A 57,671-nucleotide genomic window follows, 5' to 3' on the forward strand; every position below is an offset into this window, starting at 1 on the left:
ATGATCCAATTCAAAAACGTCACCTTGAAGTACGGCACACACGCCGCCTTGAAGGGCGTGAATTTCCAACTGCCCAAGGGCTCGTTCACCCTGCTGGAAGGCCACTCGGGTGCTGGCAAAAGCTCCATTCTTCGCCTGCTGGCCACATTCGAACAACCCAGCACAGGCGACATTCTGGTGGGCAAAAGCTCGATTGCGCGACTGAACCGCCGCGAACGCGCACACTACCGTCGCAATGTGGGCTACACCGGCATGGACGTTGAACTGCTGCACAACCGCAGTTGCTTTGACAACGTGGCCCTGCCCCTGCGCGTGGTGGGTCTTTCTGAGGCCGATATTCAAAGCCGCGTGAAGGCCGCCCTGGCCCGCGTGGGCCTAAGCCACACCGACCGCATGTTGCCCAGTGAATTGTCGGGCGGGCAACAATTGCGTTTGCAAATTGCACGTGCGGTTGTTAATCGACCAGCCCTGGTGTTGGCCGACGAACCCACGGCCCAGCTTGATGATGAATCTGCTGCACGCGTGGTGGGCCTGCTGGAAGAATTCAACCGCGCGGGCGTGACAATTATTGTGGCCACCCACGAGGCACACCGCTTTAACCGCGTAACCCATCGTTTAAAACTGGGTGAAGGTGCGGTGCTTCCAGCGCCCGCCGATTTGTCGCACAACGGTGGTCGCGAAGCAGGCGTACAAACTTTTTCCAAAGACTTTCTGAACAAGGCCTACGGGGCTTGATCCACTTTTAAGAGACAACACATGCGTTGGTTACGTTTGCAGTGGTTTTCAATTTCCGCTGGTTTGAAATTGTGGCTTGATGAGCCACTGGGCCACCTGTTCAATGCCCTGGTGCTGGCCATTGCCTTGGCCATGCCCTGGACCATTGCACAGGGCCTCAGCGCCATTGTGCCCAGCATGGACCGTTGGGTGGGCGACCCCGAAATCAGCCTGTACTTCAAGCCTGATGCCACGCTTGATTCCGTGAAAAGCGCAGCCGCGCAATTGAAGCGCGACTTCGACTTGGACAGCGTGAATATTGTGACACCTGAACAAGCCATGGAGCGTTTGCGCACCCAAAGCCAAACACCCGATTTGGCACAGGCCCTGCCAGAAAACCCGTTGCCCTACACCGTGGTGGTGGTGCTGGAAGTGGACGCAACCACCGACACACAAGCCATCGAAAATAAAATTACGCAGTGGCAAAACTTCACGGGCGTGGAGCATGTGCAGTACGACGCGCAATGGGTTCGCAGGCTTCAGTCGGTGCTGAACGGCACACAAATTATTGCCATGGCTTTGGCGGTGTTAATTGCAGGCATGGTGCTGGTGGTGACATTCAACACTGTGCGCCTGCAGTTGATTCGCAACCAGGCTGAAGTGCATGTGTTGAAATCGCTGGGCGCAACCGACACTGAAGTGGGCCGCCCTACCCTGTGGTGGTCGGTCAGCCTGGCGCTGGTGGCTTTTGGTTTGGCCTATGCCGTGGTTAGCGGTGCCATGGGCTTGGCCGACGATGCCGCCGGTACCTTCATTCGCGAATTTGATCGCGATTTCCGCTTCGAGCAACCCAGCGGCATTACCGCGCTGGGGCTGATTCTGGTGTGGGTGGTATTGGTGATGGTGGGTGCCTGGGCCTCGGTAAAAAGCACGGTGTTGCGCATTCACTGAAACAGGTTTTAGCGCCTAGTAATTCAGTACAAAATTGCGCACACCTTTCGTCCACTCCGGTGGGTTGACGCGGAAGGTGTTCATCAACTTCGTGTTGTCCAGCACCGAATACGCCGGGCGCTGTGCAGCGAAATTCATGCTCTCGGTTTTTACACGTTCAATGTTGGGCATGCGCTGAACAATGCCTTGCTTGTGGGCATGTTCAATGGCCAAACAAGCATAGTCGAACCACGTGGTCACGCCCGCCGCACTGGCGTGGAAAATTTCACCGCTGGGAATCTCGGAAGGAAAATCGGGCAGAAAAGTGGGGGCCAGTTTGCCCATGGTTTTGTAGCGGTGCATGGCCACAACACCAGCCACACTCAAGCCCAATTCAGCCAACCAGTTTGCGGGTGTGGGCGCACCGGTTTGATCATCCACCACTTTCAAGTTATCGCGCTCTTGCGCAAGCTTAATCATGGTTCTGCAAAAATTATTGCCACGTTGGCCGTACACCCAGCCCGTGCGAAACACCACCCAGTTGCCACCCACTTCCTTCAGGTATTTCTCGCCTTCCAGTTTCGACTTTCCGTAGGCGCTCAATGGGTTGGTGGCATCGGTTTCTGTGTAGGGCTTGCTGGCTTTTCCGTCGAACACGTAGTCGGTGCTGTAATGCACCAGCGCCACGCCCTGCTTCTTGCATTGCTCGGCCAAAATACCAACAGCCTTTGCGTTAATGGCGTGTGCAAGTTCGGGTTCGGTTTCTGCTTTTTCTACGTTGGTGTAGGCCGCAGCGTTGATGACCACGTCGGGACGAACATCTTTCAGTGCGTTGATCAGGGTGTCGGGTTTGGACAGGTCGGCTTTGTCGCGACCGTAGCTGATGCAGGCGTCCATGGTTTCCATCAAGGCTGGCTTGGCGTGTTGACCGATGGTGTGGCCCAGCTGGCCTTGTGCGCCGAGCACGAGTACGCGAATTCCCAAAGCGAAGTTCTCCTGAAAACTGTTGCGATAGTTTAACCGCAATGATCGCAGGTTTGCGTGGCTCACTCGGCTTGGGTTCCGCTTTCTCGACTGCTCGTTAACTGTCCGATCGGCTTGGGTTCCGATAACGCGCCACTCCTTAACAGCCCGATCGGCTTGGGTTTCAATCTATCGCCTGAAAACCTGGTTTTCCCTTTTTGAGATTCACCCTGACTCACCTCGCTCGGCAAAAGGGCGGGCCGAGTCTCGGTGCCGGCCTTTGGCCGACCGTGACGGATGAATTCAAACGGGCAGGTTTTCTTGAAGGCGAGGCGATCGAAACACCGCCGCCGATTGGGCTGTAAATTCAGCCGCCGGTGACGCTGAGCTGAACTTGCAAGTGGTCGCACGATGACCAGTCAGAAAACTTGCCGGCTTGGCGCGCAGAGACAAACGATCGCGCCCTGGAGCGAAAGCCAAGACCCGACCGTTTCTTTTGGAGGGCTTGGCTTAGTGCAGGCTCAAGCAGACAAGACGATATGCCAAGTTTTCGGGCAGCGGTGACCCTTCAAGTTCAGATCAAGAGTCGCCATTGACATGCGGCACAAGTAACACACGCTGAGTTGGCAGAAGCTACAGCGGTGACCCTTCAAGTTCAGATCAAAAGTCACCCACGCCACGTTGGCAGAAGCTACAACCGTGACCGTTCAAGTTCAGCTCACAAATCACCGTTCTGCGGTCACTTCAGCAACCCAAGCCTGGTTCGCCAAATACCACTGCACGGTTTTCCGAATTCCCGTCTCGAAAGTTTCAACCGGCCTCCAACCCAACTCGCGTTCTATTTTTCGCGCATCAATGGCGTAACGGCGATCATGCCCCGGGCGGTCGGTCACAAACGCAATTTGCGTTGAATAAGAAATGCCATCGGTACGCGGCTTCAGTTCATCCAGCAAAGTACAAATCAGCTTCACCACATCCAGATTGGCTTTTTCGTTCCAGCCACCAATGTTGTAGGTTTCGCCAAGCTTGCCCTGCTCAAGCACGGTGCGTATGCCACGGGTGTGGTCCTCCACAAACAGCCAGTCACGAATTTGTTGGCCGTCGCCATAAACCGGCAGTTGCTTGCCATTCAACGCATTCATGATGCACAAGGGAATCAACTTTTCGGGAAAGTGATAAGGCCCGTAGTTGTTGCTGCAATTGGTGGTCAACACAGGCAAGCCATAGGTGTGGTGCCAGGCGCGCACCAGGTGGTCGCTGGCCGCCTTGCTGGCTGAATAGGGGCTGTTGGGCTCGTAGCGCGTGGTTTCAGAAAACGGCGCATCGTTTGGCGCCAGGGTGCCGTATACCTCATCGGTGCTTACATGCAGAAAGCGAAACCTGGCCTTGGCCTCACCTTCCAAACCATTCCAGTATTCGCGTGCGCATTCCAGCAAGCGGTAGGTGCCCACCACATTGGTTTCAATAAATTCGCCCGGCCCAAGAATGGATCGGTCCACATGGCTTTCAGCAGCAAAGTTCAACACTGCTCGGGGTTTGTGCTGCGAAAAAATTTCACGCACACTATTTACATCCCCAATCGACGCATGCACAAAGCTGTGTTCAGGCCGGCTCAACACCGAACCCAAGGTGCTCAAGTGGCCTGCATACGTTAGGGCATCCAGGCTTACAACAGGCTCACTGCTGTGCTCGAAATGTTGCCGCACATAACACGAGCCAATAAAACCTGCGGATCCTGTAACAAGTAAAGTCATGATTGGTCAGTAAATTGCTTAGAATGGGGGCTGAACAAAAAAATACACAATAAGTCACAATACCAATTGTGCATTTCGAAGCATTTTCAATTATCACAGGCATCAGCCAGCTTTTAGTTTATTAGGGACAGAACATGACGATCAATGTGAATCTATTCGCACGCCTTGGCTTGATTGCCGCGGCCTCTTCTCTTGCAGCAGCTTGCGTGGCAGTCGCGCCGCTGCCCAACAACGACAAACCTGCCGAGAACAGCGGTACCTCCGCCACCATGTGCAATATCGAAGGCAAGCAAGAACAAGACCTTTCCGATGGCACTACCAAAGCCAACGTCACGCAGTCTTGTGAAGAAACCGTGATCTACATTGAAAACCAGCACAAAGAGCACCCCAAGCGTTGCCGCGTGCTGGTGGGTGCACAAATGACCGAGCTGTACATCATGCCCGGCGAAAACCGCACCTTGACGCAAACCGGCCCGGTGGCTCGCAACACGGTGCAAGTGGGTTGCATCAACGACTGGAACCGCACCAAGTAAGCCCGGCGTAAGGCCATGGTTAACTATGGTTAAAAGTTGTCTTTAAAATTTCATGTTGATTTAACATTCCATCTCGATAAGGTGAAATGGAAAATCAACATGAAAACTGTCTTGTTGCTTGATGATGCCCGGTCCATTCGCAGTGTGTATGCGGAAGTGATCCGCCAGGCCGGGTTTGAAGCACAAACCGCATCCAGCGCAGAAGAAGGTTTGCAACACATTGTTGACCATGGCACCCCCGACCTCATTGTCACCGACGTCAACATGCCAGGCATGAGCGGCCTCGAATTCTGCAAGCGCGTTCGGCTGGTATCCAGGCACACGCCCATTATTGTGATGAGCGCGTTGTCAGACAAAGGCCTGGTCGCCGAAGCAAGGCTGGTGGGTGTACAGGCCTGGATGCTCAAACCCGTTGAACCTGAATACTTTCTGAACAAACTGAAATCATGTCTGGGTGAAGCTCAGGCCCTGTCAAGCTGACTGCGGGCCAGCTCTACGCTGCGTTCGGCCCCCAACACATTGAGCAACACGATCACCCTTTGATCGCTTTTCTGTGCGGCAATTTTGCCCATCATTCCTTCAAACGGGCCTTCGGCCACCCGCACCGCTCCACCCACTTCCAAGCTGTCAAGCGTAAGCAAGTCGAGTACAAAATCATCATCGACCTGCGCTTGAATCAGCTCGATCAATTCCGGCGGCACAATGGCCGGCTTGCCACCAAATTTCACCAAATCCATGCATCCCTTGGTTGAACGCAGCTTGGAAAAATCGCTTACCCCAACCTCGAGGTGAACAAACATATAGCGGGGAAACAAGGGCTCAACCACTTGCACCGTACCCAGCCCCGCCTTGCGTTTTTGCACGCGGGCTTGCGGAAAAAACACCTCGTAACTTTGGCGTTGCAGGTTTTCCAGCGCCACACATTCCTGGCGAGGCTTGGTGTACATCACATACCACTGGGCCATGGTGTTGCATTCTTCAAAATAAGGCACAGGCCGCATTCTAAACCCTGCAAAGCGCCTGATAAACAACAGTTTTGTTTTTTGCTATTAGAAATACGAGTCATTATCGTTTAGTATCTCATCTTCATAAAATACAAACTCCAACACAGCAATCCACATGAAACTCAAACCAATCGCATTGGCCCTGCTCAGCCTGGGCCTGCCAGCCGCCGCACTGGCGCAAAACAACACCGAACTTCAAGAAGTGGAAGTCCAAGCCCGCGAACAAGGCAGCTACTCCAGCAATGCAGTACAGGTGGGCACATTCCGCGACACAGCACCCATTGATGTGCCACTGACCGTGAATTCGGTCACCCGTGAAGTGCTGGACGCACAATCGGCCACCACCCTGTTTGGCGCATTGCGCAACACCGCTGGTGTAACCCGTTCCCAGTTGAATGGCTCCACTTACGACAACATTGCCATTCGCGGCATTCTGGTTGAAAACCGTGGCAACTACCGCTTGAATGGCTCGCTGCCCATTATCAACCTGGTCGACGTACCGCTTGAAAACAAGCAACAGGTTGAGGTACTCAAGGGTGCCTCATCGTTGTACTACGGTTTTATTCCACCTTCGGGCGTGGTGAATTTGGTCACCAAACGCGCTGGCAACAAGCCCGTGTTAAGCCTTAGCCAAAGTGTGAATGAGCATGGTGCAGCCATGACGCACATTGACTGGGGCCGCAAGTTCGGCGAGAACAACAACCAGGGCCTGCGCGTTAATTTGGCCAAGGGTTCAGAAGACATCGGCGTGAACAACTACAGCGGCGAACGCGAATTGGCCAGCATCGCGTACGACTGGAAAATCACCGACCGCTTAAGCTTCAAGCTTGACATTGAGCATTACGAAAAATCAGTCAGCGAACAGGCTGCCATCCGTTTGCTGCCCGCAGTCAACGGCCGCGTAAGCCTGCCCCCTGTGCCAGACAACAAAACAAACCTGGCTGGTGAATGGCAACAATATGACGCCAACGCACAAAACTATCTAGCCCGAATCGACTATGTACTCAGCGATTCCTGGGGTGTTTTGTTTGAAGCCGGTTACGCCGAAACCACCCGCGACCGCGCGTTCTCGCGCTTTCAAAACTACGACCTGAACACCGGTGAAGGCCAGCTTCAAATTTTCTACAGCCGCGACCAACAATTCGACAACACCAACTACCGTGGCGAAATTTACGGCGAAGTAGTTACCGGCCCAATCACGCACAACCTGTCATTTGGCTACACCACCAACACCCGCGCCAGCAACACGCCAGGCGTGGTGGGCAGCCAAACACTGTTCAACCAAAACCTGTATAACCCGCGTGAAATTGCGCCGCAAAATGTCACCTTCACAGGCGCCTACTCGGCGGTCACCATTGATGACCAAGGCCTGTATGTGTTCGATCGCATGCAGTTAAATGAACAGTGGCAAGTGCTGGCGGGCCTTCGTCGGGGTGACTACCGCTCCGAAGACCTGAGAGTTGCCGCCGATGGCACGCGCACGGTAGGCCTTTACAACGCACAGGAAACCACACCTTCACTGGCGGTGATGTACAAGCCACGGCAGGATTTGTCGCTGTATGCCAGCTATGTTGAAGGGCTGGAAGAATCGGGCCAGGCACCGGCCAACGCAGCCAATGCATTTCAGTTGATCGACCCTGCCCAATCCGAACAGCGAGAGGTGGGCGCAAAATTCAATATTGGCCAAAACAGCCTGGCGCAAATTGCGTATTTCGACATTGAGCGCGCATCGACATTTTTACAACCTGCCCCGGCTGGGTCGCCGCCCGGAACACCCGGCGTGTTCGGCTTGAACGGCAAAGCCAACTACAGTGGTTTCGAAATGGCCTGGACAGGCGAATTGAACAAGCAACTGTCCGTTGCCGCCTCGGCCTTGCTGATGGACGCTGAACTACAAAACGACGGCAACCCCGCCACAGTTGGCCGGGTACCTGAAAACACCGCCGAGAAAACTGCCAGCCTGTTTGCAGAATACCGCTTGGTCAGCGTACCCGGCTTAAGCTTCAGCGGTGGTTTGTACTACACCGGCGAGCGCGCCGTAAACGATCAAAACCAGGCGTTTATTGGCGGCTACACCGTGGCCTCGCTGGGCGTGCGTTATGCCACTGTAATTGGCAGCACACCCACGCAGTTCCAGTTGGTGGTGGACAACCCCACCGACAAAAACTATTACAGCACTGCAGGCAACGACCTGATTGGCGTGGGCACACCGCGAACCATCAAAGCCATTGTCAGCGTCGATTTGTAATCAACTCAAGCTGGTGAACGCCACACCCTGTTCGTCCTTGGGCGACAGGGTTGGCTTTGCCACCCCGGCCCGCTTCAAGGGCCACTCAATGTTCAACACCGGGTCGTTCCATGCCAGGCAGTATTCATGCTCAGGGCTGTGGTGCTCGGTCACCTGATAACTGGTAATTGCGGTATCGCTCAGCGTTAAAAAACCATGCGCAAAACCGGGAGGAATCCACAACTGCATATGGTTGGTATCGCTTAACTCACAGCCATACCACTGCCCGAATGTTTCCGAGTTTTCACGCAGGTCCACGGCCACATCAAACACTGCACCGTGCACCACCCGCACCAGTTTGCCTTGCGCCTTGGGTGCTGTTTGCCAATGCAGGCCACGCAACACACCGCGTTTGGAAAGCGACTCGTTGGTTTGAACAAACTCGGGTTGAATACCCGCCACCCGCTTGAATGTTTTCGCATTGAAACTTTCGAAAAAATGGCCGCGTGCGTCGCGGTACACCGCAGGGGTTAAAAGCAGCAAACCATTTAAAGGAGTAAGGTTACAATTCATGAATACCACCAATAATTAATTCCAGAATGATCCTAGAACTCAGCTCCTTCGACAATGCCATACTTCGACTCGATGAAGGCATTCAGCGCTATGAGAAAGACATCACTGACATTCAAATTCGGGATGGATTAATTCAACGTTTCGAATTCACCTATGAACTGAGTCACAAAATGCTGAAGCGCTTTCTGGAATCGACCTCTCCCAGCCCCGCCGAGATTGATGAATTGGCGTTTCAAGACCTGATCCGCACCGGCAATGAGCAAGGCTTGCTTTTGAGCGACTGGGCACATTGGAAAAAGTATAGGGAAATGCGCGCAAGAACCAGCCACACCTATGATGAATCGGTGGCTTTGCAAGTGGTGTCCGAAATACCCACATTTTTGAAAGAAGCACAATTTCTTAATGCGCAACTTCACTCGAGAAACAAGTGAAGCTACAAAGCAAAGAACTCGTCTTGGTTCAAAAGATTCTCAGTGAAATAGTGCCGCACTGTGAAGTGTGGGCGTTTGGCTCAAGGGTTCATGGGAATCCAAAGCCGTTCTCAGACCTCGACCTGGCTTTGATTGATCGCCACGCAATATCTTTGGAGACTCGCGCCAACCTGGCTGAAGCCTTTTCTGAATCTGACTTGCCTTGGAAAGTAGATCTGGTTGACTGGCACAGCATTTCGCCCGAATTTCAAAAAATCATTCAAGCAAGTTACGAAGTTATTCAAACTCCCGCCTCCAGCAAGCCCAACAAGTAATCACCATAGCCGCTGTTGCGCAGTGGCTTGGGCTGTACAGCATACTCAATGCGCATGCCTGCCAACACAATGCCTTTGCGATTCATGTTTTCACCTTGAACAACCTTGCATATTTAATATTTTATGTTAAATTTGCACACATGTACAAACGAAAGATTGAACCCAAAGTTCACGCCTTGCTGGCCAGCCATGCAGCAGTTGCACTCACCGGCCCAAGACAAGTGGGCAAAACAACGCTTGCGCTCGAAATTGCCGGGCAACAACCCTCAATTTACCTCGACCTTGAAAGCCCGCGCGACCTGAGCAAACTGGACGACATTGAAGCCTTCTGCGACTTTCACCCAGACAAGTTGATCGTACTCGATGAAGTACAGCGATTGCCAGGTTTGTTTGCCCCACTTCGCAGCATTATTGACAAACGTCGACGTCAGGGACAAAAGTATGGCCAGTTCCTGCTTCTTGGCTCGGCATCCATGTCGTTGCTTCAGCAAAGCAGTGAGAGCCTTGCAGGCAGAATTGCCTACGCAGAGATGGTGCCTTTGGGTGTCGACGAAACCGTTGGCGCTGTCAACATTAACGAGCTTCACTTGCGTGGCGGTTTTCCAGAAAGTATTCTGGCCAAAACCGAATCAACAAGTCTTCACTGGCGCGAGAACTTCATTCGCACTTACCTTGAACGCGACATCGCGTCTCTTGGTCCGCGTATTCCAGCCGAAACACTGCGCCGTTTCTGGACCATGCTTGCGCACACACAAGGCGACACCTTCAATGCATCATCACTGGCCAGGGGGCTCGATGTCAGCGGCGTGACTATTGCACGCTATCTCGACTTGTTGGTCGATTTGTTGTTGGTTCGTCGCTTGCCTGCATGGCACAGCAATATCGGCAAACGGATGATCAAGGCCCCAAAAGTTTACATTCGCGATTCTGGAATTTGCCACGCCTTGCTGGGCATTCAAACCCAGGACGAATTACTGGGCCACCCCGTGATTGGTGGAAGTTGGGAGGGATTCGTTCTCGAGCAAATCTTGAACCAGTTACCCATGCGCGCACAAACCGGTTTTTACAGAAGCAGTGGTGGCGCAGAAATTGACCTGGTCATCGAACTTTCACAAAAGGAACGCTGGGCCATTGAAATTAAATGCAGCAGTAGCCCGGTGGTGTCCAAAGGTTTTCACCTCGCTTGCGAAGATATTTCCCCTACTCGCAAAATTGTTGTTCATGGCGGCAGCACCGCTTTCCCGATGAAACATCAGATTGAAGCCCTGCCTCTGGCAGACTTGCTAACCCAACTACAGCAGTTTTTCTAACCGCGCCAGCGCATCCAGCCCCTTGGCCAACACGCCCAGTTTGTCAGTGGGTGTAGCCAAGCCAGCCACACCCTCGCGCATGGTTTGCACGTGCCCGCTCAATTCGGCCAGCTCGCTTTTTGCGCTGCCGCTTAATTCTTCAAACCTTGCATTCTCTGCATTCACATAAGCCAGGTAAGCAGCGGCCAAGGCATGCTGGTGCTGTTTGCGTTCATCAGTAGTCAAATGGTCAACATCGATCAGGTACAAAGCTGAAAACACGGCATGCACATTGGCTTGCAACAACTTGAAATCACTTGGGGTCATGGGTGTTGGGCTCATGGTTGGTAGCTGCCTGAATATTTGAATTAAGTTGATCAAAAACGCCCTGCAAATGCGCAAAGCTTCCCTCACCCCGCAGCACATTCACCCAGGCCTGCTGCATGTCAATGCTGGCGGCCCGGGCCTGTTCAAGCAGTTCAATGCTGGGCTGTTGCTTAATATCGGCAATCCAGGCTTTCTTCCAGGTCTCGCCCAGCTTTTTATCGCCCACAAAAGGCTTCAATACTTTCTCGCGGTATTCCACCTGGCGCGCCAAGGCCTCGCGCTGCGTAATCCACTGTATTTGTTCCTCCAAAACCAGCTGGTTCATCAACAGCGCTTGCGCCACGGGTTCGGCACTGCGTAGCAATTCCTCGCGCACTTGCGCACTGTGTTTCCAGCTGGCCACATGGCCTGCCAAACCCGCCAATGCTTCCTTGGTGGTTCGGGGTATTCCGCCCAGGTCGGGCGATTTGTTCAGGGCCTCCACCAGTTTCTTCAGTGCACGGGTGGTGCCTGTGCTGGTGTCGCCTTTGGCCAGCGCGCTTAGCTCGGCAAAGTAAAGTGCCTGCATGTCCAAATAATTGGCCGTGCTTTGCAACATGGCAGCCCTTTGGCGCATGGCCTCGGTGTGTTGCATCAGGGTGTTGTTGTCGCGGGGCAAGTTGGGCAATAAATCGGCTGTAAATTCAAGTGTGTGGTCCAGTGCAAAACTGTTCACTTTTTTCAACGTGCTGGTGTACTGCTTGCCCGTGGTGGCCAGGCCCTCGGTTTGAAGGGGTGTTTTGCTGGCGCAGGCTGCTGTCATCAGCAAAGCCATGCACACCGCAATGCGTGGAATCAATTGAAGCAAATAAACCTCCGGTGCAGGCAGTGAAAGTGAAAGTTCTGTTTGGGCAACAACATACGTGGAAACCCCTGCGGGTGAGAAGCCACAATTCGGGTTACAAAAACTGGGGGCCACCCATTTAGACATTGCACGCCGCGCGCTTCACCACTTATGCTTAGTGCAATCTACTTATTGCCTTATTTATGAGATCCGAAGACCCGCACCAACTCACTATTCTGCGTGAGCAAACCAAACTGTTATTTGAACACCTGCCCTTCGTGCTGTATGGCGTGATGGCCTCCTCGGCAGGCCTGGTTGCAGTGCTTTGGCACACTGGCCAGGGCACCGCCTTGCTGTTGTGGTTGCTGGCCGTGTACATGCTGACAGGTTTGCGCTGGTGGGTGCGCAGGCACTTCAACAAACTGGGCACGCATTTCGACCCCAAACACTGGATACAGGTGGCCATTCAGTTCACAGCGGCCTCGGGTATTTTGTGGGGGTTTGCGGGTATTGTATTTTTTTCAACCGACCCCACTGTGCTGGCAACACTCACCATTTTCATTGCCGCCATGGTGGCTGGTGCCGTGTCTTCCCATGCCTGCCACACGCCCGCATACATTGCATTTGCACTGCCTGCATCGCTGCCCTTCATCGCGCGTTGCTTTTGGGAAAACACCCCCTTCTTCTGGGTACTCGGCAGCGTGGCATTTGTGTATGTGCTCATTAATATTCACTACGGGCGCAACCTGCAAAACATGGTGGTCCAGTCCATTCGCCTGCGGTTTCAAAATGCAGAACTGATCAGCGAACTCACCTTGCAAAAACGCGTGGCGGAACAAGCAAGCATCGCCAAAACCCGTTTTCTTGCAGCCGCCAGTCACGACCTTCGGCAACCCGTTCAAGCCATTGAACTGTTGGTGGATGCACTTGGTGAAGACCTGGCCAACCACCCCAGCAAAGGTTTGCTGGATAGAATTCAAGAGGCGGGCCATGGCCTGCGTCACCTGCTGAATGCGCTGCTCGATTCTGCAAAAATAAATGCAGCAGCCATTACCGCCAAGCCACGCCACATTCAATTGGCCCCCTTGCTCAAACGCATTTGCCAGGAACTGTCCGCCCAAGCCCAACACAAAGGGCTGGACATTCGCGTGGCAAAAACAAAAGCCTGCGCCTACACCGACCCCACCCTGCTTGAATTGATCGTGCGCAACTATGTTGAAAATGCAATCAAATACACACCCGAGGGGCGCGTGTTGCTGGGTTGCCGCAAAAAAGGAAAGCACATTCGCATTGAAGTACACGACACTGGCATTGGCATACCCGCCAGTGCGCAAGAAACCGTGTTTCAAGAGTTCTATCAGTTGGGCAACCCCGAGCGCGACAAAGCCAAAGGCCTGGGGCTGGGCCTGTACATTGCGCACAGCCTGGGCAAATTGCTGAACCACGACATCGGCGTAAACTCTACGGTGGGCAAAGGTTCGATGTTTTATGTCACCGTGCCCGAAGGCGATATCAGCCACCTGCTGGACGAACCCAGCCGCATGCAGGCTGGCAACAAAACCCCGTTGACTGGCAAAACCGTGTTGCTGATTGACGACGATGAACTGGTGCGTGCCAGTGTGACCGAAATGCTAAACCGCTGGCACTGCTCCACCATTTCAGCCGAAGACGCTGAAACCGCACTGCGCATTTTAATGGCGCGTGGCCGAATGCCCGATGCCATTGTGGTCGACTACCGCCTGCGCAACAAAAGCAACGGCGTGCAGGCGATCAAAGCATTACAGGCACAACTTGGAAATGTACCCGCTGTAATATTGACTGGCGACACCGCACCCAGTCGAATTCAGGAGGCCCGAAGTTCAGGCTTCCAGATTCTGCACAAACCGCTGAGTGGGGTTCAACTGCGCACTACCTTGAGTGAATTGATGTCAAGTTAAATACCAGGGTTAGAAAATCAGGCTGGATAAAACTTAACACCGCTATCGAGAATTTTTTGTTTTAAGGCTGCATTTTCCAATTGCTCGAAGTGAATACAATCCACCTTGAAAACCAGCGGCAGCGAATCGACCTCGTTCCACAGTGCAGTGAAAGCAGATTCAGTCATGGTAGGCGCAAGAACTGCCAAGTCTATATCGCTTCCGTCCCTGAAGTTTCCTGCCGCACTTCATTGGCCAATTCCTGAAAAAGGAGATCGCCGCGATTTTTCACAAAACCATACACCTGATCAGCCAATTTTTCATCATAAGTATGGCTCGACAGATTCCTCATTCGTTGGGCTTCGCTCCATGTGTTTCCATCATGTATCAACCCGGCCACCAAGGCCTCCTTGAATACATCACGAGGATTCAAAGCCACAATCCCCAACATCTCGAGCCGAAGCTTCAATGTTTTCCACGCAAGCTCCCAACAAAACTCGAAGCGCAGAATAACCGAGTCGCGAATAAATGAATCCAGGGGTTGCGCGCAAGCCTCAGACAACCTTTGACTGGCTTTCAGAAAATCAGCAGACCTTTCATTCAAACGTTCCATACGCGTTCGGTTCCCATGTGTTTCGTTTGATTGTAATTCAAGCCCGCCCATACACGTCATCAAACCGAACAATGTCGTCTTCTTCCAGGTAGTCGCCGCTTTGCACCTCGATCATCACCAGGTTCAACACAACAGGCTTTACTTCAATGCGTTTAATTTTGTAGCCTGTGGAATCTTCCAGCACTGTGTAAGTGCCCCAAGGGCGGTGCACCGTAGGGTGAAAATTCACCAGTTCGCTACCCAAAAGCACGTGAGTATTGTTGCTCTCGATTGAAATCAGCTGGCCCTCGCCTTCCTGCTGCACGGTGTTACCTTGGGTGTCGGCTGTACCTTGCTGAATTTAACCAAAGCCGGTTTCAGGGGTGCCGGGCGTAATGCCAAAGCAAGTTAGCCAACCCTTGCGTGCAGCCTCCACCACACAAAACTACCGAAATTACTCGTTTGCTGTTGTTCATACTGAACCTGTAGTTAAAGTTTTTCCAACGCCTGCGCCCACGCCAATACTTCACCCTGGCTTCGAGTGCTGCTTTCTTCACCACCATAAATTACGGTTGACCGCACCGCCTGTGGATTTAATTTCTCGAACCTAGTTAATTGCTTGAACCAGTCAGGGCTGAATGTAGCGCCCGACTTGATTTCATAGCTTTCAAAAACTCCGTCACGTTGAGCCAACAAATCGACTTCCTGCCCGGCACTGTCGCGCCAAAAGTAAAGTTCCGCCTGCCGTCCTTTGTTCAAGGCAGCTTTGTAGGCTTCCACAACCATCATGGTTTCAAACACCTGCCCACGCAACGGGTGTGTACTTAATACAGCGGCAGAATGAATACCCAACAACCAGCACATCAGGCCTGTGTCCAGAAAATAAAGTTTGGGGGTTTTCACCAAACGCTTGCCAAAGTTTTCAAAATACGGGGGCAGGCGCATTACCAAATAGCTGGCTTCCAACACGCCGATCCACTCCCTTGCTGTTACTGAACTAATACCCGCATCGGCGCCCAAAGCACTTAAATTCAACAATTGCCCTGAACGGGCTGCCGCCAAACGCAAAAAACGCTGAAACAGCTGTAAATCCTTGATTTGCAGCAACTGCCGCACATCACGCTCAACATAAGTGGCCACGTAATTGGCAAACCAGTCTTGCGGCAAAAGCTCCCGGCTGTACAAAGCCGGGTAATGGCCTTTCACCATCAAGTTGTCGAGGCCACTGGGCAACTGCCCAGCCTGGCGCAACTCAAACCCTTGCAATGGCAGCAATTCAACACGCCCAACCCTGCCAGCCAACGACTGTGTAATGTGACGCACCAAATCAAACTGCTGCGAACCCGTCAATATGAAATCGCCCATGCGCTGGCGTTCGTCCACCAAACCCTGAAGCCACGACATCAGGGAGGGCACGCGCTGTACCTCGTCAATTACCGCACCATCCGTGAACTGGGCCAGAAAGCGCTTTGGATCCTCAATTGCGAACTCACGCTGATCTGGGCTTTCAAGCGACACATACGGCTTGTGCGCAAACAATTGCCGGGTCAATGTTGTTTTTCCCGACTGCCTTGGCCCTGTAATGGCGACCACCGGAAAACCCTTTGCAAGGCGTTGAACCGCACTGGCTGCTAGTCTTGGGATAATCATGCTAATTTAAAGTTGAAACTTATATTTTCACATCTTAAATCGCTTGTAAGATTTAGTCTACTTTTGCGCTGGCGCCAGCAACCCCCACAATTGCGGGGGCGTTGAATAATTTGGCCTTTAGTTGGCAAGGATTGTTCAAACTTTAACAAAACTTGTTTAAGCTAAGTGTTAACCCGCGCTTGCTGATCGTTGAACAGCACGGCGGTAGCGTGCCCAAATCACCTTCAATTATGACCAGCCGCCAAGCCAAACTTCAAGAAGACACTTATTACCGCGTCATGCGTTTGCTGGAAGAAAACCCCGACCTTACCCAACGCGAACTGGCTGAAAAGCTGGGCGTAAGCGTGGGCGGGCTGAACTACTGCCTGAAAGCACTGACTGAAAAAGGCCTGGTGAAGATGCAAAACTTCGCCAACAGCAAAAACAAGTTTGGGTATGTGTATGTGCTAACCCCAAGTGGTATTGCCGAAAAAGCCAAGTTGACCAGCAACTTTTTGAAAAGAAAAATGGAAGAGTACGAAGCACTTAAAGCAGAAATTGATGCACTGACGCTTGAAGAGAAAAAAACTAAGACAAGCCAACAACAATCCGGGGAACACTCATGAAAATAGCTGTAGTTGGAACCGGTTATGTTGGCCTCTCTAACAGCGTTCTTCTGGCCCAGCACAATGAAGTTGTTTGCCTAGATATTGTTCCTGAAAGAGTAGAACTACTGAACAAGAAACAATCGCCAATTGACGATGAGGAAATTAAAGAGTTTCTAGCTTACAAAACGCTTAACTTCCGAGCCACGCTCGATAAACTAGATGCATACACCAACTCCGATTTTGTGATAATTGCTACCCCCACAGACTACGACCCCGAGACAAACTACTTCAATACCCAATCAATTGAGGCGGTGATTAAAGACGTAATTGCCATCAACCCAAATGCGGTTATGGTGATAAAGTCGACGGTACCAGTGGGCTACACCTCAAAAATAAAACAGCAATTGGGTGTGACAAACCTGTTGTTTAGCCCCGAATTTCTGCGTGAAGGCAAAGCACTTTACGACAACCTTCACCCAAGTCGTATAGTAGTCGGTGAGAAAACTGACCGAGCAACACAATTTGCAAAGCTGCTGCAGCGGGGCGCACTAAAAAAGGATGTACCAATACTGCTAACGAACAGCACCGAAGCCGAGGCGATCAAACTGTTTGCAAATACCTACTTGGCAATGCGCGTAGCGTATTTCAATGAACTAGATACATACGCCGCTACTCATGGCCTAAATACACGTCAAATTATTGAAGGTGTTTGTCTCGACCCCCGCATCGGCAATCATTACAACAACCCTAGTTTTGGATATGGTGGGTACTGCTTGCCGAAAGACACCAGACAGCTACTCGCCAACTACAGAGAAGTGCCTCAAAACCTGATTCACGCTATTGTTGAGGCCAATACAACTCGAAAAGATTTTATTGCCGATGAAATTATTCGCCGAAAACCCAAGGTAGTTGGAATTTACCGCTTAATCATGAAATCCGGCTCAGATAATTTCAGAGCCTCGAGTATTCAAGGGATCATGAAACGCATCAAAGCAAAAGGTATTGAAGTGATCGTCTATGAGCCCATGATTTCTGGAAAAGAGTTCTATAACTCCCGTGTCGTTAACAATCTGGATGTTTTCAAACAAGAGGCAAATTTGATCGTCGCAAACAGACTAACCAAAGCCCTGGACGACGTGTCGGAGAATGTCTACACCCGCGACCTGTTTGGAGATAGTTGATGAGCCGCAAAGGAATTGTCCTCGCTGGTGGCTCTGGTACACGTTTGTACCCTGTTACGAAAGGCGTTTCCAAGCAGCTGCTACCGGTCTATGACAAGCCGATGATTTACTATCCCTTATCGGTGCTTATGCTCGCTGGCATTCGGGACATTCTCATAATCACCACCCCGGAAGATCAATCCGCCTTTCAAAGACTGCTTGGTTCAGGCGACGATTACGGCATCAACCTGAGCTACGCCATTCAGCAAAAACCGGAGGGGTTAGCCCAAGCCTTCATCATCGGCGAGAACTTCATCGGCAAAGATTCGGTTTGCCTTGTGCTGGGCGACAACATCTTTTATGGCCGCGGCTTCCGTCCGATGCTCACCGAAGCCGCAGACAAAACCAAAGGGGCAACGATCTTTGGTTATGGGGTCAAAGACCCGCAGCGATTCGGTGTTATCGAGCATGATAAAACAGGTAAAGTCATTTCTATCGAAGAGAAACCGACCCAACCCAAAAGCGATTTGGCCATTACAGGCCTTTACTTCTTCGACAACAACGTTATCGAAATCGCAAAACAAGTCAAACCCTCTGATCGAGGCGAACTGGAAATCACCAGCGTCATTGAGAGCTACCTGAAACAAGATGATCTTCAGGTTAAACAACTCGGTCGTGGCTTTGCATGGCTTGACACAGGAACCCATGAAAGCCTCCTCGCGGCCGCTCACTTTGTTGAAACTATTGAAACTCGGCAGGGCTACAAGATCGCCTGCCTTGAAGAAATAGCTTTTAATCAAGGCTGGTTAAGTAAAACACGCCTCGAAGCTATCCAACAAACATTGATCAAAACAGGTTATGGAGAATACCTGTCAAATTTATTGAAGACGCGTGAATGATTCTCCACCTTTGCACAATCAACAAGTTTATCGAACCTTTTTATCAATTCGTCAAAAACAATTTTGCTGACTTTGATTCAAATCACGAGTTCTATATCGAAGGATTAAGCGACAAATACATCAACCCGGTTGGAAATAATATCTTTCTTGCACAAAACGTAAAGTTCATAAACCGGTATTTTTGGCTAACCAAGCAAATGAACCGGGCAGATAAAATAATCCTACATGGCCTATGGGACATGCGGGTACTCATGCTGCTCTGCATACAACCTTGGCTTTTAAAAAAATGTTACTGGGTAATTTGGGGGGGAGACCTCTACACCTACACGCCAGCCAAGAAAAACAGGCGGTGGTGGCGAAACGAAATTTTACGACGTTATGCAATCAAGCGATTCGGTCACATCATTACCCAAGTCCGTGGAGACTATGAGTTGGCGAGGCAATGGTATGCAGCCAAAGGCGTTTGGCACGAATGCTTCATGTACCCAAGCAATTTGTACAGCGAGTCGCCTGCAAAAAATACGCAACACGATGGAATAAATATTCTTTTGGGTAATTCAGCAGATCCCAGCAATAACCACATTGAGGCTTTAGAAAAGTTGAGGTTTAGTACTACTGAAAAAGTTCACATCTATTGCCCCCTTTCGTATGGTGACGCCGAACACGCAAAGAAAGTTGCGCACTACGGGAAAAATATTTTTGGGGAAAATTTTAATCCTTTGCTTGAGTATATGCATTTCGATGACTACCAGAAACTGCTGGCACAAATCGATATCGCGGTGTTCAATCATAGACGACAGCAAGGAATGGGAAATATCACCCAACTACTTGGGCTTGGAAAAAGTATTTACATGCGCAGCGACATCACATCTTGGACTTTTCTTAAGCAAATTGGCGTTAAAGTTTTCGATATTAAAGAACTTGATTTAAATAGGCTAGATCAAGACGAGGCAATACGAAATAAAAAAATAATTTCTAACTATTTTTCAAAGAACTCATTGATCAAACAATTGCAGGAAATATTCAATTGAAAAAGATTCTTTTTCTTGCATCAGGAGGTGGCGGCAACTTCAGGTTTGTTCACCAAGGTATTTTAGGTGGATATTTTAATCCAGCCGAGTTGTACTTAATTGCAGACCGTGGTTGCGGTGCGATAGAGTACGCTAAAAATGTTGGCATCCCCAACTTCTTAATTGAATACAGTCGAAAATCTCCTGAAGAACTCAGATCTCATTTATTAGATATAAAACCAGATCTTATTATTACAAACTGGCATAAGATAATTGATGCAGACACCGTTCGGGCAAATGAAGGTAAATTTATCAATCTGCATTACTCCCTACTCCCTGCTTTTGGCGGATTGATCGGCTTGGAGCCGATCAAGAAAGCCTATGAACAAGGTTGTAAGTTCATTGGCCCAACCTGTCACTTTGTGGATGAAGGGGTGGATACCGGAAGAATAATCACGCAGGCTATTTTTACAACAGACAGACCCTTTGAAGAATCGGTTACGCTGATGTTTAGATCAGGTTGCGTGACTCTTCTCAATGGAATGAATATTGTTTTATTCGGAGAGGGGGCAATGCCGACCCGGGCCTTTTCATGTTCGGAAGTGATCTTCGATCAGCCATCAACGGCAAGCCCACATCATTTTAATGAACAATTTTGGAGCAGAGTAGCAAACACATGAAGAGAGTTGCCATCCTTCAATCGAACTACATTCCTTGGAAGGGTTATTTCGATATGATTGCTGCTGCAGATGAATTTATTATCTATGACGATATGCAGTTCACGAAAAATGATTGGCGAAATCGAAATCTAATTAAAACTGCACAAGGACCTCAATGGATTACTGTACCGGTCAAGTTAAGCGGAAAGTTTGGTCAATTAATTAAAAATACAGAAATTAACGGTGACGCTTGGCAAACCAAGCACTTAAAATCAATTTTCTTCAATTACAAGAAAAGCAAGCACTTCAAAGAACTATACGAAAAAATCGAAGAACTATACTCAGTCGACTACCAATACATCTCCGAGTTAAACAGAACATTTATCAGTTTTATATGCAAATACTTAGAGATAAATACGACAATCAGTAACTCTTGGGATTACTCATTAAGTGATGGAAAAACCGAACGTCTCGTGGATCTTTGCAGGCAGGCTGGTGCAACAGAATACATTTCGGGGCCCGCAGCCAAAGATTACATTGAACCAAATTGTTTCAGTGACGTGGGCATCAAGCTTACCTGGTTTGATTACTATGGCTACCCCGAATACCCCCAGCTATGGGGTGAATTTGTTCATGGGGTAACCATTCTGGATTTGCTGTTTAACTGCGGCAAAGATTCAAAAAAATACATGCGATTCGTAAGATAATGATTTCATTCAACACCCCCCCCCACACCGGCAATGAGGAAGCTCACGTTCTCGCGGCCATGAAGAGCAGCAAAATTTCCGGCGATGCGCGTTACGGCGTAATGTGTCAGGAATGGTTTGAAAATGAACTTGCCTGCCCCAAAGCCTTACTCACCCCCTCCTGCACGCAATCGCTGGAAATGGCAGCCATTCTTATCGACATCCAACCCGGCGATGAAGTGATCATGCCAAGCTACACCTTCGTCAGCACCGCAAATGCCTTCGCATTGCGCGGAGCCAAGATTGTGTTTGTCGATATCCGTCCAGACACCTTGAATCTGGACGAAAAACTAATCGAAGCCGCCATCACGCCACACACCAGGGCAATTGTCCCCGTGCATTACGCAGGGGTGGCGTGCGACATGGCTGCAATCAATGACATCGCTGCGCGGCATGGCTTGTTCGTCATTGAAGATGCTGCGCAAGGAATGATGGCTACGTACCAAGGCAAACCTCTAGGCGCTTTGGGCCACATGGCCGCCTACAGCTTCCATGAAACCAAGAACATAACCAGTGGCGGAGAAGGTGGTTTGCTCATACTGAATGACGAGCGTTTTATTCACCGCGCCGAGATCATCCGCGAGAAGGGCACCAACCGCAGCCAGTTCTTCAGGGGCATGGTAGACAAATACACTTGGGTGGATTTGGGCAGCAGTTACTTGCCCTCTGAAATTCAGGCGGCCTACCTTTGGGGCCAACTTGAAATGGCCGACGTTATTACAGCCAATCGCCTGGCAACATGGAACACCTATCAGGACGCCTTTGCTGATCTTCAGGCCAAGGGCAAGTTGGTCTTGCCAACCATTCCCACGGATTGTCAGCACAATGGCCACATGTTTTACTTGAAGTGCCGCGATCTGGCCGAGCGCACCGCGCTTTTGGCACACCTTAAACAGAATGAAGTCATGGCAGTTTTTCACTATGTACCTCTGCACAGCGCCCCGGCGGGTCAAAAGTATGGCCGGTTTCATGGTGAGGATCGCTACACCACAGCCGAAAGCGAACGCCTGCTTCGGCTGCCGCTGTGGTATGGAATGGAACGGGACATACGAAATCGGGTAATTGATGCCGTGAGGGCTTTTTACAAATGACAATCAGCCATAGCCACCCAAACCGGCAACCTCACAATTGGCTGATTTACGACATTGGCGACGAGTGGCTCAATCGATTCAAGAATTACTACAAGGGCAATCTCTACGATCTTGGATGCGGCGAAATGCCCTACAAAAGCTGGCTGCTCAACTACGCCGACAGCTACACCGGCGTGGACTGGGGCAGTTCCCTTCACGAGCTCAAGGCCGATGTGCTGGCCGATCTTAACGAGATTCTGCCCATTGAAAGCGAAGCGGTAGACACTGTGATCTCGCTCTCTGTCATGGAGCATCTGCGCGAGCCACAGATGTTCTTAAGTGAAGCCCATCGCATTCTAAAACCCGGGGGAGCGATGATCCTTCAAGTACCGTTTATGTGGTGGGTGCATGAAGCACCCTATGACTACTATCGCTACACCCGCTACGGCTTGCAGTACCTCTTTGAAAAAACCGGATTCGTTGACGTGCAGGTTTACCCACAAACCGGGTTCTGGACGATGTGGACATTGAAGTTTAACTACCAGACCAAGCGCCTTATTCGCGGTCCGTGGCCCATTCGCAAGGCGATCGGTTTATTGCTTCGAGGGCTGTGGGCCGTTAACCAACGCATCGCACTGCAGCTGGATAAACATTGGAAGGGCGAAGCCGAGACCGCCGGTTATTTTGTGGTGGCAAAGAAGGCGTGACACCCGCCGGAAAAACCTATTCTGCCGCACGCTGGACAACAGCCTCCACCGTAGCTCGCGCAGGGCTGCAACTGCTGCAAGTTGCAGTTTTAGCGCGCTTTTTGTCGCCAGCCGATTATGGGCTCATGGCCATGGTGCTGGTGATATTGAGCTACGCCGGATTATTTAGCGATATGGGCCTGAGCACCGCCTTTGTGCAGCGCCAGCAGATCAGCCACGAGGAACGCAGCAGCCTTTATTGGCTAAGCGTGGCAGTGGGCGGGGCATTAATGCTTATCGTCATGGCCATCAGCCCCTTGGCAGCCATGTTCTTCAAAGAACCACGAATAATTCCATTGATGATGCTGGTTGCCACCAACTTCCTTGTAATCGCGATCGGCCAGCAGTTGCGGACGGATGCCGAAAAATCGCTCAATTTCCGTCCGGTCGCTCTTATCGAAATAGGCGCGGCCACGGTGGGCCTTGTCGTCGCCTTGCTGGCGGCCTGGTTAAATTGGGGCGTCTACGCCTTGGTGTTTGCTGCAATGGCCAGCGCTTGGCTAACCATGGTAATGTCATGGCTCTTCCTGGCCCAAGGATGGCGCCCAGCATGGCGTTTACATTGGAGCGAAATCCGCTGGTTTGTGCGTTTTGGCGGCGGCATGGTACTTAATAATTTAATCAATCACGTCAATTCGACCATCGACTTGATACTCGGTGGTCGCATGCTGGGAGCAGGTCCGTTGGGTTTGTATAGCGTACCTCGCAATCTAATGTTACAGGTGCAGGGCATGATCAACCCTGTTTTTACCCGCGTTGGCTTTCCGCTGATTGCTTCAATACAACACGACAAAGAACGGGTTAAACAGGTGTACCTAAAAACCATGAACCTAACCGCCTCAGTTAACGCACCCGTGTACGTCGCGATCGCTTTATTTGCGCCGGAAGTTGTCTTGCTGCTGTTTGGTGCCAATTGGACAGAGTCTGCAGCCTTGATGAGAATACTCGCGCTTTGGGGGCTACTACGGTCATTCGGCAACCCTGCGGGGAGTTTGCTGTTTGGCTTGGGGCATGTACGTATTGCCGCCAAGTGGAATGCAGGCTTGCTGCTGATTATCCCACCCGCCATAGGAATCGGCTCAATGTGGGGTGCTACGGGCATGGCCTGGACGATGACGGGTTTGATGGCTGCGTTGTTCATTCCAGGTTGGGCATTTCTAATTAGGCCAACTTGCGGGGCCAGGTTAGGAGAGTATTTCAGGCAAGTTGCGGTACCAACGACATGTTCGATTGTGGCCGGGTTGCTTGGCTTGCTCTCGGTTTCTGCAATAGAACACTCATTGGCGCGCCTGCTAGGTGGATTACTGGCTGCATTATTGATGTACCTCATTCTAAGTCGATTTTTTAATCGAGAATTTTGCGAGACAGTAGCACAGGCTACGAGAGCGGACACTGTTTAATCGAGCAGTTTTTGTGAATTTTTAATAAAGATCCAGCCTTGTGGGTTAAGCGGTGATTGCTACAACTTGGTCGGTTAAATATATCTCGTTAAGGGGTTTTTAAATACAAAACCTGACTGTAAACCTCCTCGAATAGTCAACATATGAAACACAAGAAGTTTTGCATGACGAAGGAAAGCGTTGTGAAAAATCGAAAGGAACGGAACGCCAGATTGTTGCCGACTTGCAATAAGCACGGCACTAACCTATCAACCTATTACCAGTGGCTGTCGGGGCAGGGAATTGGAAATGATAATCTCAAGCGCATTTTTGCTGAACAGGTTCTTCACAACGCAGCACCTGAAAACGCCCTAAAAAAGGCCATGACGCCATCCAAACTCAAAGAAATAGCAAGTTCATAAATTTTAGCCTGAGAGTGAGCAAAGCCTATGAGCTGTTTAGACTTTATGACTCAAAGTATTTTAATCGAGCTGAATCCTAGAAAATTGAATCAGGTTACGCTTTGGTTGACACTTTGAACAGGGCAGCAAGGAAACTTACGGGGCAGGTACTAAAAAAAGGCAACAAATTCAAATATGCAAATATTTAGCAGAACATAAATGAAAGAAACAGAAAATAAAAAGACAACTGACGTTCTATTCATTACGCGAAAATCTGGCGTCGGAACGGAATGGAAGTTAGCAAAAGAAATATATGAAATCAATTCAACTAGAATGAGATTATTCGAATATGACTCGAATTTATTAGAAACAATTAAAGAGATACAAAAAAATAATATTATTCTATTTCACCAACCGGCAATATACTCTACGGCATTAATAATAATTTCCAAAATAATGAGAAAAAAATGTGCATGCCTAATCTGGGATTCATACCCCGTTATCATAAACAAAAAACGTTACGATGAAAGACTTATACGCAAAATAGCAGACGCTGTAGAAAACTCACTTATAGCACTCTTTAATATAAAAATAGTTCCCACCCACGATTTTCTAGCCAGATACCCTGACGCTAAAAAAAAGTATTTTTTTCCAATAATTAAGAAAAAAATTAAAAAACACACGAGAAAAATACAAGACGTAACCCATATCCGCATACTATTTGCAGGACAAATAAATGCAACAAGGGATCTCTTAGGTAGCTATCAAGAGCTTTCACAAAAACTTGAAACTTCATTTGAACTAATTATATGCTCAAAAGACAAACCGAGCGAACAACTACTAATCAGCCCGAACGTCCAATACCTAGGACACCTTAATGATAGTGAACTCCGGAGATTAGCCGACACCTGCCATTTCGGCCTAGTAAGTATGAACCTATCATTTGCAGGCCCCGGACTACCCTCCAAAACATTTGAATACATAAAACAAGGACTACCTATTTTATATTATGGGCCGCACCTACAATCTTACATAGAAGCAATCGAAAAATCTGAAATCGGCATAATAATCACAGAGCATTTAATACTAGAAAATACTTACATAAAAAAATATCAGAATATCACATCAGAAAAAATCTCCATATTTGAATCAACACTAAAGAAAAACGACGAAAAAAGCATCGACTATATATGAAAAATACAACTAAAGCCGCAATTGTAGTCGTAGCATTCAACAGGGAGGAAAGTCTATTCAGAACCCTGAATGAAATACGAACAATTGACCTAGACGATGATTACGTTGATTTAATTATTAGCATTGATTACAGCGAAAAACAAAATACAGTAAAGAATATAGCCACAAACTTTAAGTGGTCAGCTGGAAAAAAGAAAATAATCACTCATCCATTAAATTTGGGATTACGAACTCATGTTATGCTCTGCGGAGAGTTTTCGCTATCATATGATTTTATTATAATGCTTGAGGACGACATTACTCCATCGCAATCCTCATATAAATTTACAAAAAAGGCTATAAAATTTTACGCATCCAGCAAAAACATAGCTGGTATAGCATTGTACAGCCCAAGAATTAACGAATTTGCCCACAAGCCCACCTCATTCACTCCTGCAAAATCAGGAGCCGATGTGTTTCTAATAAAAACCGCACAGTCATGGGGACAAGCATGGTCAAAAGAAATGTGGCAAGACTTTGAAACATGGTACAAAGGTAAGAAAGATTGTATTGAAATGCTAGATTATCAAGCTCCGAAAAAGCTAAAGGGTTGGCCCCAGTCATCATGGAAAAAAATATTTAATATATACTTAATTGAAACAAATAAATACTTTTTATATCCATACGATTCACACTCGTCAAATAACTGCGACCGAGGATTTCACAACAAGGATGAGAGCACATTATTTCAGGTTGAGCTATTCAACGGGACCAAAGACTATATATTCTACGATCAAGAAAAACTGTATAAATACGATCAGTTTCTTGAAAGAGAAAATCTTAATTTCTATATTAATGGCTTAAAGAAGCGGGTCATATTTGACACGTACGGCACTCGAATACAGACAAATCACATCGAAACTGATATTGTAATAACCATAAAAAACTTAAAAACACAGGAAATTGACAGCTACTCATTAAACCTCAAACCCCCAGAGATGAATGTGATTCTTGATCGAAAAGGACGCACCCTCAAAGCTTATCACATTACAGATGAGGTCGTTTTCCCGAATTTGTCATTTAAAAATCTATATATTATCTCGCAGTACTATTCCAACAATCACTTCATTTTGAATTTAACCTCAGGATTCGCAGGACTCTGGATCTATATAACTCGGAAAATTCTTTCTTTTTTTAAATCTTAGGTAAAACATCTTTTGAATATTCAGAATTTCGCACCAACACGACATCCGTATAGAGCAAATCCGCCAAAATGATCAAATTCCTTCGTACATGGGTGTTAGGAATAACTATTTTAGCGCTATTTGCACCTAATACCACAACTCTAATCGAGCGAATAGTTGGAATCGTTTTTATTGTATTTTTATTACTTCCCGTCTTTCTCATCAAAGACAATCCAGCCAAGTTTGACTACTTAGTGGTTGCACACAGATGCAAGAAATGGCATTTTACTCTATTAATTACTTTACAGTTTATATTTGTTAACTACTCCTCCCTATTCTATACAGGAAGCAGCACACTAGATATTCTTTCACTAACCTTAAGTAATGAAAATGTCTACGGCATCTATCAGCAATATTTTTCGGAATCCAACATTGGAAACTTCTCGCTTGACAAAATACCGGCAATCCTATCTACATTTTTCTTCAAATTCATATTTCTTTTTATATGTTTTTCCAAATTGAAGACTGAAAATCGCAAATTTGAGTTATTTTTCGTAATATTATCCGCCCTCATTTATTCGTCATTTGCCCTTTCAAGAGGTACGTTTTTTGAAATCTTCGAAGTCTGTATCGCTTTAATATTTAGATCTGTTCTTTTCTCCAAGAATGAGTTTAAATTTATTTCGCCATCGCGCCTGCTGTTTGTCGGCATATTAATTTTTTTATTTTTTACAAATACCTTGAGAAGGTTTGAGGGTGTAGAAGAATATTTAGCTAACTCATGCATCACCGAATCATTTTGCTTTGATTCAAAATTTTATTCCTTTCCCGGATCCTATTTTATTTATATATTGTCGACTTATTTTTCAATGGGAATTTTCTTTATATCAAAAGTAGTTCTATGGATGATCGAGGAAAACATTTTTATCGCTTTCCCACCTTTCCTACTTAATAGCTTTGCTTTTTCCTCCAATTATGGGCTTGTGGAAGGCATGTGCAACAATCTTTTCGTATGTAAAGGCGTTTGGATTCCGGAAGCATTGGTGATGCTTCAGCTACTGGGTATCCCTCTTCTATTCTTTTTTACCTGGATTGTATTGGCTCGCATCAAAACTATCGAGCGAGCCCTCGGTTCGCAGCTTGGCACCATTGGCCTTATAGCGATGTATTATCTCTACATATTTATTATTTCTTTACCAGTAGGTCGATTTTGGTCGGTTTCATCCGCTAACATCATAGGAACGATAGTTGTAGTTTTAATTTTTTTCCTCTGTCGAGTGTTTTCGTTTCGTTTAAGGACATTGAGATGAGCTCTTTTTTCACCAAAGGTAGACTGTTAGTTACTGGCGGCACCGGCTCATTCGGTAACGCCGTTCTACGTCGCTTTCTTGAATCTGATCTTGCTGAAATTCGTATCTTTAGCCGCGACGAGAAAAAGCAAGACGACATGCGCAAGAAGTACAACAGTCCCAAATTGAAGTTTTATATCGGAGATGTACGGGATTATCAATCTGTACTCAACGCTGCCAGGGGGGTTGATTTTATTTACCACGCAGCAGCGTTAAAGCAGGTACCGTCTTGTGAATTTCATCCGCTTGAAGCTGTTAAAACCAACGTGTTAGGCACTGAAAACGTACTTGAGGCAGCCATTAGTTGCGGCGTAAAACGCGTTGTGGTTTTAAGTACCGACAAAGCCGTGTACCCAATCAATGCCATGGGCATTAGTAAAGCGATGATGGAAAAGGTTGCTGTTGCAAAATCTCGCAGTAGCAACAGCACCGTAATCAACGTAACCCGCTACGGCAACGTAATGTGCTCTCGCGGTTCTGTCATACCACTGTTCACCAACCAGATTCGCGCTGGTCAGCCCATAACAATAACCGACCCCAACATGACCCGGTTCATGATGACTTTGGACGACGCTGTTGATTTGGTGTTATTTGCTTTTGAACACGGCCAGCCAGGTGAAATTTTTGTGCAAAAGGCACCCGCCGCTACAATTGAAGTGCTTGCGCAGGCACTTACCAGTTTATTGGGTGCCCCCAAGCACCCAATCAATGTAATCGGAACGCGCCATGGTGAAAAGCTGTTTGAGGCATTGCTAAGCCGGGAAGAAATGGTGGCTGCTCAAGATCTTGGGCAGTACTACCGCGTCCCCCCCGATCTGCGTGATTTAAACTACGGTAAATACGTTGAACAAGGCGAGATAAGAATTTCTGAGGCCGTAGAGTACAACTCGCACAATACAACTAGACTGGATATTGAAGGCATGAAAACCCTGCTGATGAAATTGCGCTTTATGCAAGCCACGGTGCGCGGCGAACACGCCGAACCCGAGGAGTAAACAAAATGCCCCAAACCACCCGCCGCGTATTAGTAACTGGTGCAAACGGGTTTATTGGCAAAAACCTGCAGGTCCGACTTGGTGAACTACCTGGGCATACTGTTAGCAGCTTTGTGCGTGGCGACAACCCCGACACTTTGCCCAATCTGGTGGCGCAGGCAGATGCGATAGTGCACCTGGCTGGTGAAAATCGCCCGGCAGACGAAAGTGCCTTTGAAACTGTTAATGCTGGGCTTACTGAAACGCTTTGCAAAGCCATTCAAAACGAAACCAATTCCACGGGCCGGCAAATTCCCTTGGTTTTGGCATCGTCCACACAAGCAGAACGTGACAACGCCTACGGGCGCAGCAAGCTTGCCGGTGAACAGGCTGTTTACAATCTGGCCAAAAACACGGGTAACCCCGCAATCATATTTCGCCTACCCGGCGTGTTTGGCAAGTGGTGCAAGCCCAATTACAACTCGGTTATAGCCACCTTTTGCCACAACATTGCGCGGGGCTTGCCAATACAAATCAACGACCCCAACGCCAGTTTGAGATTGGTGTATGTGGATGATGTAGTCGCTGCACTTGTCGACGCAATTCAATGTACGTCCATGGGAGCATCGCAACGCCAGGTTCAACCTGAATACGAATGTACTTTGGGCGATTTGGCGGCTCAAATTAAAGCGTTTGACAACTGCCGCACCAACCTGATTACCGAAGCGGTGGGTACTGGGTTGGTTAGAGCCTTATATGCAACCTATGTAAGTTACCTGCCTGCTGATAAATTTTCCTACTGCATACCGCAACACACTGACCCCAGAGGTACTTTTGTTGAAATGCTGAAAACACCCGATTGTGGGCAGTTCAGCTATTTCACTGCGCACCCGGGAGTGACACGAGGTGGGCATTATCACCACTCCAAAACTGAAAAATTTTTGGTGATCAAGGGTGAAGCCTTGTTCAGGTTTCGCCATCTGTTAAGTAACGAACTGCTTGAAATACGCACCAATGGCAAACAACCCCAAGTGGTAGACACCATTCCCGGCTGGGCACATGACATTACCAACATTGGCAACGATGAAATGATCGTGATGCTTTGGGCCAATGAAAACTTCGATCGCGAGCGGCCCGATACCATCGCAAGCAAGGTTTAAAACAATGACAAGACTTAAAGTGATGTCGGTCGTGGGTACACGCCCGGAAATTATTCGATTGTCCCGTGTATTTGCTGCGCTCGATGTGCACTGCGACCATACTCTGGTGCACACCGGCCAAAACTACGATTACGAATTGAACCAGATTTTTTTTGATGATCTGGGTGTGCGTAAGCCGGATTATTTTTTAAACAGTGCCGAAGGCAGCAGCGGAGCTGCCAACACCATCGGCAACTTGATTACCGCCGTGGACGGTGTGCTGGCTCAGGTACGGCCTGAGGCCATGCTGGTGCTTGGCGACACCAACAGTTGTTTAAGTGTAATTCCAGCGAAGCGCCGGAAAATTCCAATATTCCACATGGAGGCAGGCAACCGTTGCTTTGATCAACGCGTGCCCGAGGAAACAAACCGCCGAATTGTGGACCACACAGCCGACATCAACCTGACTTACAGCACAATTGCCCGGGACTACTTGCTACGCGAAGGTCTGCCACCCGATCAAATCATTAAAACTGGCAGCCCCATGTACGAAGTGCTTCATCATTATTTGCCGCACATCAAAGCATCCAAGGCGCTAAAGACACTGGGCTTGGAAGCGGAGAAATATTTTGTAGTCAGTGCGCACAGGGAAGAGAATATTGAGTCTGAACAAAGCTTCAGCAAACTCGTGAATGTATTGAACACCGTGGCGGAAACACACAACTTGCCCGTGGTTGTTTCAACCCACCCGCGCACACAAAAACGGGTTGATTCCACAGGTGCCACATTTCATCCACTCGTGCGGCTGCTAAAACCCTTGGGGTTTCATGACTACGTAAACCTGCAAATACAGGCAAAGGCGGTGCTTTCGGACAGCGGTACGATCAATGAAGAATCATCCATTCTTAACTTCCCGGCATTAAACCTTCGTGAGGCCCATGAACGCCCCGAAGGCATGGAAGAAGCTGCGGTAATGATGGTAGGCCTGGAAGTGAACCGTGTACTGCAAGGGCTGGCCATTCTGGAAACTCAACCCCGTGGTGACACACGTTTGCTGCGACTGGTTGCCGACTACAGCGCACCGAACGTAAGCGACAAAGTAGTGCGCATTATTCACAGTTACACCGACTATGTTAACCGCGTGGTCTGGAAAAAGTATTGAACCAAAAGCCCATGCAGTTGGTACTTGTTGCGGATACATTTCCGCCTTTGCGCACTTCCGGTGCTGTGCAGCTACGCGATTTGTCACGTGAGTTTGCGCGGCAGGGGCACCAGCTTACTGTTCTGCTACCGGCGCCCGGCCAGCAAACGCCTTGGCAACTGGAGCAGTTTGATGGTGTGCAGGTGTTGCGCCTTAGAGCACCCAAAACCAAAGACATAAGCTACATTCGCCGAACACTGGCTGAACTGCTCATGCCGCTGGCCATGCTGCGCAACCTGAAGCGAAGCCCGCTGGCAAACTGCAAATGGGAGGGTGTGCTGTGGTACGCACCGTCCATTTTCCACGGGCCCCTGGTCAGTGCCATCAAACAATCCAGCAATTGCAAAAGCTACCTGATTATTCGGGACATATTCCCGGAATGGGCTGTGGACATGGGGCTGATGGGTCGCGGGCTGCCCTATCGTTTTTTTAGTGCGGTGGCGCGTTATCAGTATTCAGTGGCCAATGTAATTGGTGTGCAAACACCGGGCAACAAAACCTACTTTGAACAATGGCAACAACAGCCAAACCGCAAACTGGAGGTGTTGCAAAACTGGCTTGATGAACCGAAACAAAAAAAATGCTCAATTCAAGTCGATGAAACAACACTGAAAGGGCGGACAATATTTGTTTACGCCGGGAATATGGGTGTGGCACAAGGCATGGATATTCTGCTGGATTTGGCCGAAAAGCTGCTGGCAAACACTGGCGTTGGATTTCTGTTTGTTGGGCGCGGCAGCGAGGCAGCAAGGTTAAGGTTGGCCGCACAAACACGACAGCTGCACAACATCGTATTTTTTGATGAAATAGACCCAGACGAAATCCCTGGCCTTTACGCGCAATGCAGCGTGGGCATTGTTGCTTTGGATTACAAGCACAAATCGCACAACATACCCGGCAAGTTTTTAACTTACATGCAAAGCGGATTGCCTGTGTTAGCCAATATTAATGCTGGTAACGATCTGGCTCAAATCATTCGGGATGAACGTGTGGGGCAAGTTTGCGAGAGCAACTCTATCGACGAGTTGCTTCAGTTGTGCAGCATTTTGCTCGACTCAATCCAAACGGATAACAAATTGCCAATCCGTTGCAAACAATTATTTGAACGTGAGTTTTCAGTGCGCAGAACCGTGCATCAAATTACGGCAGCGCTGATTTAAATTGCAAAGTCCTCGGGCTTCTCACGCTCGTTTCTTCAAACAGGCTCAAAGCCCTTCTCAACTTCGCACCACCATCTCGCGTTACCTGCACCCAGTTAAAGCTGGCATCGCCCGGTACGGTGCTGCTAAACAGCGCATCAAAAGGCACACGCAGGTAAATGCCTTTGTCAAAACTTCCTTCACCAAAATCTTCAGCCGACACATTGGTTTTACTGGCGTAGGCACCAATTTTCACGCCGTTGTCAAACACACGTGAAAGGTCTACCGTAACGCCTTTGTCCCCAGCCAAATATTGGCCCACTGAAACCGTGGCCAGTATGTCTTCAAAACCAGTGTCCACGTAAGCCGTAATGTGGCCGGTGTTCACCGTGTAATTTCTGAAATCAAAGTCTTGTTCAAATGCACGCTGTTTTACGCGGTTGGCATCTACCCCCAAGGCCCAACGTGAATTCATGGGGCGGTACAGGTATTCGCCGCCCACGCCGCCAAACATGCTTTCCAAATACCCGCCATACAAGCTGTAAAAATGGTTTTGTGATAGCTGGCCCACATGGTTAAGTTGCAAGTTGCTCAGTTTGGTGTCGGAGGCTGTTGAATACTCGCGGAAATTGGTACGCACAGGCGGCAAGTTGCTGGTGCTGCGTTGTGTAAACTTGTCGAATGTGCCGCCCAGTACATGGTCTACACGGCCAGTTATCCAAGTGCTGTTTGTTAATTCAACTTCGCCCCTGGCATAGGCTGTAAACTGAAACAGGTAGCCATTGGCACCACCAAAGGTTTGATCGTAACCCAAGCCAACAGCGCCGTTGTACCAGGGGTCGTAATCGGTGTGCAACGGTTTGTAGGCGTAGTTATTGGGCTCAACGGCCACTACCGAGCCGCCGTTGGCGTGCTGCTCGTTTTGCTGCTCAGTTTTCAATACTGGCAGCTGGGTTTTGTCTTCAGCCCATTTGTTGCGGTCTACTACATGTTCTGCAATTTCCGCGCCTCGGTTTTGGTAAGCAAAGCTAAACCAGTTAATGCCTTCTGCCACGTTTTCATGTAGGGCTGCGGTGGCTTTGTCCACAGCCTTGGCTGGGTAGGTAACGTCGGCATTTTTAACGGTAAGCTGCACTTCACTGCCACGTTGTTGAACGCTTTCAACATTCCAGGTGGTTTGCTCTTCCACCAGCTTTACGGTTTTTTCCCAATTGGTGCTGGCAGGGCGTGGGCCTTGCGTAACCACCACAGGTTTGGGGTCAGTTATTTTGGGCACTGCATACTTGCTTACATTCTCTTTAAACGACAAGGCAAAGCCCATGGTGTTGCCGCGTTGTACGCTAACGCTGAAATCGATGTAATCATTAATGCGGTACACCGCACCATAATTAACATTGGTGGTTTGTACCTGCGGGTTGTTCAGTGGTTCGTTGGTATAGTCGTTGCCATCCAGTTCCACTTTAAAAATCAAATCATGCCAGGGGGTTTGCCACTCAACACCGCCGAACAGTGCGGCTTCGCCACGAAAGTAAGCACTACTGTTGGCCTGTCCACCAACCCCAACATCCAGCTCCGGACGAGTGTCAAATTCATCGCTTATAAAGCCTATTGGGTTGGATATGCCGCCCCCAGTGGCCATGTTGCCAAAGCCCAAGCCAAGGGTGAAGTCGAACTGGCCCGCACGTTTGTTAGCCACAAAGTATTCGCTGGAAAACAAACCAGTGCCGCCAATGTCGCGAAGGCCCATAGCCACCTCAGGCAGGTAGGCAGTCTCATCCAACAAACGTACCTTCAAGTCCACGCTTTTGTCCTGGTATTTGCGATCGCCACTAAAATCGAACCGCCCAAAACGGCGGTTGGTAATAATGGAGTACCGAAAACCCGCTTCCAACCATTCAAAAGGCTGGTAAATAAAGGAATAGCGGGAATAAGGTTCAACCCGGCTGGCAGTAATGCTAATAGTGCCCTCTTCTGCCATTCGGGCGCTGGGCATTTGCAGCAAGCCTACCGTGCCCCAATCGCTGCGGGTGGGGCGCACCGTGTAATCAAAAGGTGTATTGCTGGCCGGTGTAATAGTTTCCGCGGGTGCTGCCACAACTTGTGCGGCCTTATCGGTTTGATACGCACCCTGGGTTTGCAAAAATTCGACCAGTTGCAGGCTTTCTTGCTCGGCCCAGCCACTACCGCGTGTGGGGGCCCACACCCATGCACCTGGTTGTGGCAAGGTTTGTTCAGTTTGGTTCCACAGCCCCACGTTCAGCTTGTGTACTTCTCCAGTGGGTTGCACCAGCCAAGCATGGTCAAAACCTGCGCCAAACTGGTACCAACTGCGTTTTGGAAAGCATTGCTGCAAATAGGCAATTACCGACACCTGCGGCTTAAACTCAGCCACACACTGCCCACCCGTGCCCAGCACGGCAATGTGGTTGGCTGTGGGTTGCAGCACTACCGAATCGTTGGCTTGCAACACCGGGTCCAGGTGCATTTTGGCGGCCATTTCATGACCATCTTGCGTGGGCAGCAGTTGCCGGCCTGTGGCAGGCAAACTTTCCACCAATGGTTTTAAATAAGCAGGCACTTTGCCTGTGGGCTGCATGCCAAGCAGCGTAATCAGTTGCGTTTTTTGAAGTGCTTGCTTGTTGTACAGTTCAGCACGCTTTAACAGCATGCTGCCCAGTTGCAGGGTTTGCCCTTCGCCATTGGTGGCGCTGCCGGGCAATAATTGCTCGCGCATAAGCAGCTCTGAAAGGCGCTCGCCCTGCTTTGGCGCGTATATGCTTTCCGCGTGGGCCCAACCAAACTGGGCAATTAACAAGGCCAGGGCTGCGGTTGTTTTAAGTTTCATGGCTGGGTTGCTGGGTTGGTTCGGTGCAGCCATTCAACGCAAACACTGGGGGTAAGGCATTGGCTGCCGTACACGGGGCTTCCGTTGCTGGCAAATGCATGCAGGCTGTAAGGAATTTCACTGTTGGGCAGCGGTACTTCCTGAAACCACACCAAGGGTTGCCTGCCTTGTTGCGCGGCTTCTAAAAGGCGTTTGCGCAGCACGCTGTTGCCCGTGTTTACAGATGATTCAGGCACCGCCTGAAAACGCAAGGCCACAGTTTTATTAAAAATTTGTTGATCGGGCTGGCTGTAAGTTTTGCTGGTGGGCAATTGCACCGCTTGCTGGTTGGGGGCGGCCCAAGTGTATTCAGTGGTGCTTATGGCGTTATTAACACCGGTAACACTGACCAAAAAACCGTTTTGCAGCCGCAGCAATTCGCGTTGTGAATCGTACCAGGTTTGCACTGGGGGCTGCTGCTTGGGCGTGGCCACGTAGCCCAGCACCATCATGGCTTGCGCACCAACCGTGTGCGCTTCCAGGTACTGCAAATTGGGGTTCATTTCAAACTGCTCAAACCGGTACGGGCTTGGCGAACCCACCGCCTGAATCATGTCGTATGCAGCTTTGAAGTTGCTTGCACATGCACTTAGGCCAAGGCTGGCAACTAGCAATACAAGAAGGCGATTAAATTTGAGCACAGTGGGTTTTTATACAAATGCGAATGGGTTGGGCGAAAAAAAACGCCCCCTGAAAGGAGGCGTTTTTAGATACGGCAGCTTACTGTGACTGAGAAACAGACACGGGGGCATTGTTGTCGTCGTTAGAAACAGCGATAACAGTACCCAAAGCAGCAGCAACACCTACCGCACCGGCAACGCCCAAGCCACCAGCAGCAGCGCCAGCACCAGCCGCGCCGGCACCTGCACTTGCGCCTGAACCAGCACCAGCACCTGCGCTTGCACCACCGGAGCCACCACCAGCACCACCGGCCTGACCACCAGAAGCAGCTTCACCAGTTTCGGATTGCGCAATTGCAACACCGCTGAATACAACCATTGAAATTAATGCCAAAAACTTTTTCATATCCAATCTCCCTAGGGATAAACAATTACCAAAAGCGCGCAAGGTAAAACTTACAACAAAACCCGCGTTAACACCACCCCATATTTAAAGGGCGATAGTTTACTTACAACACCCGGCTCAACACTCAACCACGCAGGCGCCAAGCTTTTTTCAAGGCCTGAAGGCGAGTGGCCGACTCTTCATCACTACCTGCCTTGCGCATGGCACCTTTCATCAAGGCAATTAACACCGCCAAAAAGCCGGCGGCCAGCACACTTAACACCACAATCAGGGCACGTTTAGGCTTGCTTTTACGCTCGGGCACAGTGGCCATGTCCAGTTGCTGCACATTGCCGCCGTCTTTGGCTTCGTCCACTTTGGCCAGCTCAAACTGCTTGGCCATAATTTCAAACACGGCTTCCTGGTATTTCACTTCGCGCAAAGCGCGAACGTATTCAAGCCCTTGCTCGGGCAAATTGCCCGCAGACACCAGCCCCAATTCACCACCCGTGCCGCCTTTGTCCAGCTTCTTGAGTTCAGCACGCAGGCCGTTCAATTCAGCCACCACACGGCGGTAGTCTGAATTCTCGGGCGTGGCAAAGGTGCGCATTGCGCTTAGCTGCACTTCCCGCTGGGCAATTTCGGCACGCAGGCGTGCCACGGCCTCAATGGTGGCCTCGGCCTGGCTTTTCAGTTCAACCAAACCGGTGCGTTCTTGGGTTTCTTTAAGCTTTACTTCCGCCGCAGAAAGTTCCTCTTTCGACTTTGCAAACTGATCTTCAAAAAACTGACGGCGTTGCTGTGCTTCGGTAACTGCCACGCGGGTCATAAGGTCTTTCAACACCGCGTAATAGGCGTTGGCCATTTTGGCAGCCAGCTCGGGGTCTTTGTCGTCGACCTCGATGGTAATCAAGTTCGATTTTTTATCACTGCTCACCCGAACCACTCCATCCAGCGTTTTGTAAACATCTGAGCGCAGTTCGGCCTCGTAATATTCAACCAAGTTAAATTGATTAATAATTTGGTCTTTCGCACTGCGGCTTTGCAGCATGGCAATAACAGTGTCGGCTGTTGTTCCACCCGTGCTAATACCAGCCAAACCAGCCAAACCACCCAAGCTGGCCAAAGCAGCCGCTGCGCCACCGCCGCCACTGTTTTGTGGAGGCAGCAGTGTGGTTTTTGCGGTAAATATGGGCGTTAGAAACAAGCTGACCACAATGACCACAATGCCAACCACAAAGGGCAAGCCGAAGATCAGTTTTTTTTCTTCGCCCAGGGTGGTGGCCAATTCAACCAGGCTGATTTCATCGTCGTCGTAATCGCCAACTGGCTGGGAATCAATATTCGAATTCATGCGTATTTCTCGTTAATCCTGAATGGCGTTAACCGCTGCTGCACCCAAACCAACCTGGTAGAAAATTTGGGAAATGTCGATTAGCGTTTTGGTGAGCGATACACGTTCGAAGTCTTCAGGCACATAAATGGCGTCGCCAGGCAAAGCACGTTTGCCATACAAGCCACTAACGAAAGGCAACCAGCCTTGCTGCGCACTGTCTACCGTGCCATTGGCGCGAATTACAAAAATGGAGCCATCGTCTGCGCCCTTTGCCGCGCCACCGGCCAATCCCAAATAGTCAAACACAGTGTTACCCGATTCGAACGCATACACGCCCTGGCTGTACACCGAGCCCAGCACCGCCACCTGGCCGGGTAGCGAGGGAATGGACACCACATCGCCATCGACCAACAACAAAGGCGGCAATTCAGCAATAGTTTGCGCATTCGGTTTAATGTCGAGAACCACGCGGCCTTCGGGTTTCATTTTCCGCAAACGCTCGAGGTACGCCCCTTGAATTTGGGCTTGCTTTTGGGCGTTGGCGGCATCGCCAGCGGAAATTGCTGAGGCCGCATTGCTGGCTTGGGCTGACACCAACATGCGTTCAGCCTGCTCCAGTGCTTTTTGCTTTTGCTGTTCTTGCTCAACTGCGATGGCCCGGCGAGTTACCTTGGTGCCAAACAGGTAGGCGTCTTCAGCCAAACCACCCGCTTTTACAATCACATCGCGCAGCGATTCGCCCGGGGCAATTTGATAGTAACCGGGGGCTTTCACTTCGCCAGTTACCTTGATTAAGGCAGTTTGGCGCGAGCGGGGAATTTGGGCATCGTTAGCACCGAACACTGTGACCACATCGCCCGCCTGCAATTGCATGTTTTGAACGGGGTCGCCAGCCATGGCTTTGCGCAGGTTGAAAGGAATGAGGCGTGTTTGCAGTTCTTGCCTGTCTAGCCGCTCGATAACTGCATAATCCCAGTTAATTTGTGAAAGCATGTTCGAAATGGTGTCTTCAACCACTTCAATTTTTTGCTCACCTTCTTCGCCTTGGTCGGTTTTATTGAACAGTTTGGAGTCGTCTGTGTTCAACTGGCTTTGCAGCTTTGGATCCCGAACTGATCGCTCTGCGTCGTCTTTGCTGAATTGAACCAAGGCCCCCTTCTTTTTGAAGTAGCTGTCTTGAATCAAGGCATCGGTATTGGGAATAAGGTCGGCAATTCGCATACCCTCAAAAAACGGGTAGCGCGCAGGTGTGGCCACATTGCCTTTCAAGGTCACTGCGTTGGTAAATTCGCGGCGGGTTTGGAACAGGGTTACAATGTCGCCGTCTTTCAGGGCCGCCTGGTTTAAAGCGCGGCTGTAGCTAAGCTGCTCTACCGCACGGGGCGCCTTCGGGTTGTCGGTGTTGAAACCCTCGATAAGAACAGAGTCTTGGCGCAGCAAGGTACGGTCGACACCGGAAATTTCGAGAATATCGTTCAGCCCTTCGCCGGGCTTTAGTTCAAATATTGCGGCGGCGGGGCCAGCCACGTTCAGTGCCACACGTGCACCAGCCTGACCGATAAAGATTACGTCGCCCGCTCTAAGTTTACGGTCATTGTTCAACTCGCCTTTGCGAAGCAAATCGTACAGATCGAAGGTGGCCACAGTAACACCACCACGTTTTAGCTGCACATTGCGAAAGCTGCCGTTGACACCGGGCTGTGCCACAGAAAACACCACCGAGGCCAAAGTGCTAGTGCTGCTTACTGTGTGCATGCCGGGAGCCAATGCCTGACCTGCCACATAAATGCTGACACCACTTAACTTGCCCAGGGTGGCGCTTAGGTTAAAGTTTTTGTAGTACTTGCTGATTTCAGCAGTGAGGAATTGATCCAGATTGCGAGCCCGCACACCGGCCACGGGGAAGGTGCCCACTGAAGGAATGGTGAGCTGACCGTCGCGATCGACCACGGCGGTGTGGTTCACATCGATAGCGCCCCACACCCGCACCAAAATTTGATCACCCGCGCTAATTTCATAGTCTGCGGAAACGGGGGTGTTTTCAGCTTGCGTTTGTTTTAAGTCGACCTTGAGCGCAGATGTGCCAAATGGATAAAGCAACTTGCCGGTGTTTTCAAACACAAAGCGCTGAAACAGGCTAAGTGGTCGATTGGGCAAAGGCTGCGCCTGGAGCGGTGCTTCAACTGCACCCTGCGCCACATCTCCTGAGCTTGATTCCGAATTGACTTTGCCAACAAGCCCCTCACCCACATTCGAAGGCAGGTTATTGGGCTGCGCATTCAAACGATCAGTATTTGAACGGTTAAGTTGTTGATCATTTACAAAACCTGCCAAACCAAGCGGCACTTGGGCAAATGCGCTGCCGCTGGACACCAGTGCAACACAAACCAATGCAAATCGGATCTTTTGGCCGAAAGCTGATAGAAACATCGTTTAACTCTATTAATTGAAATTACCGGTCAAGGCCACAATTGGCCAGTTGGATTTAAGGTTAGCAGAAAGCCGCTTTAGCTCGCCATTTCCTTGCGATTTCTGAAGTAAATGCTTAAGCGCAGCATGCGGCGGTACATACGTTGGTAAACCACAAAGCTGATCACTAGCCAGGCCACCACCATCCCCAAACTTTCCGGCCAAAAAATTGCACCCAACATGGGAATAAATGAGTACACCCACAAAAAAGGCGAAGTATAGGCGTTGCGCTTCCAGGCTGGGGCATAAGGCAACAACTTGCGGCTAACTACACGGCGGTAAATAAGGCTGTGCAAATGCGAGGCATCGGGGCAACCGGGGTTGTGCTTGCGCTTGCGGCTGGCACGGCGATAAATGCTGAACAGGGTTTCAATGAACGGGTAACCACACACCAGCAACATGGCCCACGGACTGACGTCTGCCGGGTTGCGCATGGCCAGGGCCACGGCCAGCACAGCCACGTAATAGCCCAGGCTGTATGCGCCCGCATCGCCCAGGAAAATGAAGCCCTTGGGGTAGTTAACCAACATGAAGCCAGCAACCACTGCGGCACCCAATATGGCCATGTTAAGCACGGCGGTGTCATCTACCCGAAAGGCGATAACACCAATGGTAAGCAACATGAGAATAACAACACCGCTGGCCAAGCCGTTGAAGCCGTCGATAATATTCACGCTGTTTGCAATGCCTGCAATTGCAAAAGCAGTAAACAGAATGCCGATCGGGGCAAAGGCCAGCAGCGAATCAATACCTGGTACGTGAACGCTATTCACCCAGTAACCGGTAATGAGCGCGGCCAACAAGCCACTGGCTGCGGTGGCAAGCAAGCGGGCCTTAACCGACACTGTTTTGGTGAAATCTTCAAGCAAACCGGCAGCAAAAGCTGGAATGCCACCGATGAGAACCAAGCCCAATAGGGTTGCTGTGCCCTGAGAAAAACCATGAGGAAGCACAAACCACGTGCCCAGAAAACCGGCCGCCAGTGCAATACCGCCAATACGCGGCGTGGGCATGGTGTGAAATTTTTGCACGCCATTGGTGCCATCCATACTGAAAGCACCATGCCAACGCTTGGTGGCCACAATAACCAGGCTTACCAATAAGGAGCAAATAATTCCTGTTAACGCTGCTGGCCAGAAGACTTTGATAGCCTCGATGGTTTGCATGATGCTCCCGATGTTTGTGTGTTGCCGACCCGAAATAAGCCCGATCGACTGGTTTTAATATTCAGATAATGCCAAACGGCAGCGGTGCACTTCCGTTGACAATGTATTTTTATAACTGCTTAGCAAGCTGCGTTCCCGCTGCAACGCCCCGCAATTGTGCACACGCAACATGGCAGTTTTGTGACTGTCATAGACTATCGAGTATATCACCTAGAGTTAACCCTAGCTCAACTTTCAAAGATGTGCGCCACTCTCTATTACTCAGCATTCATGCGGGTGGATGCATTTGCTTGTTGACCAAAATGAGGGGGGCGTAACTTTGCTGACAGAACTATTCCAAACGCTCGATAGTAGTTACAAATCTGTTTTGAAAAACACTTGAAGAAACTCGACTCGACGGTTGTCATCGCTAAGGCTGTCAAACCCTAGGCGCACGCCACCGTATTTGAAATTGACCGCCAGGTCGATCGCTTCAAAATGCGCCTCGTACCCCACACCTACGCTTTCAAGCCAGGCAAACGGCTTTACCCAAGCAGCACTAACACGCGGCAACACCAAGCCTTGAATGTGCCGAACATCGAACCCAAGCTGGTCAACCAAGCTTGAATTAGCGGCATACAACACACCCAAATGCGTTTTAACGGGCAAGCTGAAGTCGTAGGTTTCCCGGCTGTTGCGCCCTTGAATTGCTGGGTTGTAGTTCAAGAAACCATCGGCATCGAATTGGTTCACATTGCTGTTGATGGTTTGAACCGTGGTTGGCGCATTTTTGATGCTGTTGAAATTAAGAAGGTCGCTGACCTTGGCAAAAGCCTGCAAGGCTGGGTTGACTTGCCAGTTTGCACCCACGTCAAATGCGTACCCCATGCCACTTGGGGAGTTGCCCAAGGGAAAGGTGAAATCGGCCTGAGTGTCGCGTTCGACGGTGTTGATAGCAATGTCATAGCTGCCATCGGCCCGCGCGGCCGCAAACCCGCCTGCCTGAATTTCCCGGTATCGATTGATGTTGTACACCCGTGCAGCGGGAGTAATGGTGAGGGATGTGTCGGCTTTGTTGAGAGGCAAGGCAAATGTTTTCGAAATGCCAATGCCCGTTTGCTCAATGCCGTAACCGTCAAAATCAATAGCGTATGGGCGATTGTTGTTTGGCGGTACTCGGGCGTTAATATCGGCATACAACTGCCCTGTTTCACGCCCGGCGTTGATAAAAATTTCCTGCTTTTTGTAGGCCTGCAAGGTGTAGCCCGCACGGCTGGCCTGAATGTAGGCCAGGTTTTCACCCAAGGCGTACAGTTGGCTGTGCTGAGGGCTGTAACCCGTGAAGTCTGCATCAAACTGATCGACCGACACCGCATTGTTGGCCTGGTAAGTTTGGGCACCCAGTTCGATGGTGTAGTTGTTCCCAGCTGCATGTGTGGTGGTTACAAAACCAGCCAAAACAGAAGCAAAGACAAAAGCGCCGCGAAAATGATGAGAAATGGTCATGTAGATGAATAATGAAAAGGGCCGCTGAAATATGCAGCGGCCCAGGTTGACACGATTTAACTATAGATTAGAACTGCTCAAATGAACCATCGGTGTAGTTGATTCTCGCATTCTGCACTTGGTATTCACCTGCCTTGCGACCATCACGCAACACATCGACCACCATGGCAGTGTCAGGGTTGAATGGCCCCACAGTGACCATGCTGGTGGGAGAGGAAAAGGTAACCATTTCCGCACCAGTGTTGTCAACAGAGCCACTAAAAATAACGGTGGTACCGTTTTGCTGATAGGTAAACAGCAAGCTTTCTGCATCGTCAGAACCATCTGTACCGAAGGTTTCAGACAACTGCAAGTTAAGCAACAAGTTGGGGCGCTGCGGCAAGGTAACTGTGCCCGAGAAGGTCGCAGTGTCTACACTGGGTGTGGTTTGGTTACCGAGCATTTCGGTAAGCACCAGGTTGCCGGTGAACAACTGCGTGCGCTGGCTGCTTGAACCCACCGCCAAGGACCCAGAGAAATTAATGGTGCCCATATTGGCGGTAGTGTTGTTTGCAGTGAACGTGCCCGTGAGCAAGCCGAAGTTGGATTCAACCGTGCCGGTCACCTGCACGTTGCCCATTACATTGCCTTGCTCGTCTTCAGTGCCCGATACATCGATGTCAGTGAAGCTGGCAGTCAGCGTAGTACCGTCCAGGGTTGAGGTAATTGAACCATCACCGCGGAAGAAACCATTTTCAGCAGAATCGTTGGCTGTGAAATCGATAGAGACTAAAACCGAGTCGGCCAGTAGCACCGCTGTAGGGCCGGTTTCCGTAATTGCGAACGCAAGCGGCGGTGCAACTTCGCCTTCAAAGAACACACTGATGTCGCCATTGACAGCCTCGCTGAGACGAGCGGTTGTACCCGTTCCGCCAACACCACCAAAAATTTGGCCATTTTGCAAGCAAGTGTCGGCATCAGTGGCTGGGTTGTAGCCCTGAGGGAAGGTGCACAGGCGTGAATCGGAGTTCACAACGAGAGTACCGGTTGTGCCTTGGGCAACAGTATGCAAGGTGTAATGACGAATTTGAGAAAACCCACCGCCCGCCACAGGCACTGCTGGGCCGAAGATTGTACAGCCCACCGACTGGCCATTGCGTTGACCGGTTGAACTGGCCTGCGGGGGCACTGAGCGCACCACGCCATTTTCATCGGTTGCGGGCACACCCGCAAATACTTGGCACGCTGTGGTGCCCACAATACCGGGGCCGCCAACCAGGCTGGTAGTTGGTCGTGGTTCTGGTGAAGTTGCATAAGCAATAAACAGTTCACCTGCTTGTGCAGCACCATCGAGAATTTCCAGTGTGCCGAAGTCGAGACCAAATGTTTGTGTGTTGATGCTGTCTGCGAAGTCAGCCAACTGGGTTTCAATTGGGCCATTCAGTTCAGCGTTGTCCAACGCCGCTGCATTTGAACGCAGGTTATTGAACAAAGCCCTTACCGCGGCAATGTCATCGGCATTAAATCCTTCTTCGGGCACGGCCACCATCTGCATTTGGGGTGTATCGGGATTGTCTTCAGCCATGGCCAAAGTGCTGGTGGAGGGGTCTGTGGCCGGGTCGATTGTTGTGCGGGTTCTATTGACTACGGGGTCAGCGGAAACAATGCTTACAGCCTGTGAGAAGCCCGCAAGGGTTGAACCATCTACTGCAATCGATGCGTTACCACCCATGATTGTTGAGCCTTGGTAGGCCATGGCATATTGCTGTGCGGCGCAAGCCAATTCATCGGCGCGGGCTTCCAAAGCGACACAAGTGGGGTTTTCAGTACCGAATTGAGCCAAAGCAGCAAGCAACAGGGCTTGTTTGCGCGCTTCTGGTGAAGCTGCGGCAGTGGCATCGGCATCACGCGGATTAACTGGCGCAGTGGCCACTGGGTTGAAGCCCAAGGTTGTGGCAATTGCGGCTTGTGCCTGTTGTACAAGCAAAGCGGAGACTGGGGTGCCGTTGCCAGCCGAGTTCTTGGCCAGCTGAGCCACGATGGTGGTGAAGGGCGAGACGTTGGCCGTTGCAGGTTGACCCGCAGTGGCAGTTGTAACCGACTCGAGAATAACGCCCATGACATTGCTGGCACTGACGTTGTTACCGGTAATTTCGTCTTGAATGGTGGTGTTGGCGCCCGCCGTAATTTCAACAAAAACGGGACCTGTGTAGTCGCCTACATCGGCTGTGAAACTTCCATTCATACCAGTGAGAACTTGTGCTGGTGTGGTGTCCAATACATTGCCCTCTCCGTCTTTCAGGGTAACAATGCCGTTGATTACAATGCCTTTGGCCGAGGTGCCACTAACAGAAGTGCTGCTGCCGCCGCCGGGCGCAGCTGCGCCGCCACCATCACCACCGCCGCCGCCGCAGGCGGACACCACAAACACGGCCGCCACAATTGCAGCGCCAGTTGTTAGCTTTTTAAATGAATTCATGCCCACTCCTTTTATTTGCACACTAATAGTCACACTGATAATTACACGTGGCGGCAGCGGGGGTTAATTGGAAAAGTATGAAGAAATGGTCAGTTTTATGCCGACCCCCGCATTAAGGGGGGTTCAAACAAATATTCACCAAGTTGGCAAGGTGCCCAGAATAGTAAAGCGGCAATACGGTGTGCTGCTGCTTTACAGGCGACGAACCTTGGGTTGCAGTTAACTTGAAAGTTTTGAGCGGCTGGCATTTGGTGATGTAAGACTGCAGCGACTTGGCACGTGTGCGCTCGCCGCTTTTTACTTCGACTGGAATGATGTTGCCTTCAGAATCAGAAAGAATGAATTCAATTTCGGCGCGTGCATCCAACCATGAATAACTTGGTTCAAGGCCCTGTGCTGCAAGTTCTTGCTGAACAAAGTGTTCAGCAAGATAACCTTTGTACTCAAACCCCTGCTGCTTGATTTCTTTGAGAGAAATACCAAGCATGTTGTTGAGCAAACCGATATCAAACAAAAATAGCTTGAAGTAGTTTTCTTTTTGGTATGCGGCCAAGGGGCTGCGGGGCATGCCGCCGGTGAAGTAGTAATCGGTTAACTTTTCAAACAATTTGGTGTGCGATGCCGATGAGTTAGCACGGCTTTCCATAGGCGTTGACCAGTGCAGTTTCGTTGGTGGCCAACAAGAACTCGTGAAAAGAAAGTGGGCGTAAATTGTGCTGCTCAACCTTACCGACAGGAAAAGCCGTGAGCAAACCAATATTCGATCCACTTGCCAATTTCATCGAGTATTAACAGATCAGTTGCGGGATTGAATACTTGCCCGGTGACAAGCTCCAGGCTGGAAATCATACCTTCTGGTTTTAACGAACTGGCAAAAGCCTCTGCCATGGAGGGAGATTCCAGAAAATCGATGCGAAGAACATGCGGGAAAGTGCTACCCAACAAGTTTTGAAGCAGCTATGTTTTACCTGTTTGCCGCGCACCATCGATTAACAACGGTTTGCGCTGGGGCTTTTGCTTCCAGACCAATAATTGTTGAAGAAGTACGCGCTGCATGGGCTTGGGACCGACTATACACTTTTTGATTTTCACATTTTTACGCGCATTTAGATATAACTAATTACACTTTTATGCGCATATTAGTGAACGTTAATTTTGGAAAGTAATGTCGTAAATTACGGAAAATAAATCACCGCCCCACCAGTTGAATGGCCTGCTTGGCCATGGTGTTGACCGACTGGTGCAGCAGCCCGAACACCCAGCGGATGGTGGCTACCGAAGCGTCGACCACAGTGTGAGTTGCGCGCCCAAGATAAGCCATGATGGCGTTAAGCATGCCCGCCACTTCTTTGGCCTGTTTGTGGCTGGCCTGCGCGTAGCGGGCGAGAATTTCAGCCATTTGATCAAGCACCGTAAAGGCCCCCGTGCCGTAGTGCCCCACGCTGAGCAGGCTTTGCGCCCCAAGGCGGGAAAGCATGTCGTGTATGGCTTTGTTGATGAGCTTGAGCAAGCGCCCACTGAACATGGCACCGGGCATTTTGGCCAGTTGCTCGAATCGCCCTGCTTCAGCGTTGTTGGCGGGGTACATGGAGTTTTCTAGTTGCTGTTGCTTACCCCGGGTGTGGCTTTGCATTTGCTTCCAGGTGCTGTTGACCATGCTGCTGTAGCCAGTGGCAAGCTTGTGCTGGAATGCGCTGACTGTTGCCCAGCCTCCGTCCAGTAGCACCGTTCCGTGGCAATACGGTGCGTGCACAAACGGATAAACAGGAAGCATGGTGACGGCATCGGCCTCGTTGGCTACGCGGTATACATGTTCTGCATTCATTTTTTTGCTGAGGTGTTCGGCATACGGCAACATGCCCACACGCGGCGCGGCCACGGTGTACAGGTATGAATTCAATCCGAGTTCAGCGCAAGCTGCGGCATTGAGATTGGCCAACGCACCACCCAGGCTGTGGCCCATGCAGTGCACTGCGGTGGGCTTGAAGCCCAGGTTTTGTTGCTTGATGAATTCGTTAAGCTGCTGCACGTAGCTTTTGAATGTGGTGTTGAAACCTTTGTGAATGGCGTGGCCGGTGGGGCCTGGGGTTGGAATGGCGTTGATGTCTGTGCCGTAGTCTGCAAATGAATTCGTAGTGCCACGCGTTGCGATGACAATTTCGCGAGAACGACCACCATTGAGCTGAGCCATGAAACCAAAGCCGCTGGCGACCGGGGTGATGAGGCCTGAGGTGGCGGTGATGATTCGCAAACTATCAATATTTACGTAAGGCAACTCGATATCCAACTCTCTCCTAATTAAGACAGAATCCCCTTTCTTCGTCGTATAGGCATTCTTAGAAAGTTGAAAGATTTGACCGGGATTAAGCTCATTCATATTTTTGTACTCCGTTGTGTTCGCACCGAACGATCCGCCCGTAAGAGTTCTGCTCAAACTTAGACAGATCACATTCAATCTTCAAAATCCCTCCCTTTGCCTCCGTCCCTAAATTAAAGTTTTGCTTTTGAAATGCCCAGAATGTGTGGGGCTGAGCATCAAAATAAACCTCAAGAACTTGAGAAACATGGGGGTTAGCTGACAACAAATCAGGTCTTAAGAACCGACGCTCAGCGACGGTTTGAAATTGGAATCGTCCCTGTGAATCAGTCTGTACTTGATCCGTATATTCACCATTTTCAAATCCACCACTTCGTAACAATCGAGTTACCTTTAAATTGGCCAGCGGCTTTCCCTGCCAATGAATAAGCCCCTCTATGGGCGAGCAATACACAATTTTTCTGAACACAAAAGCCTCCGTGGGCTGGGGTGCAAGGGGCAGCAGCAATACCAAGGCGAGCAAGATGCGGTGCATGGTTTAAGCCTGTCCGTTTGGAATAAACGAACACGCTAGCACCGAGTTGAAGGGGAAGCAAAAAAGGGGTTATTGGTGTACCCCGAGGGGGTTATCAGACAAATAAAATGTCGAATATATTTGACATTATTTGAGCACTCTGATTCAATCTTTCCCATGAACCTTATAAATCTTGGCTCACTTGTCCACGAACGTCGACGAGAAATTGGATTATCTCAAGACCGGCTCGCAAAGCTGAGCGGGCTGTCACGCGCCACCATCAATCAATTGGAGACGGGAACCATTCACGAACTAGGTGTCACCAAATTGATTGGTTTACTTGATTTACTGGGTATAACTGTTGAAGCAAAACACGCTCGACACCACCGAAATGCGTTGCAATTGGTCAGTCAAACTGCCAGCGTTAGTTACAAAAATGCCCTCGATTCTGCCGAGCTTGCCAGTGCCTTGGTTAAAGGCGAACTGCCTGCACACTTGTTGCCCCACGTTGCTACCTTGCTAGACGAAGCGCCTTTGCCCCTCATCGTTGGTGCAGTACAAGAAATTGCTACCGCGTACAATCAGTCGCCCAAATCGATTTGGAGAAACGTCGCCAAATGGGCAGAACAAGTTCAATCCGATCGAGCAGCCTGGGCATGACAATGGCCCATTATTCGCCACACAATTTGCCAAACGGACCGTGGCAAGTTTTACTACAGCACGCATTGACATTGATCGATGAAGCAGCAAGATATGGCGGTGTAACCAGCCCTGTTTGGACTTTTGGTGGAGGAACGGTGTTAATGCTGCGTTACAGACACCGGCTTAGCAAAGACATTGATATTTTTGTACCTGACCCACAATACTTGGGTTTTGTAAGTCCACGACTTAGCGATCATGCAGAGTCGATTAGTACTGATTATGTTGAGGGCCCGGGTTACGTCAAACTTTTCCGCCCAGAGGGGGAAATTGACTTCGTTGCTTCCACCAACCTTACCGAAAGCCCCTATGAAGAATGGAACCTGTTTGGCCACAAGGTAAATGTTGAGACAGCAGCGGAAATCGTGGCAAAAAAACTGTTTCACCGCGGACACCGGGCCACTGCGCGGGACTTGTTTGACTTGGCTATGGTGATTGAAAAAGAACGAGAGCAATTAACAAGTGCTGCACCGTATTTAACCAAATACAGAAAAGAATTTTTGCAGCAAATTGATCAGCGTAAATTTGTACTGGAAGCCCAGTTTGATGCTATTGACCGCCTGGAATATCAAGCCACCTACCAACAGGCCGTGACACTTGCCACTGACTTTTTAACATCGCTGGACTGACCCTATTTGCATTACCGCCCCACCAGTTGAATGGCCTGTTTGGCCATGGTGTTGACCGACTGGTGCAGCAGCCCGAACACCCAGCGGATGGTGGCTACCGAAGCGTCGGCCACAGTGTGAGTTGCGCGCCCAAGATAAGCCATGATGGCGTTAAGCATGCCCGCCACTTCTTTGGCCTGTTTGTGGCTGGCCTGCGCGTAGCGGGCGAGAATTTCAGCCATTTGATCAAGCACGGTAAACGAACCAGTGCCGTAGTGCCCCACGCTGAGCAGGCTTTGTGCACCCAGGCGGGTAAGCATGTCGTGAATGGCTTTGTTGATCATTTTCAACAGCCTGCCGCTGAACATGGCACCGGGCATTTTGGCCAGTTGCTCGAATCGCCCTGCTTCAGCGTTGTTGGCGGGGTACATGGAGTTTTCAAGTTGCTGTTGCTTACCCCGGGTGTGGCTTTGCATTTGCTTCCAGGTGCTGTTGACCATGCTGCTGTAGCCAGTGGCAAGCTTGTGCTGGAATGCGCTGACTGTTGCCCAGCCTCCGTCCAGTAGCACCGTTCCGTGGCAATACGGTGCGTGCACAAACGGATAAACAGGAAGCATGGTGACGGCATCGGCCTCGTTGGCCACGCGGTACACATGCTCGGCGTTCATTTTTTTGCTGAGGTGTTCGGCATACGGCACCATGCCCACACGCGGTGCGGCCACGGTGTAAAGGTATGAATTCAAGCCGAGTTCCGCGCAAGCTGCGGCATTGAGGTTGGCCAACGCACCACCCAGGCTGTGGCCCATGCAGTGCACTGCGGTGGGCTTGAAGCCCAGGTTTTGTTGCTTGATGAATTCGTTAAGCTGCTGCACGTAGCTTTTGAATGTGGTGTTGAAACCTTTGTGAATGGCGTGGCCGGTGGGGCCGAGGGTGGGGATAGCGTTGATGTCAGTGCCAACATCGGCATGACTGACAGTGCCCCGCGTGGCGATGACAATTTCGCGAGAACGACCGCCGTTGAGCTGGGCCATGAAACCAAAGCCGCTGGCCACAGGGGTGATGAGGCCAGAGGTGGCGGTGATAGGTTTGAGGGTTTCAACATCTACAAAAGGCAGTGCATTCGCCAAGTCCCGTTTCACAACTTGAGTGAAGCCGTTTTTGAGTTCATACGCCTTGTCCGATAAAACAAATATCTGAGTTGGGTTTAATTCATTCATAGAGGTTGATTCCCGTTGTGTTGGCAGCGCACGATGCGCCCAAAAGAAAACTCTTCAAACTTTGCTAAATCGCATTCGATTCGAATAACCCCATCTTTTGATTCAGTCCCCAAATTAAAGTCGTGCTTGCTGTAGGACCAAATTGTGTACGGGTTGCCCTCATAGAAAACTTCCAATGTCTGAGAGACTCGAGGATTCGCAGACAGCAAGTCAGGCCTTAAGAACCGACGCTCAGCCACTGTTTGAAATTGAAATCGCCCCTGTGAATCAGTCTGTACGTGATCCGCATATTCATCATTTTCAAATCCGCCACTGCGCAAAAGCCGAGTCACTTTTAAATTGGCCAGCGGCTTCCCTTGCCAATGAATGAGCCCTTCAATGGGTGAGCAGTACACAATTTTTTGGAACACAAAAGCCTCCGTGGGCTGGGGTGCAAGGGGCAGCAGCAATACCAAGGCGAGCAAGATGCGGTGCATGGTTTAAGCCTGTCCGTTTCGGATAAACAAACACGCTAGCACTGGATAGGGCGGGAGGCAAAAACCAGATTGGGTGTGTAATCAGGATGGGGCTGGTTGGCCAGATAGCCTGCGGCTCGAAAGCGTAGCTAAAATGTGATGCGCGCGCGCCCCTCTTGTACAATACGTGAACCAGACCACACGGTATCTTCAACCCAACTCAGAGAGCAATTTAATTGGCACATTATTTGGTTACTGGCGGAGCGGGATTCATTGGCTCTCACTTGGTAGAAGCATTGAGCCTCACCGGACACTCAGTGACCGTGCTGGACAACTTGAGTAGTGGACACAAAAAAAACGTTGAAACTTTTGTCAGCAACCGAGTGAAGTTTGTAGAAGGCGATATTCGAGACACAGCGCTACTTGATCAACTGGTCAAAAACTGTGACGGTATATTTCACTTGGCAGCGCTGGTTTCCGTACCCCAATCCATTGAACAACCAAAAGACTCTTTCGAGATCAACCTGCAGGGCACGCTCAATGTGCTGGAATGTTGCCGCAAACAGCCGCATGTTCGGCTTGTTTTCGCCAGTTCTGCAGCAGTTTACGGTGACACCAAAATATGCCCGGTCAAAGAGACCATTGTGGGAATACCATTGTCACCTTATGGTCTACACAAATGGATGTGCGAAGAACAGGCTGGCCTGTATGCTGCGCTTTACAGTGTCAATTCCGTTGGACTGCGTTTTTTCAATGTGTTTGGTCCGAGACAAGACCCTTCTTCGCCCTACTCTGGCGTAATTTCCATTTTCATTGATCGATTGCGACGTGGACAGGCCCCAACAATTTTTGGCGATGGAAGCCAAACCCGCGACTTTGTATATGTGGGCGATGTTGTGCAAGCGCTGATCAAAGCGATGAACAGCAAGAAACAAGGATTCGCAGCCTACAACGTTGGCCGGGGCGAGAGCGTTACAATCAACATGCTTTGGAAAATTTTGTGCAACGTTGTGGGTGCCGATTTACCAGCGAAATTTGGACCAGCCCGAGAAGGCGAGATACATACGTCCTTGGCGAATATTTCCAAAATTGAAATGGAACTGGGCTACGCAGCAGAGACAAACCTGAAAGAAGGTTTGAAAAAAACTTACGAATGGGCAACCCAATGAATAACAGAAAAGGCATTTTGCTGGCCGGTGGGTCGGGCACTCGCCTGTACCCGGTTACCACCGCAATTTCAAAACAATTGATGCCGGTGTATGACAAGCCAATGGTGTACTACCCCTTGAGCACCTTGATGTTGGCGGGCATTCGCGAAGTGATGTTGATTTCAACCCCACAAGACATCCCTTTGTTCAAAACCTTGCTTGGCGATGGCTCCCAATGGGGAATGAAAATTGAGTACGGGATTCAACAGAACCCGGATGGTTTGGCACAGGCCTTTTTGATTGCAGAAAACTTCATTGATGGAAGCCCAAGCTGTTTGATTCTTGGTGACAATATTTTCTATGGTCACGCCCTTGCCGAGCAATTGCACACGGTAAGCCAACACGATGCTGGGGCCACCGTATTTGCCTACCATGTACACGACCCGGAACGCTATGGCGTGGTTAGTTTTGACGATCAACACCGCGCGATCGACATCGAAGAAAAGCCCAAGAAACCAAAGAGCAATTACGCGGTGACAGGTTTGTATTTCTACGACCAACAGGTGTGTGAAATTGCACACACGATCAAGCCCTCAGTCAGGGGTGAACTAGAAATTACCGATGTGAACAAGCGTTACCTGGAGATGGGCAAATTACAAGTTGAAATTATGCGGCGGGGTTACACCTGGCTGGACACCGGCACCCACGATAGTTTGTTGGATGCGGCCTCGTTTATTCACACCATTCAAAGGCGGCAAGGTTTGATGGTAAGTTGCCCAGAGGAAATTGCATTCATGCAAGGCTGGATCGATGAAGAGCAGGTACGCAAACTGGCGAAGCCTTTGGTGAAAAACGAGTATGGAAAGTATTTGATGGGCTTATTGGGTAAGTGACCATTCGTAAAAATCGTGACAAATGGTACGCCCACCGAACATTTCCTTTTGCAAGCAAAGTCCTTCGTTGAGATAGGTTCCTTGTTGCTCAGTGGAAATACCAAAACTGAAATATTCCAGGTTTGCGAACTCGTGTTGTATTAAGTAGGCCAACAGCAGATCGAGAGCACCGCATTGTAAGCCTTGGTCCGAATTGAACATGTATTGCGTGTGCGAAGTTTTTCGATCAACAAAAACCAATACAGCAGCTACCAGAACGCCGTTTAACGCTGCATTGAACAAACGGATATTTTTCGGAAAACGGCTGTTGAGCAAACTCATTTCATCGGCTGAATGAACCGGCTTGACCCCGTGCCGCGATTGCAATACCTCCCGCCCCAACTGAAAAAAGTCACTGAAATTCGTGCCTTCAAAAATTTCTACGCCAGCCCGTATGCCTTTCTTGACTCCCTCTTTTTTGCCTTTTGAAAACCTGAGTTGACTTGGCAGGTGAATCACAGTGGACGCATCCCGACGTACCAGCCTGGCCTCCATTTGGTGAAGACAGTAGAGGTCTTCTGCTGCGGGCATACTGTGGTAGATAGAAGGCACTGCTTTGTATAAAACAGAACTAAAACCAGCCATTCGCAAATAGCTGGCAATCAACGAAAACCAGCTGCGAACTTGGCTTAGCTTGGCATCGCTGGTTAAGACCAAGCCGCCATAAGTTAAACCACCATGAGATATCAGTTGTTGGCCGTGAACACTTCCAGCAAGCACCGCTTGAATATTTCCTTTGTCATCGATCACGAGGACTGAGTGGTCTTCAAATCGATCTGCATGGTATTCCATGTAATCACGATTGAAGAGAAAGGTACCGTTCTTGGATCTGTCAACGAACTGATTCCAGCGCACTTTAAAGTCAGAGGAATATCGAACGACTTGCATTATTCAGCTGACTCCAGTTCAGCCCAACCAAATCCCTCTGACCCCATATTGTTACCGTTGTAAAACATGAGGGTTTTTCCGTTTACCTGCAGCAGTGCTGGATAACAAAGGTGCTGACTGTCCCAGCCCTCGGGAGCCAAAGAAATGCCCAATTGATCATCAATTCGAGTCCAGTTCAAACCGTCATCGGACTTGGCGAGTCCCGGAAAATAGTCACCCCGCGGCGTACCCCAAGTGAAATGCATATATCGCTGGCCTGCAATGAAAAAAACTCTGGGGCGCCCGATGCGATATTCATCACCTGAGAGTGCTATACAAGGCTGTGTGTCAGGATCAAAATGTACACCGTCTACTGAGGACGCATGACGAATTTGGTAGCGAGGGTACGGCTTGCCGTCGATTAATTCCCACCCATCATCACACGCGTACCATGCGCGAAAAAGGCCGCTCTCCTGATGAACACTGTGAATTGCGCGTATGTAGATTCCTTCATCTGCACGATCAAGCACTGGTGATCTAGAGACACGGGTAAAACTATCCCCACCGTCAGTACTGATGGCAAGTCCACTGAAAGCCAGAAATTTCGCTTTTGCAACCAACTGGAAACCCACGTAATACATATACAGTGAATTGCCCACTTGAATTACATCACCTAGGATTACACCATTGTCATCAAACGCGCCAGGTTGGCCTACGTCCAACGCAGGGGTTTCTGAAACCTGCAAAACCTTATTTGGATTGCTCGAATCAAGATCGACAAACCCGATTCTGCTGACTCCTTGAGAATCCCTAAAGCCAGCATAAACCCGGATAATGTCTGGATTCAACAATATAGGGGTTGGCGTAAGGGCACTGTTTTGCGCCCAGACCTGCTTGCCCTTGGGGCCGTATATATGGCCCTTTTTATGCCACTTCATTCGCCATCCTTAATGCGAAACAGTCTGCGAGCACCTACCTTGGAGGGTTCGGTGCTGGGTGCCTGAACAAGCTGACCGGCCTCAGTGTTTTTTTGAATTAATGCACCGGCACCAATGAAGCAGTCCTCACCCAAGGTGATGTTGTTGATCAAGGTTGAATTAACACCGAGGAAACAGTTTTCCCCGATCTCGCAATAGCCGGACACAACAACCTGCGAGGCCAGAAAACAGTGATCGCGAATAACCGTGTTGTGACCAATGTGATTTCCACTCCATAACACAATGTTGTTACCCAACTTCACAAAGGGTTGAAGTGTATTGTCTTCAAATACAAAACAGTTCTCGCCAATTTCGACATTACGCCATACAAAAGCACGTGGACTGACGTAACTGGCCAACCGATATCCTTTGGCTTTGGTTTCAAGGTAGAGGCGTTTGCGAATTCTGTTCAGTTTGGTTGAACTGATTGCCACAAATGCATCTACATCATCTGGAGAATACTTGCTTTGCAGTTCTTCAAAGGATACAACTGGCAAACCGCACTGTACTTTCTCTTTGAGATAGGCCGACTCTACAGAGAAGGCCACTACTTCGTAGTCGGTATCCACTGTGAAGTACTCGTAAGCAATTAGTGCGGTTTCCCCCGCACCAACAATCACCAATTTTTTGTTTTTGCTCATGTTCATCCCCTAAATTGTAAAACTCGCAAACCCAAATGAAACAGTCGGTTTAGCTTGGCAAAAAGCCAAGACAATTGAGGCGAATTTTTCTGTTGTAAACGATAGGGCAACGTTCGAAACCAGAGGTAGTTTCTAAGCCAAGGTATCGCCGTATTTGCATAAATATCTGACTCTGTTCTTGCACAATCTGAGCGAATCAACATTTGATCTACTCCGGGTGTGTATTGATTCTCTCCGCGCCCGCGAAAACGATAAAGATGCACCACGTTGTGCATGTACCCAAAGCGTTTCGTTTCAGCAATTTTAAGGGCTGACCAGCGATCTTCAAGCGAATACTCGCTGGGGTACGGACCAAAACTTCGAAATACCTTTGTTTTTCCAAACAACCGACACCACGGTAAACCCCAAACGTAGATTAAATCGAGCATCAAAAAGAACTGGATTTTGAACAGAATATTTTGAAACCCATTAATAACACGCGCCTTGATGGTACTGCCTTGCAAATCGATAATTGCACAATTACCCCATACAAAATCTTTGTCAGAATTGCGCAGCATGTAGTTGCGTTGCAAATCAATGGCCTCGGGTGCCAATAAATCGTCTGACGCGAAATGTGTTAGGTATTCACCGTTGGCCAAAGCAACCAACTTATTGAGGTTGCCATTGATTCCAAGATTCACTTCGTTCTCGATTAGCTGCCAAGACTCAAAATGACGCCCATGCTGCTCAAGCCATGTTCGACAAACCTGAATGGAATTGTCTTTGGATTTGTCGTCACAAACAATCAACTCAACCTTTGACACGTCGGATTGCAACAGACTTTCCAGTGCAGGAACTACAGTGGCTTCATGGTTGTACATAGCAACCATGACCGTCACAATTCCCTTTTTTTCGTGTGAACTCATTTTTTTACATAACCATTTTCGAGGGTAGGTCTTTAACAATTACCAGCCAGCAATAAAGCCAGAATAAAGCGGAGTTAAACGCCTGAGCAAGTAAAACCCCTTCGATTCCATGATCGGCACCAAGCCAGAACCCAAGTATCAGGAAACTGAGCCCAAACAGAAGCTCGGCTAGGACATACCATTTCACCATGGCTTTACCAAGCATGACAAAACCGAGTACCCAGCTTCCAATCTTGAGGAAATCTCCCAGCAATTGAAGCGGATAATACACTTCCATACCGGCGAAACTCGAATCAAAAAGAATCGGCGTAATTTGAAAACGCAGAAGGTAAATTGCCATTGCCATTAAAAAAGCAGCGGGCAAGGCGAGTTGGTAAACCTTGATGATTTCTCGCTTGAGGGCAGACCAGCTTTGCGTTTCCGACACTCTGGGCAACAGGTATACGCTGAGTGTCGTGGTGATAAACATGAGGTACACATCGCTAATGCGGGTCACTGCATGCCATTGCCCTACCGGGCTGGCACCCTGAGTTTCAATCAGAAAATTTCGAATCGTAATTTGAACCGCAGGCGCGACCAGTGCACCCACCAAGGCCATCAAACCGAAGCCAAGCAGTTTGCGTAACTCGGAAAAATCAAAGCTGACAAATTGAAACTTAAGTTGAAACCAAGGCTTTTTGATTAACACCGCAATAGTCAATAACCCCACCACAGCCTGACTGATTGCAAGCG

Annotated in this window: 59 protein-coding genes and 1 pseudogene (2 of these 60 only partly in view); 31 read left to right on the forward strand and 29 right to left on the reverse strand. The window is 49.6% G+C overall.

What is annotated here, in order from left to right:
- A protein-coding gene (gene ftsY / locus FCS97_RS01065) for a signal recognition particle-docking protein FtsY (RefSeq protein ID WP_138515811.1) crosses the window boundary here: on the forward strand, positions 1-4 show its 3' portion. The gene continues 938 nt to the left of window position 1, outside the view; the window shows 4 of its 942 coding nt (coding positions 939-942); the start codon falls outside the window, past its left edge; it ends in the stop codon at positions 2-4.
- Positions 1-735 carry a cell division ATP-binding protein FtsE gene (locus FCS97_RS01070; RefSeq protein WP_138515813.1) on the forward strand — a complete coding sequence of 245 codons (735 nt, stop codon included), beginning with the start codon at positions 1-3 and terminating at the stop codon, positions 733-735. Before ftsY ends, FCS97_RS01070 begins: the two co-directional genes overlap by 4 nt.
- Positions 736-756: 21 nt before the next feature.
- On the forward strand, positions 757-1,665 hold the full coding sequence (locus tag FCS97_RS01075) for a cell division protein FtsX (RefSeq protein WP_138515815.1): 909 nt from the start codon (positions 757-759) through the stop codon (positions 1,663-1,665).
- Positions 1,666-1,680: 15 nt separating this feature from the next.
- Here the strand turns inward: FCS97_RS01075 and rfbD are convergent, their stop codons facing one another.
- Both rfbD and rfbB read right to left on the reverse strand, forming a co-directional pair.
- Complete coding sequence (gene rfbD / locus FCS97_RS01080) at positions 1,681-2,628, reverse strand: dTDP-4-dehydrorhamnose reductase (RefSeq protein ID WP_171035114.1); 948 nt, start codon at positions 2,626-2,628, stop codon at positions 1,681-1,683.
- Between the two features lie 704 nt (positions 2,629-3,332).
- Entirely contained in the window at positions 3,333-4,361 is a 1,029-nt protein-coding gene (gene rfbB / locus FCS97_RS01085; protein WP_138515819.1) for a dTDP-glucose 4,6-dehydratase, read from the reverse strand.
- A 134-nt stretch (positions 4,362-4,495) separates the two neighbouring features.
- Between rfbB and FCS97_RS01090 the strand changes: the two genes are divergently transcribed.
- Together FCS97_RS01090 and FCS97_RS01095 are read left to right on the forward strand one after the other, a co-directional pair.
- Positions 4,496-4,894 (forward strand): hypothetical protein, encoded by a 399-nt coding sequence (locus FCS97_RS01090; RefSeq protein ID WP_138515822.1) that lies wholly within the window; start codon positions 4,496-4,498, stop codon positions 4,892-4,894.
- A 99-nt stretch (positions 4,895-4,993) separates the two neighbouring features.
- Complete coding sequence (locus FCS97_RS01095) at positions 4,994-5,374, forward strand: response regulator (protein ID WP_138515824.1); 381 nt, start codon at positions 4,994-4,996, stop codon at positions 5,372-5,374.
- Here the strand turns inward: FCS97_RS01095 and FCS97_RS01100 are convergent.
- Positions 5,356-5,895, reverse strand: a complete 540-nt coding sequence (locus FCS97_RS01100) for a transcriptional activator RfaH (RefSeq protein ID WP_138515826.1) — start codon at positions 5,893-5,895, stop codon at positions 5,356-5,358. The genes FCS97_RS01095 and FCS97_RS01100 overlap by 19 nt on opposite strands.
- Positions 5,896-6,013: 118 nt before the next feature.
- Between FCS97_RS01100 and FCS97_RS01105 the strand changes: the two genes are divergently transcribed.
- The gene (locus FCS97_RS01105) at positions 6,014-8,146 is read left to right on the forward strand and encodes a TonB-dependent siderophore receptor (RefSeq protein ID WP_138515828.1); all 2,133 of its coding nucleotides are present in this window, start codon (positions 6,014-6,016) and stop codon (positions 8,144-8,146) included.
- On the opposite strand, the gene rfbC is transcribed toward FCS97_RS01105, so the two are convergent.
- Entirely contained in the window at positions 8,147-8,698 is a 552-nt protein-coding gene (gene rfbC / locus FCS97_RS01110) for a dTDP-4-dehydrorhamnose 3,5-epimerase (RefSeq protein WP_138515830.1), read from the reverse strand. It abuts the gene before it with no gap.
- A gap of 26 nt (positions 8,699-8,724) precedes the next feature.
- Between rfbC and FCS97_RS01115 the strand changes: the two genes are divergently transcribed.
- The 3 genes from FCS97_RS01115 to FCS97_RS01125 all read left to right on the forward strand — a co-directional run bounded on the left by FCS97_RS01115 (position 8,725) and on the right by FCS97_RS01125 (position 10,753).
- Positions 8,725-9,129 (forward strand): nucleotidyltransferase substrate binding protein, encoded by a 405-nt coding sequence (locus FCS97_RS01115; RefSeq protein WP_138515832.1) that lies wholly within the window; start codon positions 8,725-8,727, stop codon positions 9,127-9,129.
- Complete coding sequence (locus FCS97_RS16820; RefSeq protein ID WP_138515834.1) at positions 9,126-9,443, forward strand: nucleotidyltransferase family protein; 318 nt, start codon at positions 9,126-9,128, stop codon at positions 9,441-9,443. The genes FCS97_RS01115 and FCS97_RS16820 overlap by 4 nt, the downstream gene beginning before the upstream one ends.
- Positions 9,444-9,583: 140 nt before the next feature.
- Positions 9,584-10,753 carry an ATP-binding protein gene (locus FCS97_RS01125; protein WP_138515835.1) on the forward strand — a complete coding sequence of 390 codons (1,170 nt, stop codon included), beginning with the start codon at positions 9,584-9,586 and terminating at the stop codon, positions 10,751-10,753.
- On the opposite strand, the gene FCS97_RS01130 is transcribed toward FCS97_RS01125, so the two are convergent.
- Together FCS97_RS01130 and FCS97_RS01135 are read right to left on the reverse strand one after the other, a co-directional pair.
- Entirely contained in the window at positions 10,736-11,059 is a 324-nt protein-coding gene (locus tag FCS97_RS01130; RefSeq protein ID WP_171035115.1) for a hypothetical protein, read from the reverse strand. The two genes, FCS97_RS01125 and FCS97_RS01130, sit on opposite strands and share 18 nt — an antisense overlap.
- Positions 11,046-11,906 (reverse strand): hypothetical protein, encoded by an 861-nt coding sequence (locus FCS97_RS01135; protein ID WP_138515839.1) that lies wholly within the window; start codon positions 11,904-11,906, stop codon positions 11,046-11,048. The genes FCS97_RS01130 and FCS97_RS01135 overlap by 14 nt, the downstream gene beginning before the upstream one ends.
- Before the next feature lie 179 nt (positions 11,907-12,085).
- Here FCS97_RS01135 and FCS97_RS01140 point away from each other — a divergent pair, with 179 nt between their 5' ends.
- Positions 12,086-13,819, forward strand: coding sequence for an ATP-binding response regulator (locus FCS97_RS01140; RefSeq protein ID WP_138515841.1), 1,734 nt, complete (start codon positions 12,086-12,088; stop codon positions 13,817-13,819).
- A gap of 17 nt (positions 13,820-13,836) precedes the next feature.
- On the opposite strand, the gene FCS97_RS16505 is transcribed toward FCS97_RS01140, so the two are convergent.
- The 4 genes and pseudogenes from FCS97_RS16505 to FCS97_RS01155 form a co-directional block, all read right to left on the reverse strand.
- Entirely contained in the window at positions 13,837-14,007 is a 171-nt protein-coding gene (locus FCS97_RS16505) for a hypothetical protein (RefSeq protein WP_171035116.1), read from the reverse strand.
- Positions 14,008-14,009: 2 nt separating this feature from the next.
- Positions 14,010-14,462, reverse strand: a complete 453-nt coding sequence (locus FCS97_RS01145) for an HI0074 family nucleotidyltransferase substrate-binding subunit (protein WP_171035117.1) — start codon at positions 14,460-14,462, stop codon at positions 14,010-14,012.
- A pseudogene (locus tag FCS97_RS16750) lies at positions 14,449-14,652 on the reverse strand (cupin domain-containing protein); the annotation flags it as partial. The gene FCS97_RS01145 and the pseudogene FCS97_RS16750, both read right to left, overlap by 14 nt.
- Before the next feature lie 227 nt (positions 14,653-14,879).
- Positions 14,880-16,040 (reverse strand): ATP-binding protein, encoded by a 1,161-nt coding sequence (locus tag FCS97_RS01155; protein ID WP_212746421.1) that lies wholly within the window; start codon positions 16,038-16,040, stop codon positions 14,880-14,882.
- Between the two features lie 179 nt (positions 16,041-16,219).
- Here FCS97_RS01155 and FCS97_RS01160 point away from each other — a divergent pair, with 179 nt between their 5' ends.
- The 17 genes from FCS97_RS01160 to FCS97_RS01240 all read left to right on the forward strand — a co-directional run bounded on the left by FCS97_RS01160 (position 16,220) and on the right by FCS97_RS01240 (position 32,877).
- Positions 16,220-16,645 carry a MarR family EPS-associated transcriptional regulator gene (locus FCS97_RS01160; RefSeq protein WP_246065678.1) on the forward strand — a complete coding sequence of 142 codons (426 nt, stop codon included), beginning with the start codon at positions 16,220-16,222 and terminating at the stop codon, positions 16,643-16,645.
- Positions 16,642-17,808: a nucleotide sugar dehydrogenase gene (locus FCS97_RS01165; protein ID WP_138515845.1), complete on the forward strand. Its 1,167-nt coding sequence runs from the start codon at positions 16,642-16,644 to the stop codon at positions 17,806-17,808. Before FCS97_RS01160 ends, FCS97_RS01165 begins: the two co-directional genes overlap by 4 nt.
- The gene (rfbA, locus tag FCS97_RS01170) at positions 17,808-18,686 is read left to right on the forward strand and encodes a glucose-1-phosphate thymidylyltransferase RfbA (RefSeq protein WP_138515847.1); all 879 of its coding nucleotides are present in this window, start codon (positions 17,808-17,810) and stop codon (positions 18,684-18,686) included. Before FCS97_RS01165 ends, rfbA (FCS97_RS01170) begins: the two co-directional genes overlap by 1 nt.
- Positions 18,683-19,717, forward strand: coding sequence for a TDP-N-acetylfucosamine:lipid II N-acetylfucosaminyltransferase family protein (locus FCS97_RS01175; RefSeq protein WP_138515849.1), 1,035 nt, complete (start codon positions 18,683-18,685; stop codon positions 19,715-19,717). The genes rfbA (FCS97_RS01170) and FCS97_RS01175 overlap by 4 nt, the downstream gene beginning before the upstream one ends.
- Complete coding sequence (gene purN, locus FCS97_RS01180; RefSeq protein WP_171035118.1) at positions 19,714-20,376, forward strand: phosphoribosylglycinamide formyltransferase; 663 nt, start codon at positions 19,714-19,716, stop codon at positions 20,374-20,376. Before FCS97_RS01175 ends, purN begins: the two co-directional genes overlap by 4 nt.
- Entirely contained in the window at positions 20,373-21,062 is a 690-nt protein-coding gene (locus FCS97_RS01185) for a WbqC family protein (protein WP_138515853.1), read from the forward strand. The genes purN and FCS97_RS01185 overlap by 4 nt, the downstream gene beginning before the upstream one ends.
- Positions 21,062-22,192, forward strand: coding sequence for a dTDP-4-amino-4,6-dideoxygalactose transaminase (rffA, locus tag FCS97_RS01190; protein ID WP_138515854.1), 1,131 nt, complete (start codon positions 21,062-21,064; stop codon positions 22,190-22,192). Before FCS97_RS01185 ends, rffA begins: the two co-directional genes overlap by 1 nt.
- Positions 22,189-22,878, forward strand: coding sequence for a class I SAM-dependent methyltransferase (locus FCS97_RS01195; protein ID WP_138515856.1), 690 nt, complete (start codon positions 22,189-22,191; stop codon positions 22,876-22,878). Before rffA ends, FCS97_RS01195 begins: the two co-directional genes overlap by 4 nt.
- Positions 22,824-24,317, forward strand: a complete 1,494-nt coding sequence (locus FCS97_RS01200) for an MOP flippase family protein (protein WP_138515858.1) — start codon at positions 22,824-22,826, stop codon at positions 24,315-24,317. The genes FCS97_RS01195 and FCS97_RS01200 overlap by 55 nt, the downstream gene beginning before the upstream one ends.
- A 164-nt stretch (positions 24,318-24,481) precedes the next feature.
- Positions 24,482-24,718: a hypothetical protein gene (locus FCS97_RS01205; protein WP_138515860.1), complete on the forward strand. Its 237-nt coding sequence runs from the start codon at positions 24,482-24,484 to the stop codon at positions 24,716-24,718.
- A gap of 198 nt (positions 24,719-24,916) precedes the next feature.
- Positions 24,917-25,891 carry a glycosyltransferase family protein gene (locus FCS97_RS01210; RefSeq protein WP_138515862.1) on the forward strand — a complete coding sequence of 325 codons (975 nt, stop codon included), beginning with the start codon at positions 24,917-24,919 and terminating at the stop codon, positions 25,889-25,891.
- Positions 25,888-27,075 carry a hypothetical protein gene (locus tag FCS97_RS01215; RefSeq protein WP_138515864.1) on the forward strand — a complete coding sequence of 396 codons (1,188 nt, stop codon included), beginning with the start codon at positions 25,888-25,890 and terminating at the stop codon, positions 27,073-27,075. The genes FCS97_RS01210 and FCS97_RS01215 overlap by 4 nt, the downstream gene beginning before the upstream one ends.
- Before the next feature lie 68 nt (positions 27,076-27,143).
- Positions 27,144-28,364: a hypothetical protein gene (locus FCS97_RS01220; RefSeq protein ID WP_138515866.1), complete on the forward strand. Its 1,221-nt coding sequence runs from the start codon at positions 27,144-27,146 to the stop codon at positions 28,362-28,364.
- Entirely contained in the window at positions 28,361-29,398 is a 1,038-nt protein-coding gene (locus tag FCS97_RS01225; RefSeq protein WP_138515868.1) for a polysaccharide biosynthesis protein, read from the forward strand. Before FCS97_RS01220 ends, FCS97_RS01225 begins: the two co-directional genes overlap by 4 nt.
- Positions 29,399-29,403: 5 nt before the next feature.
- Entirely contained in the window at positions 29,404-30,537 is a 1,134-nt protein-coding gene (gene wbjC / locus FCS97_RS01230; protein WP_138515870.1) for a UDP-2-acetamido-2,6-beta-L-arabino-hexul-4-ose reductase, read from the forward strand.
- A gap of 4 nt (positions 30,538-30,541) precedes the next feature.
- A complete protein-coding gene (wecB, locus tag FCS97_RS01235; RefSeq protein ID WP_138515872.1) occupies positions 30,542-31,678 on the forward strand; it encodes a non-hydrolyzing UDP-N-acetylglucosamine 2-epimerase in 1,137 nt (378 codons plus the stop codon).
- On the forward strand, positions 31,675-32,877 hold the full coding sequence (locus tag FCS97_RS01240; RefSeq protein ID WP_246065688.1) for a glycosyltransferase family 4 protein: 1,203 nt from the start codon (positions 31,675-31,677) through the stop codon (positions 32,875-32,877). The genes wecB and FCS97_RS01240 overlap by 4 nt, the downstream gene beginning before the upstream one ends.
- Here the strand turns inward: FCS97_RS01240 and FCS97_RS01245 are convergent.
- The 12 genes from FCS97_RS01245 to FCS97_RS01295 form a co-directional block, all read right to left on the reverse strand.
- Positions 32,858-35,701, reverse strand: coding sequence for a YjbH domain-containing protein (locus FCS97_RS01245; RefSeq protein ID WP_171035119.1), 2,844 nt, complete (start codon positions 35,699-35,701; stop codon positions 32,858-32,860). The genes FCS97_RS01240 and FCS97_RS01245 overlap by 20 nt on opposite strands.
- On the reverse strand, positions 35,698-36,354 hold the full coding sequence (locus FCS97_RS01250) for a YjbF family lipoprotein (protein ID WP_138515876.1): 657 nt from the start codon (positions 36,352-36,354) through the stop codon (positions 35,698-35,700). The genes FCS97_RS01245 and FCS97_RS01250 overlap by 4 nt, the downstream gene beginning before the upstream one ends.
- Before the next feature lie 106 nt (positions 36,355-36,460).
- Complete coding sequence (locus tag FCS97_RS16600) at positions 36,461-36,766, reverse strand: hypothetical protein (RefSeq protein ID WP_212746422.1); 306 nt, start codon at positions 36,764-36,766, stop codon at positions 36,461-36,463.
- A gap of 124 nt (positions 36,767-36,890) precedes the next feature.
- Complete coding sequence (locus tag FCS97_RS01260; RefSeq protein ID WP_138515878.1) at positions 36,891-38,099, reverse strand: GumC family protein; 1,209 nt, start codon at positions 38,097-38,099, stop codon at positions 36,891-36,893.
- A gap of 12 nt (positions 38,100-38,111) precedes the next feature.
- Complete coding sequence (locus FCS97_RS01265) at positions 38,112-40,511, reverse strand: SLBB domain-containing protein (protein ID WP_138515880.1); 2,400 nt, start codon at positions 40,509-40,511, stop codon at positions 38,112-38,114.
- 77 nt (positions 40,512-40,588) lie between these two features.
- Positions 40,589-41,716, reverse strand: coding sequence for an MraY family glycosyltransferase (locus tag FCS97_RS01270; protein WP_138515881.1), 1,128 nt, complete (start codon positions 41,714-41,716; stop codon positions 40,589-40,591).
- Positions 41,717-42,070: 354 nt separating this feature from the next.
- Positions 42,071-43,201, reverse strand: coding sequence for a DUF5723 family protein (locus FCS97_RS01275; protein ID WP_138515883.1), 1,131 nt, complete (start codon positions 43,199-43,201; stop codon positions 42,071-42,073).
- 67 nt (positions 43,202-43,268) lie between these two features.
- Positions 43,269-45,659: a hypothetical protein gene (locus FCS97_RS01280; RefSeq protein ID WP_138515885.1), complete on the reverse strand. Its 2,391-nt coding sequence runs from the start codon at positions 45,657-45,659 to the stop codon at positions 43,269-43,271.
- A 112-nt stretch (positions 45,660-45,771) separates the two neighbouring features.
- The gene (locus FCS97_RS16605) at positions 45,772-46,305 is read right to left on the reverse strand and encodes a DUF4143 domain-containing protein (RefSeq protein WP_212746423.1); all 534 of its coding nucleotides are present in this window, start codon (positions 46,303-46,305) and stop codon (positions 45,772-45,774) included.
- Between the two features lie 80 nt (positions 46,306-46,385).
- Positions 46,386-46,547: a hypothetical protein gene (locus FCS97_RS16610; protein WP_212746424.1), complete on the reverse strand. Its 162-nt coding sequence runs from the start codon at positions 46,545-46,547 to the stop codon at positions 46,386-46,388.
- Positions 46,548-46,848: 301 nt separating this feature from the next.
- Complete coding sequence (locus FCS97_RS01290) at positions 46,849-47,934, reverse strand: lipase family protein (RefSeq protein WP_246065690.1); 1,086 nt, start codon at positions 47,932-47,934, stop codon at positions 46,849-46,851.
- A 94-nt stretch (positions 47,935-48,028) separates the two neighbouring features.
- A complete protein-coding gene (locus FCS97_RS01295) occupies positions 48,029-48,511 on the reverse strand; it encodes a DUF6795 domain-containing protein (protein WP_138515889.1) in 483 nt (160 codons plus the stop codon).
- Between the two features lie 120 nt (positions 48,512-48,631).
- On the opposite strand from FCS97_RS01295, the gene FCS97_RS01300 reads away from it, so the two are divergent.
- Complete coding sequence (locus tag FCS97_RS01300; protein WP_212746425.1) at positions 48,632-49,150, forward strand: helix-turn-helix transcriptional regulator; 519 nt, start codon at positions 48,632-48,634, stop codon at positions 49,148-49,150.
- Complete coding sequence (locus FCS97_RS01305; RefSeq protein WP_246065692.1) at positions 49,147-49,818, forward strand: nucleotidyl transferase AbiEii/AbiGii toxin family protein; 672 nt, start codon at positions 49,147-49,149, stop codon at positions 49,816-49,818. Before FCS97_RS01300 ends, FCS97_RS01305 begins: the two co-directional genes overlap by 4 nt.
- Positions 49,819-49,829: 11 nt before the next feature.
- On the opposite strand, the gene FCS97_RS01310 is transcribed toward FCS97_RS01305, so the two are convergent.
- Positions 49,830-51,014 (reverse strand): lipase family protein, encoded by a 1,185-nt coding sequence (locus tag FCS97_RS01310; protein ID WP_138515893.1) that lies wholly within the window; start codon positions 51,012-51,014, stop codon positions 49,830-49,832.
- Positions 51,011-51,490: a DUF4198 domain-containing protein gene (locus tag FCS97_RS01315; RefSeq protein WP_138515895.1), complete on the reverse strand. Its 480-nt coding sequence runs from the start codon at positions 51,488-51,490 to the stop codon at positions 51,011-51,013. The genes FCS97_RS01310 and FCS97_RS01315 overlap by 4 nt, the downstream gene beginning before the upstream one ends.
- A gap of 227 nt (positions 51,491-51,717) precedes the next feature.
- On the opposite strand from FCS97_RS01315, the gene FCS97_RS01320 reads away from it, so the two are divergent.
- Both FCS97_RS01320 and rfbA (FCS97_RS01325) read left to right on the forward strand, forming a co-directional pair.
- A complete protein-coding gene (locus FCS97_RS01320) occupies positions 51,718-52,638 on the forward strand; it encodes an NAD-dependent epimerase/dehydratase family protein (RefSeq protein ID WP_138517745.1) in 921 nt (306 codons plus the stop codon).
- On the forward strand, positions 52,635-53,510 hold the full coding sequence (rfbA, locus tag FCS97_RS01325) for a glucose-1-phosphate thymidylyltransferase RfbA (protein ID WP_138515897.1): 876 nt from the start codon (positions 52,635-52,637) through the stop codon (positions 53,508-53,510). Before FCS97_RS01320 ends, rfbA (FCS97_RS01325) begins: the two co-directional genes overlap by 4 nt.
- On the opposite strand, the gene FCS97_RS01330 is transcribed toward rfbA (FCS97_RS01325), so the two are convergent.
- The 5 genes in view from FCS97_RS01330 to FCS97_RS01350 are tightly spaced (at most 4 nt apart) and all read right to left on the reverse strand, a layout consistent with a single transcriptional unit that may run on beyond the window.
- Complete coding sequence (locus FCS97_RS01330; RefSeq protein WP_138515899.1) at positions 53,496-54,437, reverse strand: GNAT family N-acetyltransferase; 942 nt, start codon at positions 54,435-54,437, stop codon at positions 53,496-53,498. The two genes, rfbA (FCS97_RS01325) and FCS97_RS01330, sit on opposite strands and share 15 nt — an antisense overlap.
- Positions 54,437-55,354, reverse strand: a complete 918-nt coding sequence (locus tag FCS97_RS01335) for a glycoside hydrolase family protein (RefSeq protein WP_138515901.1) — start codon at positions 55,352-55,354, stop codon at positions 54,437-54,439. Before FCS97_RS01335 ends, FCS97_RS01330 begins: the two co-directional genes overlap by 1 nt.
- A complete protein-coding gene (locus FCS97_RS01340) occupies positions 55,351-56,034 on the reverse strand; it encodes an acetyltransferase (RefSeq protein ID WP_138515902.1) in 684 nt (227 codons plus the stop codon). Before FCS97_RS01340 ends, FCS97_RS01335 begins: the two co-directional genes overlap by 4 nt.
- Positions 56,035-56,036: 2 nt before the next feature.
- Positions 56,037-56,939, reverse strand: a complete 903-nt coding sequence (locus FCS97_RS01345) for a glycosyltransferase family 2 protein (protein WP_138515904.1) — start codon at positions 56,937-56,939, stop codon at positions 56,037-56,039.
- A gap of 4 nt (positions 56,940-56,943) precedes the next feature.
- A protein-coding gene (locus tag FCS97_RS01350; protein ID WP_171035120.1) for an O-antigen translocase crosses the window boundary here: on the reverse strand, positions 56,944-57,671 show its 3' portion. It continues 532 nt past the right edge of the window; only the last 728 of its 1,260 coding nucleotides appear in the window; the start codon falls outside the window, past its right edge; it ends in the stop codon at positions 56,944-56,946.

This window comes from Limnobacter alexandrii (assembly GCF_005871185.1).
GTDB lineage: Bacteria > Pseudomonadota > Gammaproteobacteria > Burkholderiales > Burkholderiaceae_B > Limnobacter > Limnobacter alexandrii.

Coding starts and splice junctions, on each gene's coding strand:
- FCS97_RS01070 (WP_138515813.1), top strand. CDS start 1: ATGATCCAATTCAAAAACGTCACCTTGAAGTACGGCACACACGCCGCC.
- FCS97_RS01075 (WP_138515815.1), top strand. CDS start 757: ATGCGTTGGTTACGTTTGCAGTGGTTTTCAATTTCCGCTGGTTTGAAA.
- rfbB (WP_138515819.1), bottom strand. CDS start 4,361: ATGACTTTACTTGTTACAGGATCCGCAGGTTTTATTGGCTCGTGTTAT.
- FCS97_RS01090 (WP_138515822.1), top strand. CDS start 4,496: ATGACGATCAATGTGAATCTATTCGCACGCCTTGGCTTGATTGCCGCG.
- FCS97_RS01095 (WP_138515824.1), top strand. CDS start 4,994: ATGAAAACTGTCTTGTTGCTTGATGATGCCCGGTCCATTCGCAGTGTG.
- FCS97_RS01100 (WP_138515826.1), bottom strand. CDS start 5,895: ATGCGGCCTGTGCCTTATTTTGAAGAATGCAACACCATGGCCCAGTGG.
- FCS97_RS01105 (WP_138515828.1), top strand. CDS start 6,014: ATGAAACTCAAACCAATCGCATTGGCCCTGCTCAGCCTGGGCCTGCCA.
- rfbC (WP_138515830.1), bottom strand. CDS start 8,698: ATGAATTGTAACCTTACTCCTTTAAATGGTTTGCTGCTTTTAACCCCT.
- FCS97_RS01115 (WP_138515832.1), top strand. CDS start 8,725: ATGATCCTAGAACTCAGCTCCTTCGACAATGCCATACTTCGACTCGAT.
- FCS97_RS01125 (WP_138515835.1), top strand. CDS start 9,584: ATGTACAAACGAAAGATTGAACCCAAAGTTCACGCCTTGCTGGCCAGC.
- FCS97_RS01130 (WP_171035115.1), bottom strand. CDS start 11,059: ATGACCCCAAGTGATTTCAAGTTGTTGCAAGCCAATGTGCATGCCGTG.
- FCS97_RS01140 (WP_138515841.1), top strand. CDS start 12,086: ATGAGATCCGAAGACCCGCACCAACTCACTATTCTGCGTGAGCAAACC.
- FCS97_RS01145 (WP_171035117.1), bottom strand. CDS start 14,462: ATGGGCGGGCTTGAATTACAATCAAACGAAACACATGGGAACCGAACG.
- FCS97_RS01155 (WP_212746421.1), bottom strand. CDS start 16,040: ATGATTATCCCAAGACTAGCAGCCAGTGCGGTTCAACGCCTTGCAAAG.
- FCS97_RS01165 (WP_138515845.1), top strand. CDS start 16,642: ATGAAAATAGCTGTAGTTGGAACCGGTTATGTTGGCCTCTCTAACAGC.
- rfbA (WP_138515847.1), top strand. CDS start 17,808: ATGAGCCGCAAAGGAATTGTCCTCGCTGGTGGCTCTGGTACACGTTTG.
- FCS97_RS01175 (WP_138515849.1), top strand. CDS start 18,683: ATGATTCTCCACCTTTGCACAATCAACAAGTTTATCGAACCTTTTTAT.
- FCS97_RS01185 (WP_138515853.1), top strand. CDS start 20,373: ATGAAGAGAGTTGCCATCCTTCAATCGAACTACATTCCTTGGAAGGGT.
- rffA (WP_138515854.1), top strand. CDS start 21,062: ATGATTTCATTCAACACCCCCCCCCACACCGGCAATGAGGAAGCTCAC.
- FCS97_RS01195 (WP_138515856.1), top strand. CDS start 22,189: ATGACAATCAGCCATAGCCACCCAAACCGGCAACCTCACAATTGGCTG.
- FCS97_RS01205 (WP_138515860.1), top strand. CDS start 24,482: ATGACGAAGGAAAGCGTTGTGAAAAATCGAAAGGAACGGAACGCCAGA.
- FCS97_RS01210 (WP_138515862.1), top strand. CDS start 24,917: ATGAAAGAAACAGAAAATAAAAAGACAACTGACGTTCTATTCATTACG.
- FCS97_RS01215 (WP_138515864.1), top strand. CDS start 25,888: ATGAAAAATACAACTAAAGCCGCAATTGTAGTCGTAGCATTCAACAGG.
- FCS97_RS01220 (WP_138515866.1), top strand. CDS start 27,144: ATGATCAAATTCCTTCGTACATGGGTGTTAGGAATAACTATTTTAGCG.
- FCS97_RS01225 (WP_138515868.1), top strand. CDS start 28,361: ATGAGCTCTTTTTTCACCAAAGGTAGACTGTTAGTTACTGGCGGCACC.
- wbjC (WP_138515870.1), top strand. CDS start 29,404: ATGCCCCAAACCACCCGCCGCGTATTAGTAACTGGTGCAAACGGGTTT.
- wecB (WP_138515872.1), top strand. CDS start 30,542: ATGACAAGACTTAAAGTGATGTCGGTCGTGGGTACACGCCCGGAAATT.
- FCS97_RS01245 (WP_171035119.1), bottom strand. CDS start 35,701: ATGAAACTTAAAACAACCGCAGCCCTGGCCTTGTTAATTGCCCAGTTT.
- FCS97_RS16600 (WP_212746422.1), bottom strand. CDS start 36,766: ATGAAAAAGTTTTTGGCATTAATTTCAATGGTTGTATTCAGCGGTGTT.
- FCS97_RS01260 (WP_138515878.1), bottom strand. CDS start 38,099: ATGAATTCGAATATTGATTCCCAGCCAGTTGGCGATTACGACGACGAT.
- FCS97_RS01265 (WP_138515880.1), bottom strand. CDS start 40,511: ATGTTTCTATCAGCTTTCGGCCAAAAGATCCGATTTGCATTGGTTTGT.
- FCS97_RS01270 (WP_138515881.1), bottom strand. CDS start 41,716: ATGCAAACCATCGAGGCTATCAAAGTCTTCTGGCCAGCAGCGTTAACA.
- FCS97_RS01275 (WP_138515883.1), bottom strand. CDS start 43,201: ATGACCATTTCTCATCATTTTCGCGGCGCTTTTGTCTTTGCTTCTGTT.
- FCS97_RS01280 (WP_138515885.1), bottom strand. CDS start 45,659: ATGAATTCATTTAAAAAGCTAACAACTGGCGCTGCAATTGTGGCGGCC.
- FCS97_RS16605 (WP_212746423.1), bottom strand. CDS start 46,305: ATGGAAAGCCGTGCTAACTCATCGGCATCGCACACCAAATTGTTTGAA.
- FCS97_RS16610 (WP_212746424.1), bottom strand. CDS start 46,547: ATGGCAGAGGCTTTTGCCAGTTCGTTAAAACCAGAAGGTATGATTTCC.
- FCS97_RS01295 (WP_138515889.1), bottom strand. CDS start 48,511: ATGCACCGCATCTTGCTCGCCTTGGTATTGCTGCTGCCCCTTGCACCC.
- FCS97_RS01305 (WP_246065692.1), top strand. CDS start 49,147: ATGACAATGGCCCATTATTCGCCACACAATTTGCCAAACGGACCGTGG.
- FCS97_RS01310 (WP_138515893.1), bottom strand. CDS start 51,014: ATGAATGAATTAAACCCAACTCAGATATTTGTTTTATCGGACAAGGCG.
- FCS97_RS01315 (WP_138515895.1), bottom strand. CDS start 51,490: ATGCACCGCATCTTGCTCGCCTTGGTATTGCTGCTGCCCCTTGCACCC.
- rfbA (WP_138515897.1), top strand. CDS start 52,635: ATGAATAACAGAAAAGGCATTTTGCTGGCCGGTGGGTCGGGCACTCGC.
- FCS97_RS01330 (WP_138515899.1), bottom strand. CDS start 54,437: ATGCAAGTCGTTCGATATTCCTCTGACTTTAAAGTGCGCTGGAATCAG.
- FCS97_RS01335 (WP_138515901.1), bottom strand. CDS start 55,354: ATGAAGTGGCATAAAAAGGGCCATATATACGGCCCCAAGGGCAAGCAG.
- FCS97_RS01340 (WP_138515902.1), bottom strand. CDS start 56,034: ATGAGCAAAAACAAAAAATTGGTGATTGTTGGTGCGGGGGAAACCGCA.
- FCS97_RS01345 (WP_138515904.1), bottom strand. CDS start 56,939: ATGAGTTCACACGAAAAAAAGGGAATTGTGACGGTCATGGTTGCTATG.